61 protein-coding genes and 1 tRNA gene (1 of these 62 cut by a window edge) are annotated in these 56,266 nt (G+C 62.7%); 28 read left to right on the forward strand and 34 right to left on the reverse strand.

The window, feature by feature from the left end:
* Positions 1 to 348, forward strand: a 348-nt coding sequence (locus LCM4573_RS28400; RefSeq protein ID WP_206744579.1) for a hypothetical protein, incomplete at its 5' end; no start/stop codon positions are given.
* Between the two features lie 142 nt (positions 349 to 490).
* Positions 491 to 2,428 carry a M23 family metallopeptidase gene (locus LCM4573_RS09030; protein WP_071005961.1) on the forward strand — a complete coding sequence of 646 codons (1,938 nt, stop codon included), beginning with the start codon at positions 491 to 493 and terminating at the stop codon, positions 2,426 to 2,428.
* A gap of 81 nt (positions 2,429 to 2,509) precedes the next feature.
* On the opposite strand, the gene clpB is transcribed toward LCM4573_RS09030, so the two are convergent.
* The 12 genes from clpB to LCM4573_RS09090 form a co-directional block, all read right to left on the reverse strand.
* Positions 2,510 to 5,110 carry an ATP-dependent chaperone ClpB gene (clpB, locus tag LCM4573_RS09035; RefSeq protein ID WP_071005962.1) on the reverse strand — a complete coding sequence of 867 codons (2,601 nt, stop codon included), beginning with the start codon at positions 5,108 to 5,110 and terminating at the stop codon, positions 2,510 to 2,512.
* 192 nt (positions 5,111 to 5,302) lie between these two features.
* The gene (locus LCM4573_RS09040; RefSeq protein ID WP_071005963.1) at positions 5,303 to 5,959 is read right to left on the reverse strand and encodes a LysE family translocator; all 657 of its coding nucleotides are present in this window, start codon (positions 5,957 to 5,959) and stop codon (positions 5,303 to 5,305) included.
* Positions 5,960 to 6,049: 90 nt separating this feature from the next.
* A complete protein-coding gene (locus tag LCM4573_RS09045; RefSeq protein ID WP_071005964.1) occupies positions 6,050 to 6,262 on the reverse strand; it encodes a hypothetical protein in 213 nt (70 codons plus the stop codon).
* Positions 6,263 to 6,350: 88 nt separating this feature from the next.
* Positions 6,351 to 6,761, reverse strand: a complete 411-nt coding sequence (locus LCM4573_RS09050) for an SRPBCC domain-containing protein (protein WP_071005965.1) — start codon at positions 6,759 to 6,761, stop codon at positions 6,351 to 6,353.
* On the reverse strand, positions 6,758 to 7,081 hold the full coding sequence (locus LCM4573_RS09055; RefSeq protein ID WP_071005966.1) for a helix-turn-helix transcriptional regulator: 324 nt from the start codon (positions 7,079 to 7,081) through the stop codon (positions 6,758 to 6,760). The genes LCM4573_RS09050 and LCM4573_RS09055 overlap by 4 nt, the downstream gene beginning before the upstream one ends.
* Positions 7,082 to 7,237: 156 nt before the next feature.
* Positions 7,238 to 8,020, reverse strand: coding sequence for a DUF4167 domain-containing protein (locus tag LCM4573_RS09060; RefSeq protein ID WP_071005967.1), 783 nt, complete (start codon positions 8,018 to 8,020; stop codon positions 7,238 to 7,240).
* Between the two features lie 320 nt (positions 8,021 to 8,340).
* Entirely contained in the window at positions 8,341 to 9,204 is an 864-nt protein-coding gene (gene prmC, locus LCM4573_RS09065) for a peptide chain release factor N(5)-glutamine methyltransferase (protein ID WP_071005968.1), read from the reverse strand.
* Positions 9,201 to 10,283: a peptide chain release factor 1 gene (prfA, locus tag LCM4573_RS09070; protein ID WP_071005969.1), complete on the reverse strand. Its 1,083-nt coding sequence runs from the start codon at positions 10,281 to 10,283 to the stop codon at positions 9,201 to 9,203. The genes prmC and prfA overlap by 4 nt, the downstream gene beginning before the upstream one ends.
* 33 nt (positions 10,284 to 10,316) lie before the next feature.
* Complete coding sequence (gene ptsP / locus LCM4573_RS09075) at positions 10,317 to 12,584, reverse strand: phosphoenolpyruvate--protein phosphotransferase (protein ID WP_071005970.1); 2,268 nt, start codon at positions 12,582 to 12,584, stop codon at positions 10,317 to 10,319.
* Positions 12,585 to 12,668: 84 nt separating this feature from the next.
* Entirely contained in the window at positions 12,669 to 13,943 is a 1,275-nt protein-coding gene (locus LCM4573_RS09080; RefSeq protein ID WP_071005971.1) for an aspartate kinase, read from the reverse strand.
* A gap of 231 nt (positions 13,944 to 14,174) precedes the next feature.
* Positions 14,175 to 14,987 (reverse strand): SH3 domain-containing protein, encoded by an 813-nt coding sequence (locus tag LCM4573_RS09085; protein WP_083347378.1) that lies wholly within the window; start codon positions 14,985 to 14,987, stop codon positions 14,175 to 14,177.
* A gap of 203 nt (positions 14,988 to 15,190) precedes the next feature.
* Positions 15,191 to 15,610 (reverse strand): endonuclease domain-containing protein, encoded by a 420-nt coding sequence (locus LCM4573_RS09090; protein WP_407071721.1) that lies wholly within the window; start codon positions 15,608 to 15,610, stop codon positions 15,191 to 15,193.
* A gap of 740 nt (positions 15,611 to 16,350) precedes the next feature.
* Here LCM4573_RS09090 and LCM4573_RS09095 point away from each other — a divergent pair.
* The gene (locus LCM4573_RS09095) at positions 16,351 to 16,707 is read left to right on the forward strand and encodes a hypothetical protein (RefSeq protein ID WP_131818952.1); all 357 of its coding nucleotides are present in this window, start codon (positions 16,351 to 16,353) and stop codon (positions 16,705 to 16,707) included.
* Positions 16,708 to 16,712: 5 nt separating this feature from the next.
* Positions 16,713 to 17,459, forward strand: a complete 747-nt coding sequence (gene ubiG / locus LCM4573_RS09100) for a bifunctional 2-polyprenyl-6-hydroxyphenol methylase/3-demethylubiquinol 3-O-methyltransferase UbiG (protein WP_071006263.1) — start codon at positions 16,713 to 16,715, stop codon at positions 17,457 to 17,459.
* A gap of 115 nt (positions 17,460 to 17,574) precedes the next feature.
* On the opposite strand, the gene LCM4573_RS09105 is transcribed toward ubiG, so the two are convergent.
* The 4 genes from LCM4573_RS09105 to LCM4573_RS09120 are packed head-to-tail and all read right to left on the reverse strand — an operon-like array spanning position 17,575 to position 19,897.
* Positions 17,575 to 18,003, reverse strand: coding sequence for a DUF1178 family protein (locus LCM4573_RS09105; RefSeq protein WP_071005975.1), 429 nt, complete (start codon positions 18,001 to 18,003; stop codon positions 17,575 to 17,577).
* A complete protein-coding gene (locus LCM4573_RS09110) occupies positions 18,000 to 18,854 on the reverse strand; it encodes a carbon-nitrogen hydrolase family protein (protein WP_071005976.1) in 855 nt (284 codons plus the stop codon). The genes LCM4573_RS09105 and LCM4573_RS09110 overlap by 4 nt, the downstream gene beginning before the upstream one ends.
* Positions 18,855 to 18,866: 12 nt before the next feature.
* Complete coding sequence (gene grxC / locus LCM4573_RS09115; RefSeq protein WP_071005977.1) at positions 18,867 to 19,124, reverse strand: glutaredoxin 3; 258 nt, start codon at positions 19,122 to 19,124, stop codon at positions 18,867 to 18,869.
* Between the two features lie 56 nt (positions 19,125 to 19,180).
* Positions 19,181 to 19,897: a ComF family protein gene (locus LCM4573_RS09120; protein WP_244505284.1), complete on the reverse strand. Its 717-nt coding sequence runs from the start codon at positions 19,895 to 19,897 to the stop codon at positions 19,181 to 19,183.
* A gap of 119 nt (positions 19,898 to 20,016) precedes the next feature.
* Between LCM4573_RS09120 and LCM4573_RS09125 the strand changes: the two genes are divergently transcribed.
* Positions 20,017 to 20,892, forward strand: a complete 876-nt coding sequence (locus LCM4573_RS09125; protein WP_071006264.1) for a methyltransferase domain-containing protein — start codon at positions 20,017 to 20,019, stop codon at positions 20,890 to 20,892.
* Between the two features lie 15 nt (positions 20,893 to 20,907).
* Here LCM4573_RS09125 and LCM4573_RS09130 read toward each other — a convergent pair whose 3' ends face one another.
* The 6 genes from LCM4573_RS09130 to LCM4573_RS09155 form a co-directional block, all read right to left on the reverse strand.
* Positions 20,908 to 21,081 (reverse strand): Flp family type IVb pilin, encoded by a 174-nt coding sequence (locus LCM4573_RS09130; protein WP_071005979.1) that lies wholly within the window; start codon positions 21,079 to 21,081, stop codon positions 20,908 to 20,910.
* 62 nt (positions 21,082 to 21,143) lie between these two features.
* Entirely contained in the window at positions 21,144 to 21,461 is a 318-nt protein-coding gene (locus LCM4573_RS09135) for a hypothetical protein (RefSeq protein ID WP_071005980.1), read from the reverse strand.
* Positions 21,462 to 21,566: 105 nt separating this feature from the next.
* Positions 21,567 to 21,980: an 8-oxo-dGTP diphosphatase MutT gene (gene mutT, locus LCM4573_RS09140; protein WP_071005981.1), complete on the reverse strand. Its 414-nt coding sequence runs from the start codon at positions 21,978 to 21,980 to the stop codon at positions 21,567 to 21,569.
* Position 21,981: 1 nt separating this feature from the next.
* On the reverse strand, positions 21,982 to 22,755 hold the full coding sequence (locus LCM4573_RS09145; protein WP_071005982.1) for an N-acetyltransferase: 774 nt from the start codon (positions 22,753 to 22,755) through the stop codon (positions 21,982 to 21,984).
* A gap of 7 nt (positions 22,756 to 22,762) precedes the next feature.
* Entirely contained in the window at positions 22,763 to 24,004 is a 1,242-nt protein-coding gene (gene argJ / locus LCM4573_RS09150) for a bifunctional glutamate N-acetyltransferase/amino-acid acetyltransferase ArgJ (protein ID WP_071005983.1), read from the reverse strand.
* Positions 24,005 to 24,062: 58 nt separating this feature from the next.
* Positions 24,063 to 24,938 (reverse strand): peptidylprolyl isomerase, encoded by an 876-nt coding sequence (locus LCM4573_RS09155; RefSeq protein ID WP_071005984.1) that lies wholly within the window; start codon positions 24,936 to 24,938, stop codon positions 24,063 to 24,065.
* 248 nt (positions 24,939 to 25,186) lie between these two features.
* Between LCM4573_RS09155 and secA the strand changes: the two genes are divergently transcribed.
* The 3 genes from secA (at position 25,187) to LCM4573_RS09170 (ending at position 30,805) form a co-directional block, all read left to right on the forward strand.
* Positions 25,187 to 27,901, forward strand: a complete 2,715-nt coding sequence (gene secA / locus LCM4573_RS09160; protein WP_071005985.1) for a preprotein translocase subunit SecA — start codon at positions 25,187 to 25,189, stop codon at positions 27,899 to 27,901.
* 200 nt (positions 27,902 to 28,101) lie between these two features.
* Positions 28,102 to 29,532, forward strand: coding sequence for a lipopolysaccharide biosynthesis protein (locus tag LCM4573_RS09165; RefSeq protein ID WP_274534849.1), 1,431 nt, complete (start codon positions 28,102 to 28,104; stop codon positions 29,530 to 29,532).
* A complete protein-coding gene (locus LCM4573_RS09170) occupies positions 29,525 to 30,805 on the forward strand; it encodes a GNAT family N-acetyltransferase (RefSeq protein ID WP_071005986.1) in 1,281 nt (426 codons plus the stop codon). Before LCM4573_RS09165 ends, LCM4573_RS09170 begins: the two co-directional genes overlap by 8 nt.
* Positions 30,806 to 30,846: 41 nt before the next feature.
* Here LCM4573_RS09170 and LCM4573_RS09175 read toward each other — a convergent pair whose 3' ends face one another.
* Positions 30,847 to 31,590, reverse strand: a complete 744-nt coding sequence (locus LCM4573_RS09175; RefSeq protein WP_071006266.1) for a hypothetical protein — start codon at positions 31,588 to 31,590, stop codon at positions 30,847 to 30,849.
* A gap of 233 nt (positions 31,591 to 31,823) precedes the next feature.
* Here LCM4573_RS09175 and LCM4573_RS09180 point away from each other — a divergent pair.
* A tRNA-Leu gene (locus LCM4573_RS09180) sits at positions 31,824 to 31,908 on the forward strand.
* A gap of 58 nt (positions 31,909 to 31,966) precedes the next feature.
* Here LCM4573_RS09180 and mog read toward each other — a convergent pair.
* Positions 31,967 to 32,488, reverse strand: a complete 522-nt coding sequence (mog, locus tag LCM4573_RS09185; RefSeq protein WP_071005987.1) for a molybdopterin adenylyltransferase — start codon at positions 32,486 to 32,488, stop codon at positions 31,967 to 31,969.
* Positions 32,489 to 32,571: 83 nt separating this feature from the next.
* Positions 32,572 to 33,300 carry a Crp/Fnr family transcriptional regulator gene (locus tag LCM4573_RS09190; RefSeq protein WP_071006267.1) on the reverse strand — a complete coding sequence of 243 codons (729 nt, stop codon included), beginning with the start codon at positions 33,298 to 33,300 and terminating at the stop codon, positions 32,572 to 32,574.
* 10 nt (positions 33,301 to 33,310) lie between these two features.
* Here LCM4573_RS09190 and LCM4573_RS27910 point away from each other — a divergent pair, with 10 nt between their 5' ends.
* The gene (locus tag LCM4573_RS27910; protein ID WP_131818953.1) at positions 33,311 to 33,583 is read left to right on the forward strand and encodes a hypothetical protein; all 273 of its coding nucleotides are present in this window, start codon (positions 33,311 to 33,313) and stop codon (positions 33,581 to 33,583) included.
* A gap of 59 nt (positions 33,584 to 33,642) precedes the next feature.
* The gene (locus tag LCM4573_RS09195) at positions 33,643 to 34,149 is read left to right on the forward strand and encodes a disulfide bond formation protein B (RefSeq protein WP_071006268.1); all 507 of its coding nucleotides are present in this window, start codon (positions 33,643 to 33,645) and stop codon (positions 34,147 to 34,149) included.
* A gap of 8 nt (positions 34,150 to 34,157) precedes the next feature.
* Here the strand turns inward: LCM4573_RS09195 and LCM4573_RS09200 are convergent, their stop codons facing one another.
* A complete protein-coding gene (locus LCM4573_RS09200; protein ID WP_071005988.1) occupies positions 34,158 to 34,715 on the reverse strand; it encodes an HNH endonuclease in 558 nt (185 codons plus the stop codon).
* A gap of 102 nt (positions 34,716 to 34,817) precedes the next feature.
* Positions 34,818 to 35,471, reverse strand: coding sequence for a DNA-3-methyladenine glycosylase (locus tag LCM4573_RS09205; protein WP_116285407.1), 654 nt, complete (start codon positions 35,469 to 35,471; stop codon positions 34,818 to 34,820).
* A gap of 34 nt (positions 35,472 to 35,505) precedes the next feature.
* Between LCM4573_RS09205 and gluQRS the strand changes: the two genes are divergently transcribed.
* The gene (gene gluQRS / locus LCM4573_RS09210; protein WP_071005989.1) at positions 35,506 to 36,387 is read left to right on the forward strand and encodes a tRNA glutamyl-Q(34) synthetase GluQRS; all 882 of its coding nucleotides are present in this window, start codon (positions 35,506 to 35,508) and stop codon (positions 36,385 to 36,387) included.
* On the opposite strand, the gene LCM4573_RS09215 is transcribed toward gluQRS, so the two are convergent.
* Positions 36,325 to 37,290, reverse strand: coding sequence for a YihY/virulence factor BrkB family protein (locus LCM4573_RS09215; RefSeq protein WP_244505285.1), 966 nt, complete (start codon positions 37,288 to 37,290; stop codon positions 36,325 to 36,327). The genes gluQRS and LCM4573_RS09215 overlap by 63 nt on opposite strands.
* A 30-nt stretch (positions 37,291 to 37,320) precedes the next feature.
* Between LCM4573_RS09215 and LCM4573_RS09220 the strand changes: the two genes are divergently transcribed.
* The 7 genes from LCM4573_RS09220 to LCM4573_RS09250 all read left to right on the forward strand — a co-directional run bounded on the left by LCM4573_RS09220 (position 37,321) and on the right by LCM4573_RS09250 (position 42,644).
* Entirely contained in the window at positions 37,321 to 38,190 is an 870-nt protein-coding gene (locus LCM4573_RS09220) for an SDR family oxidoreductase (RefSeq protein WP_071005990.1), read from the forward strand.
* A gap of 26 nt (positions 38,191 to 38,216) precedes the next feature.
* Complete coding sequence (locus LCM4573_RS09225) at positions 38,217 to 38,420, forward strand: twin transmembrane helix small protein (RefSeq protein WP_071005991.1); 204 nt, start codon at positions 38,217 to 38,219, stop codon at positions 38,418 to 38,420.
* A gap of 9 nt (positions 38,421 to 38,429) precedes the next feature.
* On the forward strand, positions 38,430 to 39,008 hold the full coding sequence (locus LCM4573_RS09230; RefSeq protein ID WP_071005992.1) for a cob(I)yrinic acid a,c-diamide adenosyltransferase: 579 nt from the start codon (positions 38,430 to 38,432) through the stop codon (positions 39,006 to 39,008).
* Between the two features lie 24 nt (positions 39,009 to 39,032).
* Complete coding sequence (locus LCM4573_RS09235; protein ID WP_071005993.1) at positions 39,033 to 39,776, forward strand: rhomboid family intramembrane serine protease; 744 nt, start codon at positions 39,033 to 39,035, stop codon at positions 39,774 to 39,776.
* Between the two features lie 140 nt (positions 39,777 to 39,916).
* Entirely contained in the window at positions 39,917 to 40,663 is a 747-nt protein-coding gene (locus LCM4573_RS09240) for an electron transfer flavoprotein subunit beta/FixA family protein (RefSeq protein WP_071005994.1), read from the forward strand.
* Positions 40,664 to 40,695: 32 nt separating this feature from the next.
* Complete coding sequence (locus LCM4573_RS09245) at positions 40,696 to 41,625, forward strand: electron transfer flavoprotein subunit alpha/FixB family protein (protein ID WP_071005995.1); 930 nt, start codon at positions 40,696 to 40,698, stop codon at positions 41,623 to 41,625.
* A gap of 140 nt (positions 41,626 to 41,765) precedes the next feature.
* On the forward strand, positions 41,766 to 42,644 hold the full coding sequence (locus LCM4573_RS09250) for a 3-hydroxybutyryl-CoA dehydrogenase (RefSeq protein ID WP_071005996.1): 879 nt from the start codon (positions 41,766 to 41,768) through the stop codon (positions 42,642 to 42,644).
* Between the two features lie 160 nt (positions 42,645 to 42,804).
* Here the strand turns inward: LCM4573_RS09250 and tlpA are convergent, their stop codons facing one another.
* Positions 42,805 to 43,482: a thiol:disulfide interchange protein TlpA gene (tlpA, locus tag LCM4573_RS09255; protein ID WP_071005997.1), complete on the reverse strand. Its 678-nt coding sequence runs from the start codon at positions 43,480 to 43,482 to the stop codon at positions 42,805 to 42,807.
* A 22-nt stretch (positions 43,483 to 43,504) separates the two neighbouring features.
* On the opposite strand from tlpA, the gene argH reads away from it, so the two are divergent.
* The 4 genes from argH to LCM4573_RS09275 all read left to right on the forward strand — a co-directional run bounded on the left by argH (position 43,505) and on the right by LCM4573_RS09275 (position 49,298).
* Positions 43,505 to 44,908, forward strand: coding sequence for an argininosuccinate lyase (gene argH / locus LCM4573_RS09260; RefSeq protein WP_071006271.1), 1,404 nt, complete (start codon positions 43,505 to 43,507; stop codon positions 44,906 to 44,908).
* Between the two features lie 86 nt (positions 44,909 to 44,994).
* A complete protein-coding gene (locus LCM4573_RS09265) occupies positions 44,995 to 45,189 on the forward strand; it encodes an LPS translocon maturation chaperone LptM (protein ID WP_071005998.1) in 195 nt (64 codons plus the stop codon).
* Between the two features lie 9 nt (positions 45,190 to 45,198).
* A complete protein-coding gene (lysA, locus tag LCM4573_RS09270; RefSeq protein ID WP_071005999.1) occupies positions 45,199 to 46,467 on the forward strand; it encodes a diaminopimelate decarboxylase in 1,269 nt (422 codons plus the stop codon).
* A gap of 134 nt (positions 46,468 to 46,601) precedes the next feature.
* Positions 46,602 to 49,298, forward strand: coding sequence for a TIGR02302 family protein (locus LCM4573_RS09275; RefSeq protein ID WP_071006000.1), 2,697 nt, complete (start codon positions 46,602 to 46,604; stop codon positions 49,296 to 49,298).
* A 33-nt stretch (positions 49,299 to 49,331) separates the two neighbouring features.
* Here LCM4573_RS09275 and LCM4573_RS09280 read toward each other — a convergent pair whose 3' ends face one another.
* The 3 genes from LCM4573_RS09280 to LCM4573_RS09290 all read right to left on the reverse strand — a co-directional run bounded on the left by LCM4573_RS09280 (position 49,332) and on the right by LCM4573_RS09290 (position 51,073).
* Positions 49,332 to 49,691 (reverse strand): response regulator, encoded by a 360-nt coding sequence (locus LCM4573_RS09280; protein ID WP_071006001.1) that lies wholly within the window; start codon positions 49,689 to 49,691, stop codon positions 49,332 to 49,334.
* A gap of 103 nt (positions 49,692 to 49,794) precedes the next feature.
* On the reverse strand, positions 49,795 to 50,358 hold the full coding sequence (gene hpt / locus LCM4573_RS09285; protein ID WP_071006002.1) for a hypoxanthine phosphoribosyltransferase: 564 nt from the start codon (positions 50,356 to 50,358) through the stop codon (positions 49,795 to 49,797).
* 52 nt (positions 50,359 to 50,410) lie between these two features.
* Entirely contained in the window at positions 50,411 to 51,073 is a 663-nt protein-coding gene (locus LCM4573_RS09290) for a hypothetical protein (protein ID WP_071006003.1), read from the reverse strand.
* Between the two features lie 199 nt (positions 51,074 to 51,272).
* Here LCM4573_RS09290 and ftsE point away from each other — a divergent pair, with 199 nt between their 5' ends.
* The 4 genes from ftsE (at position 51,273) to LCM4573_RS09310 (ending at position 54,627) form a co-directional block, all read left to right on the forward strand.
* Positions 51,273 to 51,932 carry a cell division ATP-binding protein FtsE gene (gene ftsE, locus LCM4573_RS09295; protein WP_071006004.1) on the forward strand — a complete coding sequence of 220 codons (660 nt, stop codon included), beginning with the start codon at positions 51,273 to 51,275 and terminating at the stop codon, positions 51,930 to 51,932.
* Between the two features lie 70 nt (positions 51,933 to 52,002).
* Entirely contained in the window at positions 52,003 to 52,953 is a 951-nt protein-coding gene (locus LCM4573_RS09300) for a cell division protein FtsX (protein WP_407071725.1), read from the forward strand.
* 67 nt (positions 52,954 to 53,020) lie between these two features.
* Positions 53,021 to 53,752 (forward strand): YdcF family protein, encoded by a 732-nt coding sequence (locus LCM4573_RS09305; protein ID WP_083347393.1) that lies wholly within the window; start codon positions 53,021 to 53,023, stop codon positions 53,750 to 53,752.
* Positions 53,753 to 53,835: 83 nt separating this feature from the next.
* The gene (locus LCM4573_RS09310) at positions 53,836 to 54,627 is read left to right on the forward strand and encodes a 1-acyl-sn-glycerol-3-phosphate acyltransferase (RefSeq protein WP_071006006.1); all 792 of its coding nucleotides are present in this window, start codon (positions 53,836 to 53,838) and stop codon (positions 54,625 to 54,627) included.
* Here LCM4573_RS09310 and LCM4573_RS09315 read toward each other — a convergent pair.
* Positions 54,612 to 55,196: a gamma-glutamylcyclotransferase gene (locus tag LCM4573_RS09315; protein WP_071006007.1), complete on the reverse strand. Its 585-nt coding sequence runs from the start codon at positions 55,194 to 55,196 to the stop codon at positions 54,612 to 54,614. The two genes, LCM4573_RS09310 and LCM4573_RS09315, sit on opposite strands and share 16 nt — an antisense overlap.
* 11 nt (positions 55,197 to 55,207) lie before the next feature.
* On the opposite strand from LCM4573_RS09315, the gene LCM4573_RS09320 reads away from it, so the two are divergent.
* Positions 55,208 to 56,212: a DUF2125 domain-containing protein gene (locus LCM4573_RS09320; protein WP_071006008.1), complete on the forward strand. Its 1,005-nt coding sequence runs from the start codon at positions 55,208 to 55,210 to the stop codon at positions 56,210 to 56,212.
* A 7-nt stretch (positions 56,213 to 56,219) separates the two neighbouring features.
* Here the strand turns inward: LCM4573_RS09320 and LCM4573_RS09325 are convergent, their stop codons facing one another.
* Positions 56,220 to 56,266, reverse strand: partial view of a prephenate/arogenate dehydrogenase family protein gene (locus tag LCM4573_RS09325; RefSeq protein WP_071006009.1) — the 3' portion only. 883 nt of this gene lie beyond the right edge of the window; 47 of the gene's 930 nt are visible here — the last part of the coding sequence; its start codon lies off the right edge, out of view; the stop codon is at positions 56,220 to 56,222.

The raw sequence follows: 56,266 nt of genomic DNA on the forward strand, positions 1-56,266 counted from the left end.
AACCGGTCCCAATCAGCATGCGCCAATTTCTCAGTGATTGTTTCTCAAGTCGTCCAGAACACCCGGATCCCTCAAGAACGAGAAACTTCGTCGCCAGCAGCGCCGCCGCCCTCGTCAGTGAGCGGGGTTATAAGCGGACCCCCTGAAACAAGTCAACACCGTTGTTTTCAAAAATCCAAAAAATCGAACAACCGACTGTTTCCAATGGGAAAATTCGAGACCCTGCGGAATTTTGCGGAAAAAGGAGCCGCTTCCACGGCATTTTTCCCGGACCGCTCGCGACGCTTCCTGTGGAACGCCCCGAAACTGCCCCGACAAATTCACAATCTCGTGGTTAGCAGGGTTTAAATGGGGATTCGCAACCCGATTTCAAGAGGCGTATGCCGCCGCGGAGAGTTTGACTCCCGGCGCCGAAACGGGCACATGTTTGGCCCACGTCCGGCGCGGGGGTGTCAATCCGCCGGCAGCACAAGGGGACTTGACGAACTGGATGACGACGGCGCGCAGCATGATCCGTTCGCTCGGCAACGAACCGCCGATCCTTGCCGATGGCAGGCGCGCGCCCGACCGGCGTGAGATTTCCTTTCGCTGGCTTTCCGGAACCTTCCTGACGGGCATCACCTCTTCGATCCTTATGGGCGTCGCACTGTTTGCCGCTCTCGACGGTCGCCAGCAGCTCGCGATCCCCGCCGAAGCCTCCGCCGCCCTTCCCGCCGATGACGGAGACGGCGAGGTTTCACGCGGCGGCCGCCTGCTCGGCGGCAATATCGTTGCCATGCCGACGGACCGGAAAGTCATGGAAGTGGCCACGGTCGTCCACGAGGGCAATAAGGAAGTCATCCGCCGCAAACCTTTCGCCCATGTGAAGATGAACCTCGCGGTCAATCACGTGGCCCAGGAAGACTATCCTTCCTTCGACCCTTTGAAGATCTTCGCCTCCGCCGAAAGCTCGCCGGCAGCCAGCCGCACCGGCGCGATCTATGGCTCGGAAGTGGAATCCGAGGTCAGCCTTCAGACGGTAGCTTTCCCCGTTAAGGACGCGAGCTATGCATACGCGCCGTCGATGACGCTGGAGGAAGTGGAGGAAAACGTCCGCTCCAACGGCTCGGTTCTGGCGGATGGCAACGCGCAGCTTTCCGCGCTCTATTACGTGGACCCACGCCGCTTCTCGGCCGACAATGAAGACGATCTCGACATCACCGCCGGGCTGGCCGCCCGCGTCGTCGAGCAGAACATGACCGTTTCGGCCTCCGAGCCGTTCACCCCGAAGACACGGGAATATGCCGACGACGTCATCCCTATCCGCCGCGACATGCCGGTTGCCGCCGCGCTCACGGAAGTGGGTTATCCCAAGGGCAAGGCCGACGAGATCGGAACCTATCTGGAGCAGCGTCTCGGCAAGAAGGAACTTTCCACCGGCGACGTGCTGCGCATCGGCGTGCTTCAGGAAGGCGACATGGTGCTGGTCGTTCGCGCCAGCGTCTATCGCCGCGGCGACCATGTCGTCACGGTGGCGGTGGACGACCACGGACGTTTCGTCGACGGGCATGAACCGCAGATGCTCGATGCGGTCGCATCCGCCTTCAGCGAACAGCCGCCGCAGATCATCGCCGGCCGGGAACTGCCGCGCGTCTATGACGGCATCTATCGCGCCGCCCTCTCCTACGGCATGACGACGGATATGACCGGCCTCCTGGTGAAGCTGCTTGCGAGCAGCGTCGATCTGCAGGCGCAGTTGAAGCCAACCGACAGCGTGGAGGCCTTCTTCTCCGTGGCGGACGAGAAGGGGCAGGCGACGGAGGAATCCGAACTGCTCTACGTCAACGCCCGTTTCGGCGACACGCATACCCGCTTCTACCGCTTTCAGAACCCGGAAGACGGCTCGGTGGATTACTACGATCCCGAAGGCAAGAGCATCCGGCAGTTCCTGCTGCGCAACCCCGTGCCGAACGGCCGCCTGACCTCGGGCTTCGGCATGCGGCGCCATCCGATTCTCGGCTATTCGCGCCTGCATACCGGTACCGATTGGGCCGCCCCTCGCGGCACGCCGATCATCGCGACCGGCAATGGCGTGGTGGAATCGGCCGGCTGGTCTTCCGGCTACGGCAACCAGACGATCGTTCGGCATGCCAACGGCTATGAATCCTCCTACAATCACCAGAGCGCCATCGCCAAGGGCGTCAGGCCCGGCGCCAAGGTGACCCAGGGCCAGGTGATCGGCTATGTGGGCTCCACCGGCCAGTCCACCGGCGCGCACCTGCATTACGAACTGATCGTCAACGGCACGAAGGTGGACGCCATGAAGATCCGCCTTCCCGGCGGCAGCTCGCTGACGGGCCGCCTGCTCGCCCGCTTCGAGGACGAGCGCAAGCGCGTCGATGCGCTGCTCGGCACGGGCGGTCAATCGGACGAAGTCGCCAGCCGCTGATATCGGCTTCCGCAAGTCATCGCATACGACAAAAAGGCGGCCTTATCGGCCGCCTTTCTTCATTTCTCGGTGAGGCTGACCTTACGCAGCTTCGCTGACATCCCGCTTGACGCGGAAGAGCAGCCGGTCCGAACCGGAGCTGACCGCAACCGTGGAACCATCCGGGATCTGCCCGCCGAGGATCTGCTCGGCCAGCGGGTCCTGGATGAACTTCTGGATCACCCGCTTCAGCGGCCGTGCGCCATAGACCGGATCGTACCCCTTGGCCGCCAGCCAGTCGCGGGCGTCTTCTCCGAGGTCGATGACGATCTTCCGCTCCGCCAGAAGCGAAACCAGACGCCTCATCTGGATATCGACGATCGCGCCCATATCCTCGCGGCGCAGGCGTTGGAACAGAATGATCTCATCGACGCGGTTCAGGAATTCAGGCCTGAAATGCGCCCGCACCATCTCCATCACCGGCTCGCGCACCGCTTCCACATCCTGGCCCTCCGGCAATTCGGTGAGGTAGGTCGCACCGATATTCGAGGTCATGATGATGATCGTGTTCCTGAAATCGACCGTGCGGCCCTGCCCGTCCGTCAGGCGCCCGTCATCGAGCACCTGCAGGAGGACGTTGAACACGTCCGGATGCGCCTTTTCGATCTCGTCGAACAGCACGACCTGATAGGGCTTGCGGCGAACGGCCTCCGTCAGCGCGCCCCCTTCCTCGTAGCCGACATAGCCGGGAGGCGCGCCGATCAGCCGGGCGACCGAGTGCTTCTCCATGTATTCCGACATGTCGAGCCGCACCATCGCGGTCTCGTCGTCGAACAGGAAGCGAGCGAGAGTCTTGGTCAGCTCCGTCTTGCCGACACCGGTCGGACCGAGGAAGATGAACGAGCCGATCGGCCGGTTAGGGTCCTGCAGACCGGCGCGCGAACGGCGGACTGCACGCGAGACCGCCTGCACCGCATCGCCCTGACCGACGACCGCCTTTGCCAGTTCGTCTTCCATGCGCAGAAGCTTTTCGCGCTCGCCTTCCAGCATCCTGTCCACGGGAATGCCCGTCCAGCGGGAGACCACATGGGCGATGTTGTCCGGCGTCACGACCTCCTGCACCATGGATGCGGCGGCGCTGTCGCGCTCCTCGGCTTCCTTCAGCTCCTTCTCGAGCCCCGGGATAACGCCATAGGCAAGCTCGCCGGCGCGCTGGAACTCGCCTTTACGCTGGGCGATCGCCAGTTCGTTGCGGGCCTCGTCCAGCTGTCTCTTGAGATCGGCAGCAAGGCCGAGCTTCTGCTTTTCCGCCTGCCAGCGGGCCGTCAACGCATCCGCCTCTTCCTCGAGCGAGGTGAGTTCGGTTTCCAGCCGCGCCAGGCGGTCGGCCGAGGCGCTGTCGGTTTCCTTCTTGAGCGCCTCCCGCTCGATCTTGAGCTGGATAATGCGCCGATCGAGCTCATCGAGTTCCTCGGGCTTGGAATCCACCTGCATGCGCAGCCGCGAAGCGGCCTCATCCATGAGGTCGATCGCCTTGTCCGGCAGGAAACGGTCGGTGATGTAGCGGTTGGAAAGCGTCGCGGCCGCCACGAGCGCCGAATCCGAGATGCGGACCTTGTGGTGCTGTTCGTATTTTTCCTTCAAGCCGCGCAGGATGGAGATCGTGTCCTCGACCGTCGGCTCGTCCACCATGACGGTCTGGAACCGGCGGGCAAGTGCGGCATCCTTCTCCACATGCTTGCGGTATTCGTCGAGCGTGGTCGCGCCGACGCAGTGCAGCTCGCCGCGCGCAAGCGCGGGCTTCAGCAGGTTGGAGGCGTCCATAGCCCCATCAGCCTTGCCGGCGCCCACCAGCGTGTGCATCTCGTCGATGAACAGGATGATTTCGCCGTTTTCGGCCTGCACCTCGTTGAGYACCGCCTTCAGCCGCTCCTCGAACTCACCGCGATATTTCGCGCCGGCGATCAGCGCGCCCATATCGAGCGCCATCAGCCGCTTGTCCTTCAGGCTTTCCGGCACGTCGCCGTTGACGATCCTGAGCGCCAGACCTTCGGCGATCGCCGTCTTGCCGACGCCGGGCTCGCCGATCAGAACGGGGTTGTTCTTGGTGCGGCGGGAAAGAACCTGGATCGTGCGGCGGATTTCATCGTCGCGGCCGATCACCGGGTCGAGCCTGCCTTCGCGGGCCTCGGCCGTCAGGTCGCGCGCATATTTCTTCAGCGCATCGAAGCCCTGCTCGGCATTGGCGCTGTCGGCCGTGCGGCCCTTACGCAGCTCGTTGATGACCTGGTTCAGCCCCTGCGCGGTCACGCCGGCCTTTTTCAGGCTCGCGGATGTCGAGGCAGAGCTTTCGATTGCGAGCGCCAGCAGCAGCCGTTCGACGGTAACGAATGTGTCGCCGGATTTCTTGGCAGCCTCTTCGGCCGTCGAGAACACCTTGGCGAGCGGCTGGGAAAGATAGATCTGGCCGTTGCCGCCGGAAACCTTGGGTAGCTTGGCAAGCGCCGCATCGTTGGCGATACGCGCTTCCTTGGCATTGCCGCCGGCCCGCTCGATCAGCGAGGACGCCATGCCCTGGTCGTCGTCAAGCAGAACCTTCAATACGTGTTCGGGCGCGAACTGCTGGTGACCCGAGGCCAGCGCCTGGGTCTGCGCCGATTGCAGGAAGCCCCGCACGCGCTCGGAATATTTCTCTATATTCATGCTTATACCTCCTGAATCGCCCTGCCCTTCCTGAGGCACAGGCCGATGGTTGAGATCGGGCTCCCCGAAGGCGAGCCCTGCCGATCAACTCGGCGCTGACGGAGATATGGTAGGCGGTTCCATGGATTTAAAGGATCAGTCGGATAGGTTTTCGCCGCCGCGCCGTCACACCCCGCCTTCTGCCGGAACGGCTCAGCGGTGAAGGGAGGGCGAAGCGGGAGAAAGCAGCAATCTCACGCCGAAAGCGATCATGATGCTGCCCGCGATCCGCTGCTGCCAGACCATGAAGGACCTGTTGCGCGACATCCAGTGCTTGAACGCCCCTGACGTCAAAGCCACCGCGCCGAGAATGAGCAGACCCGTCAGCTTCATTGTCGCCCCGAGAACGAAGAACTGCAGCGCCGCCGAGCCTGCGGACGGGTGCACGAACTGCGGAAGAACCGCGAGCATGAAGGAAAGTGCGGTGGGATTTGTCAGATTGCAGATGACGCCCTGGCGGAAAGAGCCTGCAAGCGAGGGCGGCCCGGCGCGATCCCGCATGTCACCCACGGCCGTCTCGCCGCCGGCGGTCAGAAACCGTATTCCGAGATAGATCAGATAGGCCGCTCCGATCACTTGCATGGCTTTATAGAGCGGCGGCGATGACATGATGACGGTGGCAAGGCCCATCGCCAGCAGGGGTATTTGAATGGCGCCCGCCGCGACGCAGCCGAAAGCCGTGGCAAGGGCGGCCTTCCTCCCCTGCCCGATGCCGCGGCTGATGACGAGCATCATGTCCGGCCCCACTCCGGACAATTGATAGGCAAGCACCGCGCCGAGAAACGCGGCATAGGTGGCGGGATCTGGCATTGCCCTGGAACTCCCTCGGGTGACGGAGGTTCCCGGTAACTACCGAGGTTTTGCTACCCGGACGCTCCCGCGCGTCCGCTGGCTATGCCTTCACTCTATTTCGACGGCACGCCGTGTATAGGGCAGCGCGAACATGTAGAGCCCGGTGAACAGCAGCAGGAAAAGCGGCGGCAGCGGCGAGTAGACCACCCAGGCGGGAGGTTCCCCCGCCAGCCCAAAGGAAGCGAAGTTGGCGATGACAGTCACCGTAAATATGATGGATAGCCAACGGTGGACCTGCCTGACCCATTTATTCCAATTCAATTGAACCTCCCTAAAAACAAAGTCTGATGCATGTCGCGCAAAAGTGTGCGGCGGTTTTGCGCGACATGCACAAAAATTCCCCTGGAGGTCAGCCCAGCCGCTCCAGGGCCCGTTCCATCGCATCGAGGAATCTCGGCCACCCGGCCTGGGCGCCGCGGTAATACGGCTGCTGATCCGCCCGGAAGCCCGATTGTTCCATGCGGATCTGGGTTCCGGTATCCGTGGGGGTGAGCGTCCAGGTGACGATGCTTTTGAGGTCCTTGGTATCCCAGGTATAGACCAGCATCTTCTGCGGCTCGATGGCCTGGACCTGACAGTCGACGGAGCCCCAGTCGGCGCGAAGATTGAAACGATGCCCCTTCTCGGGTTTGAAATCGTTCATCATCAGCCACTCCTGAATGAGATGCGGCTGCGTCAGCGCGCGCCAGATCTTTTCCGGCGGATAAGACATCTCCCGTTCGACAACGACGGAGAGCGTTTCGGTCGACGTTTCGTTCATTGGTCCATCCTTTTGAGCAAGTCTTCGAGCGCGTCGAACCGACCCTGCCAGAAGCCGGTCATCTGGCCTGTCCAGTCGATCAACGGTGCAAGCGCGTCGATCTGCGCGCTGTAATGGGTATGCCGCCCTTCGTGACGGTCACGAACCAGGCCCGCCTGTTTCAGCACGCCGAGATGTTTCGAGACGGCCGGCTGGGAGACGCCCGCCTGAGCTGTCAGGGCAGCGACCGTTTGCTCTCCGTTGCGGCAAAGCCGCTCGAAAATGGCCCGCCTCGTCGGATCGGCAAGCGTTCTGAAAAGGATGTCGTGGGATTCAGGCATCGCAACCCATAACTCGTTGGCTATGAAAAATTCATAACCGACGAGCTATGAGTAAGTCAAGCGACGGCGCGAAACATCCGTGAAGGTCCTCAAGAACGTAAAAAACTCCGGCCGAAAGGCCGGAGTTTGATATCGCTCGAACTACGAGGGCCGCTCTTATTCCGAAGCGACGGCGGCCAACACGGGCGGCTGCGGGGCTTCACCGGGCTCGTCGGAGCCGGCTGCTGCTTCCTCGCCTCCGGCCTCGCCACGGCGCGGACGACGCGCCCGATTGCCGGCATTGCGGCGGCGGCGCGGAGCGGCTTCCGCCTGCTCCTCTTCCTCGACCGCGACTTCCGCCGGCGTACCCTCTATCACCGGCTGCGGGCCGCTGCCGTCGACGGCTGCCTCGGCGACCGGAGCGGGCTCCGGACGGCGCTCGCGGCGCGGCTGCTGGTCGCGGCGGCCTTCGCGGGAACGCTGCTCGTTGCGTGGTTCATTGCGCTGTTCGGGGCGCTGTTCCTGCGGCTGTTCCGATTGCGCCTCGGCGATCACGGGCTGCGGCGAACCGCCATCCTCGGCCTCAGCCGTATCCAGTTCATCCTGATCCGCCAGATTGCCGTCACGGTCGTTGTAATCGTGGCGGTCGTCGCGCTGGAAGCGCTCCTGCATCTGGGCCTGGGCGGCCGCGATGATCCGGTTGTAATGCTCGGCGTGCTGGAGATAGTTCTCGGCCATCACGCGGTCGCCGGAGCTCTGGGCATCGCGAGCCAGAGCCGAGTATTTCTCGGCGATATGCTGGGCGGTTCCGCGGATTTTCAGATCGGGACCCGAGCTGTCGTAAGTCCGCGTCAGCGGATTGCCACCCTTGCGGTTGAAATTGTTGTTGTTACCGCCGCCGCCGCCGCCATTGTTATTGCCGCGCCCTCGACCGCGTTTGTTCTGCTGTCCTGGCCTCATCTATCGTTCACCAATTCTCTGTCTACGCTGATAATCTGTCTTCGCTGGTAAGGGGCCGCGCGGCCGTTCCAGCGTCGAGCCGGAGCAAGACTTCGCGCGCCGCGCACAGGGCGGAAAAGCGTCCTGCCGCTTGTGAAAGTCGAATTAACTGATTCACGCACCGGGTTTGCTCAACCTTCGCAACTCTTCGAAAAGAGCAGGCTTTGGGGTTGACCTCATAACCCGAACGAATCGCTGTTCATTCCCAGCCGCCCCGATGCGTGCTGCCACGCTATCCCGCTTCATTCGGAAATCCAAGCCTTTTCTTTCGCTGGTCAACATCATTGCCGATCGATTGAAAACACGAGCACCCGATCATTGCCGCCATAGTCGCGCACCGCTTCGCGAAGCACAAAGCCATGGGAAGCAAAAATGTCGGTGACGGCTCGCTTCTGGTCGAATCCGATCTCGACGCCTAATACGCCGTCCTCCTGGAGGAAATTTCCTGCCTCCGCGGCAATCGCGCGATAGGCATCGAGCCCATCGGGACCTCCGTCGAGCGCCGCCAGCGGATCGAAATCCCGGACTTCCGGTTCCAGTGCGGGGATAACGTCGCTGCGTATATATGGGGGATTTGACGCGATTATGTCAAAGCGCCCCGAAATGTTTTCGAACCATGCACTACGCACCGTTTGAAATCTTGCAGCCATTCCCAGCCGCTCCGCATTGCGTGCGGCGGTGTCGAGCGCGTCCTGCGAGATATCGCTTCCGGTCCCGCTAAGTTGCGGACATTCCTTCAAAAACGAAAGCGCGATCGCGCCGGTGCCCGTACCGATGTCGAGCAGGCGGGCCGAGCCCTTTCCTGCGACAATCCGCCTCACGTGAGGCAGCATCGAATCCACCAGGATTTCGGTGTCCGGGCGAGGCTCCAATGTCTCCTTCGAGATCAGGAGCTGCATGCCATGGAATTCACGTACTCCTAATATGCGGTGCACGGGCTCCCTTTTCAAGCGCCGCTCCACCGCTTGCGCGATTTTCTCCTGTTCCCCTTCGGTCAGCACCCGGTCGCCGCCGGTGAAGACCTCCGTGCTGGAGAGCCCGAGCAGTCCGCCGATCAGCATTCGTGCTTCGATCGCCGCATCGGCAAGCCCGGCCGCCGAAAACCTGGCGCGGGCCTGGGCCACCACGGCGTCGAGCCTCGTCATGCCTGGTTCTCTCCGAGTTGGGCGAGCTGGCCCGCCTGATAGTCCGCGATCAGCGCATCGACCAGCTCGTCGATCTCGCCTTCGATCATTCGGTCCAGCTTGTAGAGCGTCAGGTTGATGCGATGGTCGGTCACCCGCCCCTGCGGAAAATTATAGGTCCGGATGCGTTCCGAACGGTCGCCGGAACCGACCTGGCTCTTGCGGTCCGCGGAACGCTCGCTCTCGGCCTTCTGCCGCTCCATGTCGAAAAGCCGAGAGCGCAGCACCTGCATCGCCTTGGCGCGGTTCTGATGCTGCGATTTCTCCGAGCTGGTCACCACAAGGCCGGTCGGCAGGTGGGTGATGCGCACGGCGGAATCGGTCGTGTTGACATGTTGGCCGCCGGCACCGGAGGAACGCATGGTGTCGATACGGATATCTTCCGGGCGGATCTCGATGTCGATCTCTTCCGCCTCCGGCAGCACCGCCACGGTCGCCGCCGAGGTGTGGATGCGCCCTTGCGTTTCCGTGTCCGGCACGCGCTGGACGCGATGCACGCCGGATTCGAACTTCAGCTTCGAAAAAACCCCGCGCCCGGTCACCGTCGCGATGATTTCCCGGTAGCCGCCCGCCTCGCCCTCGCTGGCGGAAAGCACCTCCACCTTCCAGCCATGCGCGCCGGCATAGCGTTCGTACATGCGAAAGAGGTCGCCGGCGAAGAGCGCCGCCTCGTTGCCGCCGGTGCCGGCGCGGATTTCCAGGATGGCACTCTTTTCGTCGGCCGCATCCTTCGGCAGGAGAAGGATCTGCATGTCCTTTTCCAGCGCTTCGACGCTTTCCTCCGCCTCCGGCAGTTCCATCTCCGCAAGCTCGCGCATCTCGCGGTCCGTCGCCTTGTCGGCAAGCAGCGCACGAAGACCCGCCACCTCGGCGACCGCCTTCTCGTAATCGCGAATCTTGCGCACCACCGGCTGAAGCTCGGAATATTCCGAAGCCAGCTTCACGTAGACTTCCGCCGAAGGCCCCGCGGACATGCGCGCCTCGATCTCGCCGAAGCGGCGCTCCAGTTCGCGCATCTTTTCAACAGGAAGCTTCGCCACCCTGACCTACTCCGTTCTTGTTATTGTTGCCCGCTAAATCGGGATGTTGTTGGTCTCGGCAAACCGGACCAGCAGGTCGCGCACCGGCTCCGATGATCCGGTATCGTCGAGCACGGCATTCAGTTCGGCCGCGAGCTTGCCGGCATCGAGCGCAAGCAGCATCGCCTTGATAGGCCCGATCGAGGTTGCCGCCATCGAGACCGAGCGGAAGCCGAGGCCAATCAGCGCCATGGCGGAAAGCGGCTTGCCCGCCATTTCGCCGCAAAGCGTGACCGGCGTGTTGTTCCGCTCCGAAGCCCGCACGATATCGCGAAGAATACGCAGGAACGGCTTGCCCAGATTGTCGAACCGGTCGGAGACGCGGGCGTTTCCGCGATCGGCCGCCATGGTGAACTGCAGGAGGTCGTTCGATCCCACCGAGACGAAATCCACCTCCGCCATCAGCTCGTCGAGCTGCCACATCAGCGCCGGCACTTCCAGCATGGCGCCGAACTGCAGCTTGCGCGGCAGGCCGTAACCGAATTTCGAAAGATGCTGCACTTCCTTCTGCATCAGCTCGCGCACGGCATGGATTTCCGAAACCTCGGTCACCATCGGCAGCATCATCTTCAGCTCGGCCCCCGCCGAGGCTCTCAGCAGCGCGCGCAGCTGCGTGCGCAGCAATCCCGGCCGGTCGAGCGAAAGGCGGATCGCCCGCCAGCCGAGCGCCGGGTTCTCCTCGTCATGGCTGCGGAAATAGGGAAGCACCTTGTCGCCGCCGATATCCAGCGTGCGGAAGGTCACCGGCCGGCCGGCCGCCTGCCGCAGCACATTGCGGTAGAAGGCCTCCTGCTCCTCCATCTTCGGCATGGTCGAGGAGATCATGAATTGCAGCTCGGTCCGGAAAAGGCCGATGCCGTCGGCGCCGGACTCGGCAAGCTGCGGCAGATCGACCATCAGGCCGGCATTCATCTGCAGGTTGATGCGCTTGCCGTCCTTGGTGACCGGCTCGACCGCGCGGAGCGCACGGAACTGCTCCTGCCTGCGGGCCCTCAGCCGCACCTTTTCGCCATAGGCCTTCTGCAGATCCACCATCGGCCGCAAATGCACCTGTCCGTCATCGCCGTCGATGATGACCGGATCGCCGTTTTCGGCGAGCGCGACGACGCCGGCCGCTTGGCCCACCACCGGAATGCCCATGGCCCGCGCCACGATCACCACATGACTGGTGACGGCGCCGTCTTCCAGCACCAGGCCGCGCAGGTTCATGCGCGGATAATCGAGCAGTTCCGCAGCACCCATGGCGCGGGCAAGAATGATCGCGTCGTTCGGGAAACCCTCGTCGACCGTGCGGCCGCTATACCCGGTGAGCTGCCGAAGCAGCCTGTTGGCGAGGTCGTCGAAATCGTGCATGCGTTCGCGCAGATAGGGATCGGTCAAACGCAGCATGCGCGCCTTGGTGTCGCTCTGCACCTTCTCCACCGCCGCTTCCGCCGTCAGCCCGTTGTGGATCGCCTCTTCCATGCGGCGCACCCAGCCCTGGTCGTGCGCGAACATGCGATAGGTTTCCAGCACCTCGCGATGCTCGCCCTCCTGGGCGACTTCGCGGCGCGACAGCATGTCGTCGATGGAGATGCGGAGCGAGCCCAACGCTTCGGCAAGCCGGGTAATCTCGTTTTCCGCGTCCTCGTTCAGGAGATTGGTCACGACGACGCGCGGCTCGTGCAGCACCACGTGACCGAGTCCGATGCCTTCGTTGTAACCGTCTCCTTCGATCGTCACCGCGCGGGTGAGGTCGAGTTCGAGGCCCGGCCGGGTTATCTTCTTGAGCTCTCCGGTCGCAATCATCTCGGCGATTACCATTGCCGTGGTTTCAAGCGCCTCGACTTCGTCCTCGCGATAGTTTCGGCTGGCCCGGTTCTGGACGACGAGAACGCCCAAAGTGCGGCCGGCTCTCAAGATAGGAACGCCGAGGAAGGAATGGTAGATTTCCTCGCCCGTTTCGGGGAGATAGCGGAAGGCGGGATGCGCCTGCGCGTCGGAAAGGTTGAGCGGCTGGGCCGAAGCGGCGATCGTGCCGACGAGGCCCTGCCCCATCTTCAGCTGCGAAAGGTGAACGGCTTCCTTTTTCAGGCCTTCGGTCGCATAGAGCTCGAGCACGCCGTCGGAGCGCAGCACGTAGACCGAGCAGACCTCCGCCACCATGTTGCTGGCGATCTGGCGGACGATCCGGTCAAGCCGCTCCTGCGGATCAAGCGGCTCCGCCATCAATTCGCGCAGGCGCCTGAGCAGAACGCGTGGACCCGCCGACAGATCTCTCATCGGCCTTAGTTCTCCCGAAACGACGTCTCACATCCGGATACGCCGCGCCGAGGAAAAATCAAAGCGCGTCGAGCCGGCTCACAATCAACTCTTATCCAGACCGTAGGCGGAATGCAAAGTCCGAACCGCAAGTTCGGAGTAAGCGCCGTCGATCAGGATGGAAATCTTGATTTCCGAGGTGGTGATCGCCTTTATGTTGATGCCTTTTTCGGCAAGTGCCTTAAAAGCTTGCGCGGCCACACCCGCATGGCTGCGCATGCCGATGCCGATCACCGAAACCTTGGCGAGACCTGATTCGCTCTGGGCGACGTCGAAACCGATCTTTTCCTTGTTCTCGCCGAGAACCTTGAGCGCCTTCTGCACGTCGCCGGAGGGAACGGTGAAAGTCATGTCGGTCTTCGAACCGTCTTCCGACGTGTTCTGCACGATCATGTCCACGTTGATATGCGCTTCGGCGAGCGGGCCGAAGATCGCGGCGGACACGCCGGGGCGGTCGGCAAGGCGCCGGAGCGAGATCTGCGCTTCATCCTTGGCATAGGCGATGCCGGTGACGACTTCCTGTTCCACGATTTCTTCCTCGTCGCAAATCAAAGTGCCGGGTGGGTTAAGCAGGTCGCCCATGCCCGGCGCATCGGGATCTTCGAAACTGGAGCGCACGAAGGTGCGGACCTTGTGGACCATGGCGAGCTCGACCGAACGCACCTGCAGGACCTTCGAGCCGAGGGATGCCATTTCCAGCATTTCCTCGAAGGAGACCTTCTTCATGCGGCGCGCGGCAGGCACGATGCGCGGGTCGGTCGTATAGACGCCGTCCACGTCTGTATAGATATCGCACCGGTCGGCCTTGACCGCCGCGGCGATCGCTACGGCGGACGTATCGGAACCGCCGCGGCCGAGCGTGGCGATGCGGTTGTCGGGGCCGAGCCCCTGGAAGCCGGCGACGACCGCCACCTGTCCCTCGCCCATCCGCTTGATCATGTCGGAACCGTCGATCTCCAGGATGCGCGCCGCGCCATGAGCGCTGTCAGTGCGGATCGGGATCTGCCAGCCCTGCCAGGAGCGCGCGTTGATGCCCATGGATTGCAGCGCGATCGCCAGGAGGCCGGAGGTCACCTGCTCGCCCGAAGCCACGATCGTGTCATATTCGCGCGCGTCGTAGAAGGGCGAATTGGCCCCCGTCACCTTGGGCATGCCTTCCACCCAGCCGACGAGTTCGTTCGTCTTGCCCGACATGGCCGATACGACGACCGCCACCTCGTGGCCCGCCTCGACCTCGCGTTTCACATGGCGCGCGACATTGTGGATGCGTTCGAGATTGGCGACGGACGTGCCGCCGAACTTCATGACGATGCGAGCCATAACCGACCAATACCACCCGTTCGCGCCCCGGAAACCTCGGGGGAGCGTCTGCTTTCAAACCGCCTCTGTGACGAAGGCATAAAGTTGCGGGGGTCTCTTAGCGAAAAGGCGGGGGCCGCGCAATGGGCAGCTCATATATGAGGCCCGCGCCGCGGGATCCGCATGGCACGAAAAAACAGGCGGCGGCGGAGCCCTGGAGCCCCGCCGCCGTCCTTGGATATCCGGAAACGCTCAGTTGCCGTTGATGCAGGCCTGATCGTTTGCTGCGCAAAGGCCGCCGCGGGCGCCGGGAACCATGCCGCTGCCCCTGAGAGCATCGCCGCGATCACGGTCCCTGTCGCGATCACGATCCCTGTCGCGGTCACGGTCTCTTTCGCGCTCGCGCTGGGCCCGTTCACGCTCTCTCTCACGCTCCCGGTTCATTTCTTCACGCTGCCGCTCACGGTCGCGGTTCATTTCCTCGCGTTGCCGCTCGCGGTCACGCCGCCATTCATCCCGGTCCCGATCGCGGTCGCGGTCGCGCCACTCCTCGCGGGCTCTGTCGCGCTCCCACTCCCGGTCGCGCTCCCAGCGGTCACGGTCACGGTCGCGCTCCCAGCGCGGCGGCGGGGGCGGAGGCGGGCGGCGATCCCAGTCGCCGCTATACCGGCGCCAGCGGTCGCGGTCGCGATAGAAATCGCGGTCGCGGTAGTAACGGCCCCAATAGGTGTCCACGTCGAAGGTGACCATCGGGATGCCGAGCGGACGATAATATTCCGGCCCGATATAGACGCGGTCGGAGCGGTATTCCGCCTGCACGTAGCGGCCGGAAACCCAACCGCGGCCGCCGACGAAGGAAACGTCGCACCAGTTGACGCTGCTCATGCAGCCATTGATGGTGACGGGCGCCCCCACCGGGATGACGGTGACGGCGGGGTAGCCGGTGCTGGGGCCGGAGCGCATGTTGACGTTGGCCGTCGCGAAGCCCCTGACTGCTGCGTCCGCGATCGACGGCGCCACGAGCAGGGCGCAGAAAGCCGCGGCACTCATCATTATGCGTTTCAAGGGATGTCCTCCTGAAGGAACGATGTTCTTGTTCGATACGCCCTTCTCATCGCGAGACGGGTTGATCCGGCACGTTAAATGCCCGAGATCGCTTGATTGTTCCGGATGAGTGCTGAACGGATCATGAATGAACCGTTCGGTCGGCATTCACGCTCTTCTTCTGCGATAGCGGGCTTTCTCGATGCGCCCCTGAGACATCATTTTCACTCGCCGCTGTTCCGCAGTTCGGCCAGGATCGCGAGGYAGACACCATTGATGTTTTTCTCTACCTCCTCGTTCCAGAAGCGCGGCGTCCGGAAGCCTTGGAAGCGGAAAAAAGCATCTCGCGTTTCGTCGGWTTTGCTTTCGGCATGCTGCCAGCCATCGACTTCCACGATGAGCCTGGCGTCGAAGCAGACGAAATCGAGGATATAACCGTCCAATGGAACCTGACGCTTGAACTTGAAGCCCGCGAGCTGCTTGTTGCGAAGGGCTTGCCAGAGCATGTTTTCGGCTTTCGTCGCATCGGTGCGCATCGCTTTCGCGAATCTGCGATGCCGATCCGGTACATTGCGATGCATAAAGCCTTCTGCATGCTCATCATCTGCTCTACGCACAACCTTGCATGGGACTGCAAGCGGCAAGGCGCGCTCCCATCTCCCCCTTGGCGGGGGGAGAATGGAATTTCAACATCTTAGCGCAGCTAAGTGTTAGAAATTCCAAGAGAGGGGGGTTAAGAAGCCAAAGCCAAGGGCCGCGCAAGGTGTCGCCAGTCGATGAGGGCAATTGCAGCATACAGCGGGGAAGAACTTGGCCCCTCTCCTAAAAAATCTAGCACTTAGCCTGCAGCTAAGATGCTGATTTTTCTTCCTCTCCCGCAAGGGGAGAGGTAAGGCGGCGCATTTCTTCATCCTTCTTCATCCCCGCTCTCCAATTCTCCTCCATAATCTCTCTCGTCCCGTTTCGGCTGCACCGGAAAAGCATCGCCGGCGAGATGGGGCCGGTGCCCTTTCGGTCTGCTGGTGATGCAGGCGGAYCGTCRGGGGCTGCGCRGRAAATGGTYCCCCTCTCGCCTGAAAGATGGYGGGGCGTGCGTGTGTCGCACACAACCCGGTATGGCAATCCGCAACGACATAAGCCCAGATCGCCGCAGAGGGACCGGAGTTGCGCGGAAAAACACACCGAACGGGACACGTCGCGTGTCATCATAAAATACAAATACGAGGCACACGACGTGTCCCGGCCGAAACGAAAGCAACCGAGATCGCCAAGGGAGGAGTGTGCCTTGAAAGAAAGGACCGAAATAGAACAGACGGACTTCAGCGAATACGAACAAACGCGGGCGGCACAGCACGAAATACTTTGCCGCCTTACGGCGACGCTCGTGCACGTCATGAACGACTTTTGCCGCCTGCGCCAATGCCGCCGCCGGCTACGCGTTTGCAGCGGCCCGATGCAGCCCTCTCCGCATCAAATCTGGAAGGGCCACGCGCAGAAGGAAATCGGGCTGAGCGGCAAGGCCTGCGCCGATCTCCCGATCTGCATGGCCCACCAGCGGCCGGAATATTACCAGATATACAGACAGGCGATGGAAGAGGTTCAGGATATGCAGCAAGAACATGCGGATATTGACCTCCTTTATGCGTTTGTGCGCGCTGCGGCAAAGCGGCGGCCGCGGCGACCTGCCCTCTTGACTTCCAATCCCTATCATCCGACTTCATCCGGCGAAACTAAGGGATGACCGCCATGACCGAGACCAGCCGCAGCACCATCGACCAGAGCGAAGTCGATCGGTTTTCCGCCATGGCGGCAGAATGGTGGGACCCGACCGGCAAGTTCAAGCCTCTGCACAAGTTCAATCCCGTGCGGCTTGCCTATATCCGCGACCGCGTTTCGGAGAATTTCGGCCGTGATCCGAAGGGCCATCTGCCGCTCGCCGGCCTGCGTGTGCTGGATATCGGCTGCGGCGGCGGCCTCCTGTCGGAGCCGATGGCACGGATGGGCGCCACCGTCATCGGCGCCGATCCTTCCGAAAAGAACATCGGCATCGCTTCCACCCATGCCGCTGAAACAGGAACCACGGTCGATTATCGGGCCGTGACCGCCGAACAGCTTGCCGAAGCCGGCGAGACCTTCGACGTCGTCCTCAACATGGAAGTGGTGGAGCACGTGGCGGACGTGGACTTTTTCATCTCCACCTGCGCGAAGATGGTGCGCCCCGGCGGGTTGATGTTCGTCGCCACCATCAACCGTACCTTCAAGGCCGGCGCGCTTGCCATCTTCGCGGCGGAAAACATCCTGCGCTGGCTGCCCAAGGGCACCCACCAGTATGAAAAACTGGTCCGCCCCGAAGAACTGGAAAGGCCGCTTGCCRCAAGCGGCATGGAGATCATCCATCGCACCGGCGTCTTCTTCAATCCCCTGCAGGATCGCTGGAACCTCTCCTCCGACATGGACGTGAACTACATGCTGCTGGCGAAAAGGCCGGGATGATTTCGGCATCCCCGCCTTTCGATTCTCTGCTACACTCCCGGCAAATGCACGAAAGGCCGGACGTTATCCGTCCAGCCCTTCGGTTCTTTGAAATGAGGGTTCGTACCGAATGCGCTCAGTTCGCATCCTCGGGCAACGCCGGCAGGGGCGCCACCTCGATGCCTTCCTCGAGGAGATCGCGCACCTCGCCGAAGCTCGCCTGGCCAATGATGCCGCGCGCGTCCGCTTCCCCGTAATGGATCTTGCGCGCCTCTTCCGGGAACTTGTCGCCCACATCCTCGGCATTGGCCTTGATGGCGGCGACCGCCGCCTTCAGCTTGGCCTCGGCCGCCGCACGCGCCATGTCCATCGCCACCGCCTGCTTTTCTTCCTTCTTGCGCGCGGTCGAAACGGATGGCGCCATCAGGGTCTTGGAGATCGAGGCGGAATTGCAGACAGGACAGGTCAGAAAGCCGCTCGCCACCTGCCCGTCGAAGTCCGCGCTGGTCGAAAACCAGCCTTCGAAAGTGTGGGCGTTCTCGCAGGACAGTGAATAGCGGATCAAGCGGCAACTCCTCCGGCTGCCGGAGCGACGATATCGAGCGTGAATTCGCGTGCGTTCTTCAGGTTGGGGATCTTGCCTCGGGCAGCTTTTACTTCGGTGACGTCGATCTCGGCGATCACCACCGCTTCGCCGGAGCCGCCGGCGGATGCCAGCACCTTGCCCCATGGATCGATGATCATCGAATGGCCGAATGTTTCGCGGCCGTCCCCATGCAGCCCGGCTTGCGCGGCGGCGATCAGGAAGGCGCCGTTCTCGATGGCGCGGGCGCGCAGCAGCACTTCCCAATGTGCTTCGCCCGTCTGGCGGGTGAAGGCGGCGGGAACGGTCAGCACCTCCGCTCCGGCAATCGCCTCGGTCCGGAACAGGGAGGGGAAGCGCACGTCGTAGCAGATCGCGAAGCCGAGCTTGGCGAAGGGCAGTTCGGCTACGCGCGCTTCCTCGCCGGGACGGTAGACGGCGCTTTCGCGCCAGCTCTCGCCGTTGTCGAGATCGACGTCGAACATATGGATCTTGTCATAAGTGCAGATGCGGCTGCCGCCGGGCGCGAAGAGGAAGCCGCGATTGGCGATCTTCCCGTCGTCCAGCGCGATTGCGGTCGAGCCGACATGCACATGGATGCCGAGTTCGCTGGCGAGGCTGCGGGCGGTCGAAACGACGATGTCGTTCGCCTCGTCCTTCAACACCGCGCGAAGCCCGGCACGATCCTTCTGCACGGCACCCGTCATTTCCGGCGTCTGCACATAGATAGCGCCCTGCGCGGCGGCGTCCCGCACGAGACGGGCCATGTCGGCGGCGTTCTTCTCCGGATCGACGCCGGAGCACATCTGGATCGCTGCAGCCTTGAATGCCATTCCTAACTTCCYTCAATTCGCCAGCATCGGATCGAGCTTGCCGGCCCGGTCGAGTGCATGAAGATCGTCGCAGCCGCCCACATGCTCACCGTTGATGAAGATTTGCGGAAAGGTCGAACGTCCGTTCGCCTTGCCGATCATCTCCTGGCGGAGCTCCTGCGAGTAGGTCGCGTCGTGCTCGACATAGTCGATGCCCTTTGATTCAAGCAGGGCTTTGGCGCGGGTGCAATAGCCGCAGAACTGGCGGGTATAAATGGTCACATCTGCCATGAATGTCTCCAGGCACGGCGGGAGCGGAAGCGGGCCGCGCGAAATTGTCTTGTTTGTCATATAGGCCCGGCGACAGCCATTGCAAAGGTCAAAACCGTGACCTCCGCGGCTCCCGCCTTCTTCAGCGCGCGCGTGGCGGAAGAGACCGTGGCGCCAGTGGTGTAGACATCGTCCACCAGTACCAGTCGCTTGCCGAAAACCTCCCCCTCCCGGCCCGGAGGAGTTGCGAAGGCCCCGCGCACATTGTCCTCCCGGCCCCGCGCGGTCAGCCCCACCTGTCGGCTCGTGCGCTTCACCCTGGCGAGTGCTTCCGGCAGGAAGGGCTTGCCCGAGAGACGCGCGATATGCCGCCCGAGCTCGGCCGCCTGGTTGAATTTCCGGAGCGCGAAGCGCAGCCGGTGCAGGGGAACCGGAACGATGCCGTCGCAGTTGGCGACATGGCCGTCGGAAGCCCTCAGCATCCACTCGGCCATCATCGGCGCCAGATTGGTACGGTCGCGATATTTCAGGGAGTGCACGAGGTTGCGCGCGGCGCCCTCGTGAATCGCCACCGAACGCAGCCGGTCGAATACCGGCGGCTCGGCGATCGCCTGCGCCGAAAGCATGCCGGGTCCCGGATCGTAGGAGAACGGCAGGCCCAGCACATCGCAATAGGGGCGCTCGATGAAACGGATTTGCGACCAGCACTCACCGCAGAAAGCGCCGTGTCGCCCCGTCCGGATGCCGCAGCCGAGGCAAGTCGGCGGATATACGAGGTTGCCGAGCGATTTCATCCACCCTCCCGCGAGGGATGCTAGAATTGACGCAGCAGAAGGTATCGGCTCGGCGGGCATATCTTGACATTAACCGACGGCAGGCGCCTTTGCGAATGGAGAATGAAAGCGATGTGAACATGGAAATAATCTTYGATCAGCACTTGGCCGCCCGCCGCCGCGAGCGAGCCTACTTACAGAACGGCAACGGCGCCGGCTTCCTTCTGGAGATCGCCGCCCGCGAGTTGGCCGAACGCCTCGCCGTCGTTGAGCGGAGCTTCGAAACGGCGGTCGAGCTTCACGGCGGCACGGGTGCCGCTGCAAGGCAGAGCCTGGCAACCGGCAAGATCGGCAGCATCAACCGAATCGAGACCAGCGGGATATTTGCCGCTCCCGGCGAGGATGTGCGCGAGGCCGGACTGGACGACGTGCCGCTTGCCCCCGAATCCGTCAACCTCGTGCTTTCGCCGCTGGCGCTGCATCTCACCAACGACACGCCGGGAACGCTGATCCGTATCCGGCGGGCTCTGAAGCCGGACGGCCTCTTTCTTGCGGCGATCCCCGGCGCCGGCACGCTTTCTGAATTGCGGGATGTCCTGCTCGCAGCCGAGGCCGAGCTGACCGGCGGAGCAAGCCCGCGCGTCATCCCCTTTGCCGATGTCCGCGATGTGGGCGGGCTCCTGCAGCGTGCCGGTTTCGCGCTGCCCGTGGTCGACGCGGAAACCTACACGGTCCGCTACGATTCCCTGTTTCCCCTGATGCGCGATCTGCGCGCCATGGGCATGACCAATCCGCTTGCCGGCCGCAGCAGAACGCCGGTCACACGGCGGTTCTTCCTGAGAGCGGCGGAACTCTATGCCGAACGCTATGCCGATCCGGATGGCCGTGTCCGTGCGACCTTCTCGATCATCTACGCCTCGGGCTGGGCGCCGCATGAAAGCCAGCAGAAGCCGCTGAAGCCGGGATCGGCAAAGGCGCGGCTCGCCGATGCCCTGCGCGACGCAAGCAAGCCGTAGATGAAATGAATGAGCTTAGTTGATCGGCTTTTCGATGCTGTTTTCGACGGTCGTAAAGGTGTTCTGCAGCGCTTCGGAAAAGGCGCCGAGCCCCAGGATGAGGGCGCCGCCGATGATCGCCGCGATAAGCCCGTATTCGACGGCGCTCGCTCCATGGCTGTCGCGGAGGAAGGATCGAAGGAGATGCATGGATTGCTCTTATTCCCGTTGCCTTCCGCCCGATGGCTTCGAATGCGGAACGTTTCGCCGTTTCAACAATCGCCGCCCGCGCCGTAACCCTTGACGATACAGACGGAACCCGGCGTTTCCTGGAGGACGCTGCGCCGGATGGTGTAGTGCTTGCTGCCCTTATCAACCTGTATCGAGCCGGTGGTGATCCGGTCGAACTCTTCCTGCACCTGGGCGAGCCGCCGCCCGTCCGTGCGATCCGAAAGCATGGGCGTGATGATCAGCGAGAGAGCGATTGCGGCCGTGCCGAACAGAAGTGCGGCATTGAGCGCACCGGTCATACCGGACCTGTACGTCGCCCGCTGCCGGACACGCACAGTCTTCCAGAATTCCTCATCCATTCTCTCAAAGCCCCGTCGACGCAAATACTGCCTGGTGGCTCCGGCCTATCATGCCCGGCTAAATGAACGGTTAATACGGAATGAATTCGGCCCGTCTAATTTGAATTACAGGAGGTCCTGGAGAATGGGGATCAGCGGCTCGTCGGCCGGCGGCATGGGATAGTCGCGAAGCGCTTTCGCCCGAACCCATTTGATGGCCTGCCCTTCCCGCCCGACCGGCACTCCCTCGAACCGCCGGCAAACATAGAGCGGCATCAGCAGGTGGAAGGTTTCGTAGGTGTGGCTGGCAAAGGTGAGCGGCGCGAGGCAGGCAGTCTTGGTCGTGATGCCGAGCTCCTCGTGAAGCTCCCGTATCAGCGTCTCCTCCGGCGTTTCGCCCGGCTCGACCTTGCCGCCGGGAAATTCCCAGAGGCCGGCAAGCGCCTTGCCCTCGGGCCGCTGGGCGAGCAGGATGCGCCCGTCGGTATCGACGAGGGCGCAGGCGGCGACGAGCAGAAGCTTCTTCGGACCCTCGCTCACCTCAGGTCTCCCTGCACCAATAGCGATAGTCGTAGGCATGGCGGAAACCGAGCTTGCGGTAGAGCGCCAGCGCCGGCTCGTTGGTATCGACGACCTGCAGCCAGGCCATGCGCGCGCCGCTGACCCGCGCCCAGCGCAGCGCCGAGGAGAGCATGTCGGTGCCGACCCCATTCCGCCGGCGTTCCGGCTTCACGGCAAACGAGATGATGCCGGCGAGATCGTTGTCCTGCACGCAGAGCGTCGCCGCAACCGGTCCCGCCTTCGGGTCCTCGACCACGAAGAGGCCGCTTGCCGGCTTGATGGCGTTCAGGATTTCCGCCAGCGCCGGCTTCAAGGAGACATCCTCGCCGGTCACGGCAAGGCTCGCATCCACGAAACGGCCGACATTGTGGCCGGGCAGGAGATGGACCGTATCGGGAAGATCGATTTTCGTAAGATCGGCGGTCAGCACGTTGACCGTCTCGAAAGCCTGCCAGCCGTTCTTCTCCATCATGTCGATGAGCGGCGGCGGCGCGAGCGGCGTCTCGCGCACGATCAGCGGCCGGCCATAGGCCTCGAAGCGCTGGCGCGCCTTCTCCAGCCGCAATTCCATGTCGCGACAGTCGGACGGATCGAGTGGCACGACGCAGTTCAGCCGCTTGGAGGGATGCCCGCCGGTCAGGCGTATCTGCCAGCTGCCGTCATAGGCGACCGAGGCGGCCGGCCAGGCGCGGAAGCCCACGGCCTCCAGACGCCTGACGAGAGGCAGATCGCTACGGGGGGAAATTGCCTGCATCACTCCCTCAGCTCCGGTAATCGCCGTTGATGGCGACATATTCCTTCGTGAGGTCGCAGGTCCAGACGGTTGCCGTGCCGTTTCCAAGACCGAGATCCACCCTTACCGGAATATCCTGTTTCTTCATGACGTCCGACGCAGCATCTTCGGAATAATCCGGATCGCGCTCACCGTTGACAGCAACGCGGACGTCGCCGAACCAGATCGCCAGACGGTCGCGATCGGCGGCTTCGCCGGCCTTGCCGACAGCCATGACGATGCGTCCCCAATTGGCGTCTTCGCCGGCGGCGGCAGTCTTGACGAGCGGCGAATTGGCGATCGACAGCGCGATGGTCTTTGCCGCCGCATTGCTTTCGGCGCCGGTCACCGTGATTTCCAGCATCTTCGTCGCGCCTTCGCCGTCGCGGGCGACCTGGATCGCCAGCGCTTTCAGAAGGTCGTTAAGAGCTGCGCGGAAATCGCCAAGCGCCGGATCGTTTGCATCCTCGATCCGCTTCTGGCCATCGGCCGCCGCCGCCCCGGTTGCAAACAGCATCAGCGTGTCGGAGGTCGATGTGTCGCTATCGACGGTCATCGAGTTGAAGCTCGGCTCCACGCCGGCGGATAGCAAGGATTGCAGCACGGGCGATGCGATATCCGCATCCGTCACCACGAAGGAGAGCATGGTCGCCATGTCGGGAGCGATCATGCCGGCGCCCTTGGCGATGCCGTTGATCGTCACCTTCACGCCACCGATCTCGGCGGTGCGGGTCGCGACCTTCGGATAGGTGTCGGTGGTCATGATGGCCTTGGCGGCTTCCTGCCAGAAATCGCCTGTCGCCGAAGTGTTCATGTCACCCAGGACGCCCGCGAATTTGGAAGCATCGAGCGGCTCGCCGATAACCCCGGTCGAGGCGAGGTAAACCTCGTTCTCGGCGCAGCCGACGGCGGCGGCGGCCGATTTCGCGGTCAGCGCCGTCGCCGCCCGCCCCTTCAGGCCGGTGAAGGCGTTGGCATTGCCGGAATTGACGACCACGGCGCGCGCCACCCCATGCGACAGATTGGCGCGGCAGAAATCCACCGGTGCCGAAGGGCACTTGGAACGGGTGAAGACGCCGGCCACCGAAGCCGGCTTGTCGAAGACCATCAAAAGCACGTCCGTGCGGTTCTTGTATTTGATGCCGGCGGCGGCAGTCGCCATGCGCACGCCGCGCAGCGCCGGCATCTCGGGATAGGATTTCGGAGCAAGGGGAGAAACGGAGACGGACATCTGATAGCAACCCGGCTGAACGTGGAAGGGCCCGGAAATCCGGGCCCTCGATTGAATGTTACTGCTGCGGCGCAGGCTCTTGGCCGGCTTCCGGCGCCTTGTTGGCGTCTTCGTAGCCCTTGCGGAGCGCCTCGTCCATGATCTCGACCTTCTCCTCGCCCTTGGCCTTCTCGATCACGGCCAGATACTTGTCGCGCATGACGAGCTGCTTGACTTGCGGCTCGACCTGGTCGAGCGCCGGCGGCTGCACGTCGCGACGGTCTTCGAGCTTGATGACGTGGAAACCGAACTGCGACTTAACCGGGGTCTTGGTATAGGCGCCCTTTTCGAGCGCGAAGGCGGCTTCCTCGAACTCGGGAACCATGCGGCCCTTGGTAAACCAGCCGAGATCGCCACCGTCGTCCTTGTTGGAATCCTGGGATTTTTCCTTGGCGACTTCCGCGAAATCCTTGCCGCCGTCGAGTTCAGCGATGACCGCCTTCGCCTCATCCTCGGTCTTCACCAGGATGTGACGGGCATGCACCTCTTCCTGCTTCGGCATGGCGGCGATTTCCTTGTCGTAGCGGGCCTTGACCTCTTCGGGCGTCACGGCATCCACGACATACTTGCGGAAGTAGGAGTTGTGCAGTTCGCGAGCCTCGATATAGGCCATGCGCTGCTTGAAGTCCTCGGTATCCTTCATGCCTTCGTCGATGGCGCCCTTGGCGAGCAGCTTCACGTCGATCGCACCCGACAGCGCGGCGACGCGCTTCTGGTCGTCCGGCAACTGCTGAAGCTGCGGATCGAGGTTCTGCACGGCGAGATCGAGCTCCGACTGGCGGATTTCCAGATCGCCGACCTTTGCAACGACCGCATCTTCCTGGGCGAAGACCGGAGCCTGGAACGAGACTGCCACGACAAGCGCAGCCGTTGCGAGAAATTTATTGCGCAACATCGATTCAACCTTTCGATAGACGCCGGTATCGAATGCCCGATTCCGGCCGGAAACCCTCACAAACACCGGATTGTGGCCATTGTGTATCAGCCGTCACCGTTGACATAATTCGACCCCCCTCTTATCTGTCACGCAACTTTGCGTCCAGAAGAGTTTCCGGGCCACGCACGGGGTTTTGAGGACAAAGGAACCCGTGATGCCGCAAGCCCGCGAGTCTTAGGCAGACATCTTGAGAAAGGACCATTCGTATGGTCAGCTTCGGCGGCATAGCCCGCAAATTGTTTGGTTCGGCGAATGATCGCCGCGTCCGTTCCTACCGGTCCAAGATCGATGCGATCAATGCCATCGAGGAAAAGACGAAGGCTCTCACCGATCAGCAGCTGGCGGCCAAGACCGGCGAGTTTCGGCAGTTGCTGGCCGAAGGCAAGACGCTCGACGATATCCTGATACCGGCCTTCGCCGTGGTGCGCGAGGCCTCGCGCCGCGTTCTTGGGATGCGTCCCTTCGACGTGCAGCTTACCGGCGGCATGATCCTGCATGAAGGATCCATCGCCGAAATGAAGACGGGCGAAGGCAAAACCTTGGTGGCCACCCTTCCGGTCTACCTCAACGCGCTCGCCGGCAAGGGCGTTCACGTGGTGACCGTCAACGATTATCTGGCAAGCCGCGACGCCGGCACGATGGGCCGGCTCTACGGCTTTCTCGGGCTCACCACCGGCGTCATCGTCCACGGCCTCAACGACGACGAACGCCGCGCGGCCTATGCCTGCGACATCACCTATGCGACCAATAACGAACTCGGCTTCGACTATCTTCGCGACAACATGAAGTACGAGCGGTCGCAGATGGTCCAGCGGGGCCACAATTACGCGATCGTCGACGAAGTGGATTCCATCCTGGTCGACGAGGCGCGCACGCCGCTCATCATCTCCGGTCCGCTGGACGACCGCTCCGATCTCTACAATACGATCGACGCCTTCATTCCGATGCTGGACGAGGCCGATTACGAGATCGACGAAAAGCAGCGCTCCGCCAACTTCTCCGAAGTCGGCACCGAGAAGCTCGAAAACCTGCTGCGTCAGGCCGGGCTTCTCAAGGGCGAATCGCTCTACGACGTCGAGAACGTCGCGATCGTTCACCACATCAATAACGCGCTGAAGGCCCACAAGCTCTTCACCCGCGACAAGGACTATATCGTCCGCAACGGCGAGATTGTCATCATCGACGAGTTCACCGGCCGCATGATGCCGGGCCGCCGCTATTCCGAAGGCCAGCATCAGGCGCTGGAAGCCAAGGAAAAGGTGCAGATCCAGCCCGAGAACCAGACGCTCGCCTCGATCACCTTCCAGAACTATTTCCGCATGTACGAGAAGCTCGCCGGCATGACCGGCACGGCCTCGACGGAAGCGGAGGAATTCGGCAACATCTACAAGCTGGAGGTGGTCGAAGTGCCGACCAACCTGCCAATCCAGCGCATCGACGAGGACGACGAGGTCTATCGGACCTTCGACGAGAAGTACAAGGCGATCATCGCCGAGATCAAGGATGCGCACGAGCGCGGCCAGCCGGTGCTGGTCGGCACGACGTCCATCGAGAAATCGGAACTGCTCGCCGACCTGCTGCGCAAATCTGGCTTCGACAAGTTCCAGGTGCTGAACGCGCGCTATCACGAGCAGGAGGCCTATATCGTTTCCCAGGCCGGCGTGCCGGGTGCCGTCACGATCGCCACCAACATGGCCGGCCGCGGTACCGACATCCAGCTCGGCGGCAATATCGACATGCGCCTCGAGCGCGAGCTGGAAGGCATCGAGGACGAGGCGGAACGCGCCGCCAAGGAAGCCGCCATCCGCGAAGAGGTGAAGAACCTCAAGGAGAAGGCGCTCGCCGCCGGCGGTCTCTACGTCATCRCCACCGAACGCCATGAAAGCCGCCGTATCGACAACCAGCTGCGTGGCCGCTCCGGCCGCCAGGGCGATCCGGGCCGCTCGAAATTCTACCTCTCGCTTCAGGACGACCTGATGCGCATCTTCGGCTCCGACCGCATGGACGGAATGCTGCAGAAGCTCGGTCTCAAGGAAGGCGAGTCGATCGTTCATCCGTGGATCAACAAGGCGCTCGAACGCGCCCAGAAAAAGGTCGAGGCCCGCAACTTCGACATCCGCAAGAACCTTCTGAAATACGACGACGTCACCAACGACCAGCGCAAGGTGATCTTCGAGCAGCGCATCGAGATGATGGATGCCGAGGACGTATCGGAAACGATCGAGGACATGCGCAGCGAGGTGATAGAGGTTCTCGTCACCAAGCATATCCCCGAGCGCGCCTATGCAGAGCAGTGGAATGCGGTCGGTCTGAGGGAAGACGTCCAGCGTCTCCTCAACCTCGATCTGCCGATCGAGGACTGGGTGCAGGAAGAAGGCATTGGCGAGGACGATATACGCGAGCGCATCACCAAAGCTGCTGACGAGGCCGCAGCGGACCGCCGCGAGCGCTTCGGCCCCGAGATCATGACCTATGTCGAACGCTCGGTCGTGCTGCAAACGCTCGACCACCTGTGGCGCGAGCATATCGTCAATCTCGACCACCTGCGCTCCGTCATCGGCTTCCGTGGCTATGCCCAGCGCGACCCGCTGCAGGAATACAAGGCGGAAGCCTTCGAACTCTTCCAGGCCCTGCTCGCGAACCTGCGCGAAGCGGTGACGGCGCAGATCATGCGCGTCGAGCTGGTGCGCGAGGCCCCGCCCTCACCCGAGCCGCCGCAGGTCATGGAGGCGCATCACTTCGATCCGACGACCGGCGAGGACGAAATGGCCGGCTTCGGCGGCCAGAATGTGCTCGCCGTGGCGCAGGACCGGACGCCGGAAGATCCCGCCACCTGGGGCAAGGTCGGCCGCAACGAGCCATGCCCCTGCGGCTCCGGCAAGAAGTACAAGCATTGCCACGGGGCTTTCGAACAGGTCTGAGGCTCAGCGCCCGGCAGGACGATGCGACGCCGCCCAACGGGCGGCGTCTTTGTTATGTGGGTATTACTCTTTACGGTTCTGCTCAAATGCCGTCATTCCTGTGCTTGTCACAGGGATGACGAAGGGCGGCGGCGAACCCTTTCTTAACTCCGCCGTGGCAACAATCCTTCCGATTGTCCCTTGCGTGTTCGAGTTTTGCGTTGCCCATCATGGCGGTCATCGAGACAGCGGAAAGATTGCTGCCGCCAGGTCTGCGTGCCCGGCTGTCGCCGCTCGCCCGCAAGCTCGCCGCCACGCTTGCCGAAGACAGCGAAGATGCCCGCGCCCAGCGTCGCGCGCTGACCGCTTTCGTCATCCGCGTTCTGAGCGCCGCGATCGCCTTTATCTCGCAGATCGTGCTGGCCCGGCTGATGGGCGAATTCGAATACGGCATCTTCGCCTTCGTCTGGGTTCTGGTGGTCCTCGCCGGAAATCTCTCCTGCCTCGGCTTCCACACGTCGGTGATCCGTTTCCTGCCGCACCACAAGTCACGCGGYGAATTCGACGCGATCCGTGGGCTTCATGTCAGCGTCCGCATCTTCGCGATGGTCTCGGCAATCACGCTTGCCTTCTTCGGCTTTCTCTTCCTGCGCTTCTTCGGCGGCACGATCGAAGCCTATTGGACGGTGCCGGTCTTCCTGGCACTCTTCACGCTGCCGATGATCGCACTCGGCGACGTGCTGGACGGCACCGCGAGGGCGAGCGGCTGGACGATTACAGCACTGAGCCCCACCTATCTCATCCGGCCGGCGCTGATCCTCGCCTTCATGCTGGCGGCACTCTGGATGGGCGCGCCGCGGACCGCCGCCACCGCCATGGAGGCCGCGCTCGCCGCCACCTACGTGACGACGCTCACCCAATTCCTGCGCATGCGGGGACGGCTGCGGCGGGAATACGGCTCCGGAGGCCTGCAGATCGAAGCGGGCACCTGGTTCCGCTACTCGCTCCCCGTCTTCATGGTGGACGGCATCGGCTTCCTGCTCACCAATGCCGACGTGGTGGTCGTGGGTTTCTACCTGCCCCCGGACCAAGTGGCCATCTACTACGCGGCGGCAAAGACCGTCGTGCTGGTGCAGTTCGTCTCCTTCGCGATCAAGGCCGCGGTCGGACCGCGCTTTTCCGCCATCATCGCCGAGGGCGACATGCCGGCACTTGCCGCCTTCGCCGGCCAGGCGGCGCGCTGGAGCTTCTGGYCGGCGCTCGGCGTCGGGCTMGTGGTTCTGGCGTTCGGCGAGGTGCTGCTATCGCTCTTCGGCCCGGCCTTCACAGCCGGCTACGGCCTGATGGCCATATTGCTCGCGGGCATCCTCGCCAAGGCGATGGTCGGCCCTGGGGAGGTTCTCCTGAGCATGGCCGACCGGCAGAAACTCTGCGTGGCGCTCTACGCCGCCATTCTCGCGATCAATATCGGCCTCAACATCGTCCTCATTCCCCGCTTCGGCCTCATGGGCGCGGCAATGGCAACCGCGCTGGCCATGACGATCGAAGCGGTTCTCCTGCATATCGCGGTTCGTCGGACGCTCGGCATCGTGCTCTTCGCCTTTGCCGCGCCGCTCGCCGCCGCATCTTCAAAGGCAAGACCACATGGCTGAAACCCCGACCGGCGGCGATCCCCAGAGAAATGGAAGCGCTCTCCCTCCGGCGCTCGGCCAGCCGTTCCGTCCCGAGCGTCCGGATGCCGACACACGGCTGCAGGTCGGCAGGCCGGGCCGCGAGCTCTGCCTCTATCCGGCCGCGTTCGGCTACGACCTCCAGGAGGAGCTGGAATTCCTCTCCAACCGCGCCATGGAACCCAACATCTTCTTCAGCGCCCGCTTGCTCGTCCCGGCGATGCCGAGGGTCGAGGACAAGCAGGTCCGACTCGCGCTGATCCGCGACGAGAGCGGCGCCACGAGCCGCATGCGGCTGCTGATGCCCTTCACCCTGGAAAGGCCCGGCTTTTCCGTCGGCGCCTCGATCATCCGCGTCTGGGCCAATCCCTTTGGTCCGCTCGGGACGCCGCTGGTGGATGCGGAAGACGCAGCCGAAACCATCGACAACCTGCTGGAAGGACTGGCCCGGCGCGAGGCGCGCCTGCCCTCCGTTCTGGTCATGCCGGATATCCGCCCGAACGGCCGGTTCGCCCAGCTCGCGAGAGCCGTGGCGATCGGGCGAAATCTGCCGATCACGCTCACCGACGCGTTCACCCGGCCCATGCTGGCGAGCGATCTCGATGGCGAAGCCTATCTGAAGCAGGCGGTGTCCGCCCATCATCTGCGGGAGATGCGACGCCTGTGGCGCCAGCTCGGCCAGCAAGGCAGGCTCGACTACAGCGTGGCCCGCCAGCCTGAGGAGGTCCGCCTGCGGATGGAGGAATTCCTGGCGCTGGAAGCTCGAGGTTGGAAGGGCCGCAAGCGCTCGGCGTTGATCAACGACCGGTACCGCTCGGCCTTCGCCCGCGAGGCGATCACCAATCTCGCCGAGGTGGATGCCGTGCGCATTCATACCCTCGATTTCGACGGGCGCGCCATCGCCTCCCTCGTCGTCTTTCTCATGGCCGGTGAAGCCTATACATGGAAGACGGCCTATGATGAGAATTTCGCCCGCTTCTCACCGGGCAAGCTGCTGATGATGAAGCTGACCGAGTGGCATCTCGAAGACGCCAATATCATGCGCACGGACAGCTGCGCCGTGCCGGATCACCCGATCATGAGCCGCTTCTGGGAGGAACGCGAGGAGATGGGAAGCCTCGTGATCGGGCTTACCGAAAACGGCGACCGCGACGTGCGGCAGGTGGCCACGCAGCTTCACCTCTACCGCAACACGCGCAACATGGCGCGAATGCTCCGTCAGAAAATCCTGGCCATGACCGGCCGAGCTGACTGAAACGGGCTCGCCCCGCTGGAGGCGAGCCCTGAAGCACTCGGTTAACGGGATGCCGTCGTCCGCAGCATCTTGCACAGGCTGACCAGAGCCGCATCGCCACCATTTGCCGTAATATCGGCACAGCGATAAAGCAGCCTGCGCTGCTCGGCCCGGGACATGCCGTTGAAAGCCTGCCGTTGTGACGGGGTCAGGCCCGGCCCTCCGCCGGGACCACCGGCACCGGGTCCGCCGGCGCCGGGGCCGCCGTTACCGGGACCACCATTGCCAGGGCCGCCCGGACCGCCGGGGCCACCCGAGCCGCCACCGCCGATTCCTATATCCACATCCGCGTCGATGCCGCCGGAACCGACGCCCACCCCCACTCCGGCATTGACGCCATTGCGCCCGCCGATGGAAGCGGTGACGTCCGCACCGACGCCGTCACGTCCTCCTATGCCGACATCGGCACCGGTATTGATGCCGTTCGAACCACCCACGGATGCATTTGCGGTTGCGCCAAGGCCGCCGCCGCTGCGGCTGCCCACATTCGCATCCGCATTGATTCCGTTGCTTCCGCCGACCGAGGCATCGACATCCGCGAGACTGCCGTTACCGCCCACGTTCGCGCTAGCGTTGACACCGTTGGAGCCGCCGAGGGATGCATCGACCCCGAGCCCGCCGCTGGTATCCACCCCGACGCTCAAGCCATTCTCTCCCCCGATCGACAGGCCTTGGGAAAAACCCGATGCAGCCAAGGGAAGAACGAAGCAGCTCGACAAGAACACAATACGAAGAGATTTCCGCATGATCTCCATCCTCCTGAAGTCCGGCATCCATTGCCGGCTAAGCAGGAGAAGAATGCACGAAATCATCGATTGTTTCCGTCAGCGGAATGCAACCCGAAACTATTGTTAAGCATTGCCTAAAACAATGAAGCCCATGTCGCCGGATGAAACGCTTCAGCCTTGGCAAAGATCGCTCGCACGTGCACTTGCGCACGGGCGCCGCAGCATGATAGAGGCCTTGGCACCATCCCGGCGCGGGCGTGGCGGAATTGGTAGACGCAGCGGACTCAAAATCCGCCGTCGCAAGACATGTCGGTTCGAGTCCGACCGCCCGCACCAAAGCTTACGAATATCACGTCGAGATTCTCAAAGCCGGGCGCCCGCCGCACCGGAGTTCTCAGCCTTGAGGGCGATGCGCCTTGACCAGGGCCGGGTTGGTTTCAATCCGGCCGGCGCCGATCAGATCCAGGCAATAGGGAATGGCAGGAAAGACCGCAGCGAGCGTCATCGCGATCGAGGCAGGCTTTCCCGGCAGGTTCAGGATGAAGGATTTGCCGCGCGTGCCCGCCGTCTGCCGCGAAAGAATGGCAGTTGGCGTCTGCTCGAGGCTGGCGCGCCGCATGAGCTCGCCAAAACCCGGCAGCTCCTTTTCCAGGATGGCATGCATGGCTTCCGGGGTCTCGTCGCGCGGGCTCGGCCCGGTACCACCCGTCGTCAAAACCAGGTCGCAACCCTCGTTGTCGCAGAGATCTATCACCGTATCACGCACCGAGGCCACGCCGTCGGGAATGACGCGCCGAACGAGCTCGTAAGGCGTGACGATTGCCGCCGCCAGCCATTGGGCGATCGCCGGGCCGCTCAGATCCTCGTATTCGCCGCGGCTTGCGCGGTCGGAAATCGTGACGACGGCAATCTTCAAGACTTACCCCAATTGGTCAGATGGCTGCTGATATCCGTACATCCTCCACGATCTGCGGGAGCCAGGCAACCCTGCGCAGACGTTCAGGAACCGGATCGGGCGACAAGACGCGCCATGTTCCCGACAACGATATGCCGGTTATGCTCGATGCTGATAATCCCGCTACTGCGCAATTTCGTCAGTTCGCGACTCACCGTCTCGATGGTCAAACCGAGAAAATCGGCGATATCCGCCCGCGTCAGCGGAAGATCGAAAGCAAGCTCGCCGTTCCCCGTCTCGTCGCCGGGGTCGATATTGCGGGCAATCAGCAGAAGGAAGCTTGCGACCTTCTCACCGGCATTCTTGCGCCCCAGCGTCAGCATCCACTCCCGCGCTTCGTCAAGCTCCCTCAACGCCTGTTCAAACAGGCGCCGCTGAAGATCGGGCGATTCGTTCATCATCCGGGCAAGCGCCGAGCGCGGGAAAGAACAGAGGGAGGTAACCGTCGCCGCCTCCGCATTGACGGCACTTGCATCATGAAACGGGCGTCCCAGGAAATCTGGGGCAAATTGCAGGCCGACGATCTGCTGGCGTCCGTCGGCGAGCGTCTTCGTCAGCTTCACGGCTCCGGACAGTATGTTGGAATAATGATCCACCGCTTCCGCATTGGCAATCAGCTCGCTGCCCGCTTCGACCTTTCGTCTGGATGAAGCCTTTGAAAGCGCGACCAACTGCTCCGCACTCAGGGCGCCGCAAACGCCGCGATGCCGCGCCTCGCAGGAGCGGCATAGAACAGGAATATCCGAATTGTGAATATCCCTGCGTTCCAGGATGGAGGCTGCAGTGGTCACTTTGCAAATCCTGTCATCTGACGATGAGCCGCACATGGCCGCGGCAATTGTTTTTTTAGCGACTGATAAAAATCAAGTCACCGGCTCTCTGTCACAGATGAAACCGGCAGGCAAGGAGGCGGAAGGACGCAGCCTTCGCGAGTATTCTGGCCGGAAAATATCTTTCTCCCGGAGAACTCAGCCAGCCGGCCTTCCGCTTTCCATTCCTCACGAAAAATTGCCGGGGCTGGCCGGCTTGCGTCACCCGCACACATTTACAGCATAATCCGATGTGATCTAAGGAACCTGGCCGGCAGAAGCCGGATGAAATTTCAGGAGAAGCGCATGGCGCTCGCAGCCACAGCCAGACAGTCCCGCATCGGTTTCCCGCTTATCGTCACGCTCGGCATGGCGGCGACCGTCGGCGGCGCGCTCGCCTTCGAGCATATCGGCGGCTATATCCCCTGCGCGCTCTGCCTGCTCCAGCGCGATCCCTACTACTACGGCATCCCCGTTGGCATTGCTGCGATTGCCACATCCGCGCTCGGCCTGCCCGCCTGGATCACTCGCGCGCTTCTCGTCGTCATCGGCGTGATGATGCTGGTCGGCGCCGGCATGGGCGTCTTTCACGCGGGCGTCGAATGGGGTTTCTGGGAAGGCCCGGCGAGCTGCGGCGGAGGCGGCGCCATGACCACCAATGCCGGCAGCCTTCTTGACGACCTCAACGCCGTACATGGGCCCTCCTGCACGCAGGCGGCGCTTCGCGTGCTCGGCCTTTCGTTTGCGGGATGGAACGTCATCGCAAGCCTCGTCCTGGCCGGCCTCGCCTTCATCGGTGCCAAGAAGGCCTGAAGCAGCGATTAGGGCTGCAGCACGGTATCCCAGTAGAGATAATCCATCCAGCTTTCGTGCAGGTAGTTCGGCGGGAAGAGCCTTCCGTTGTTATGGAGATCCTGCACCGTCGGCTGGTAAGGCTTCTGGTGCGGGAACATGCCCGCCTGCTTCGGCAGCTTGCTGCCCTTCTTGAGATTGCAGGGCGAACAAGCCGCCACGACGTTTTCCCAGGTCGTCTCGCCGCCATGGGCGCGCGGGATCACGTGATCGAAGGTCAGGTCGTCATCGGAGCCGCAATACTGGCACTCGAACTTGTCACGCAGGAAGACGTTGAAGCGCGTGAAGGCGGGATTGCGGGTCGGCTGGATGTAGGTCTTGAGGCTGACGACGCTTGGCAGCCGCATCGAGAAGCTGGGTGACGAGACCGAGTGCTCGTATTCGGCGATGATATTCACTCGGTCGAGGAAGACCGCCTTGATCGCGTCCTGCCAGGACCATAGCGACAAGGGATAATAGCTCAGCGGCCGGTAGTCGGCGTTCAAAACGAGCGCCGGCAGGGCCTGCGGGGAGACTGCGATCGTCAACGTGACGCTCCTACCCGATTCGGCTTCCGTATCTTCTATATTAGGTCCGTTGTTACAGGATTGTGAAGCCAATAAATGCAGATAGATAACTCTCGCCCGCAGTCACGGCAGCGGCGTCACGTCCCGCCGCATCCGCGCCGCATAATAGGCCCAAAAAAGCCTTGCTGCGACCGATCGCCACGGACTCCAGATTTCCGCGAGCTCCGCCAGCTTTTTCGAGGAAGGACGCGCCTCCAAGCTAAAGGCATGGGCGACGGAAGCCTGCAGGGCAACGTCTCCAGACGGAAAGATATCCGCGTGGCCGGCCGAGAACATCAGATAGACCTCCGCCGTCCAGGGTCCGATGCCGGGCAGCCGCGTGAGTGCCGTGATGGCATCGCGGGGGTCCATGCGGCCGATCGATTCGAGGTCGAGGCTATTTTCGGAAATCGCCGTGGAAAGCCCGACCAGCGTGGCGGCCTTCGCCCTGGAGAGGCCGAAGGTAGCCACCACGGCAGGATCGTGGGCCAGGTAGCTCTCGGCCGTTACGGGGCCTGCCGCCGTGATTCGCCCCCATATGGCGGCTGCGCTTGCCTTCGAGACCATTTGCGAGACGACGATGGAGGCAAGGCCGGCAAAGCCGGGTTCCTGCAGCCGGAGCGGCACCGGCCCCGCTACCTCGATGATGGCGGAAAGCCGAGGGTCGAGGGCAGCCAGCGCTTCCAGCCCCTGCTCGATATGCGAATGGTCGCGAATGACCGTTATCGGCTTTCCCATGGCCGTTTCCTTAAAAGCGTGGCAATGAAAAATCATGCCCGTCACGCCTTCTGATAAACCCGTCTATCGTTTCGCGCCAAGCCCGAACGGCCTGCTTCACCTTGGCCACGCGCTTTCGGCACTCCTGAACCACGACATGGCAGGCGCGAGCGGCGGGCGATTTCTGCTGCGGATCGAAGACATCGACCTTGCCCGCTCCACGCCGGAATTCGAGGAGGCCATCTACCGGGACCTCGCATGGCTGGGGCTCCAATGGGAACAGCCGGTGCGGCGGCAGTCGGAGCACTTCGATAGCTATCGCTCGGCTCTCGCTCGTTTGACCGAAATGGGTCTCGTCTACCCGGCCTTCATGACCCGCGGCGAGGTAAAGGCCAGGGTCGCCGCCTTCGAGGCGGCGGGAAAGACCTGGCCGCGCGATCCGGACGGATCGCCGCTCTATCCGGAAGATGACCGGCTGAAAAGCGAGGGCGAACGCAAGATCCTCATGGACAAAGGCCTGCGTCATGCCTTTCGGCTGGACATGGGAAAGGCCCTGGAGTTGCTCGGCAGGCCGCTGACCTTCCGCGAAACCGGCGACGGACCGCAAGGCGAGATTTCCTGCGATCCGGCAATCTGGGGCGATGTGGTGCTGTCGCGCTCCGATGCACCGTCGAGCTACCATCTCTCGGTCACGGTGGATGATGCCGTTCAGGGCATCACGCACGTGGTACGTGGGCTCGATCTCTTCGAGGCCACCGCGGTCCATCGGTTGCTGCAGGAGCTTTTGGGCCTTCCCAAGCCCCTTTACCACCACCACCGGCTGGTACTGGGCGAGGATGGCCGCAAGCTGGCGAAGAGCGAGGGCGCGACCGGTCTAGCGGCTCTGCGACTTCAGGGGCTTTCGCCCCTCGACATCCGCCACCTCGTCGGGCTCTGAGCCAGGCTGTTCGCGGCGCCTGCTGCGGCTGCGCAAGCGCGAGACCACGGAATAGACCCGGTATTTCATCAGCGCCGCGTTGACCTCCGCTCCAAGCATGAAGATCACGCCGACCATGTAGAGAAAGACCAGCACGATCATGATCGAGGCAAGGCCCGCATAGGTGGCCGCATAATTGGCGAAGGTCGCGAGGTAAGAGGCGAAGAGATAGGCGCCGAGCGACCACAAAAGCAGGGTCAGCCCCACGCCCGGCAGCACGTCGATGATGCGCCGCGATCCTGCCGGCAGCCATTTGTGCGAGAAGACCAGGCCGACGGCGARCACCAGCACCGTGCCGAACAGGCCCCAGCTGGAGACGACGGCAAGATCCGCAGCCAGCCAGGGAAAGCGGGTTTCGGCAAAGCGCAGCGCCACCGGCACGGCGACCAGCACGATGCTGATGACGGCGAAGATGATRACGGCCACGATGACGTAGCCGAGGCTGGCCAGTCGCGTGACATACCAGTAACGCGTTTCCTGCACCCGGTAGGCGCGGTTGAGCGAGATGCGCAGCGCCTCCACACCATTCGAGGCGAAATAGGCTGCCRCAAGCACCGAGACGGTGAGAAGCCCGCCGCGTGGAATGGTGAGCACCCGCTGGATTTCCCGCGCCAGCGGATCGGCGATATCGGCGGGCCAGATATCGAAAAGGAGATGAACTGCCGTCTCCGCGAACTGGTCCGCCCCGAGGAAGCCCGCAAGCGCCGTGCCGAAGATCAGGAAGGGGAAGAGCGCCAGCAATCCGGACAGCGCCACATGGCTTGCCAGCGCCCAGCCATCGTCTTCGTTGAAGTGGCAATAGGCGTCGTAAAGCACCTTATAGGCGAGGCTGTACCAGCGGTACGGGCGGATTTCTTCCGGCACTGGGGACTCCGTTGTAACTTCCTCCGGAATATGGGAAATCGGGACCGATTGTACAGGGAGAACGCATTGCCTGGGGAAAAGTCCATCATCGTCACCGGCTGCTCCTCCGGCATCGGCGCCCATTGCGCCCGGACGCTTGCGAAGGACGGCTGGCGGGTGTTCGCGACCGTCCGCAAACCGGAAGACATCGGGGCGCTCGAAGCCGACGGCATTGAGACCCTGCTGATGGACTATACCAAGACGGAGACCATCGCCACAGTGATCGAGACGGTTCGGGAACGCACCGGCGGACGGCTCGACGCTCTCTTCAACAATGGCGCCTACGGCCAGCCTGGCGCGGTGGAGGATCTTTCGACCGAGGTGCTGCGGGCGCAGTTCGATACCAATTTCTTCGGCTGGCACGAGCTGACGCGCCGGGCGATCCCGATCATGCGGCGCCAGGGGCACGGCCGTATCGTGCAATGTTCCTCGATCCTCGGATTGCTGCCCTATCGCTACCGGGGCGCCTACATCGCCTCGAAATATGCTCTTGAAGGACTGAGCGTGACGTTGCGCATGGAACTCGAAGGCAGCGGCATCCATGTCAGCCTCATCGAGCCCGGACCGATCGTTTCGCGCTTCACGGCCAATGCGCTCGCCAAGCTTTACGAGCATGTCGACCTTGAAAATTCCGCCCATGCGGAGGACTACAGGCGGCAGCTCAAACGCCTGGACGGCTCCGGGCCGGTGAACCGGCACAAGCTCGGTCCGGAAGCGGTCTACGACGTGCTGAAGCACGCCTTGACCGCGCCGCGCCCCAAGCCACATTATCTTGTCACAACGCCCGCCAAGCAGGGCGCATTTCTGAAACGGCTCCTTCCCGCAACGCTCTTCTACAAGCTGATGCGCCGGGTGGACTGATATCATCAAAAGGCAGCATTCCACTCATGTCCACTTTCGCCACCGTTCTTACCCTTCTCGTCATGGGTCTCGTCGTGCTCGTCCTGATCCGCGGGCTGTTCAATATGCTGAAGGGCGGCAGCGGCAACAAATCGAACAAGCTGATGCAGATGCGCCTGCTCTTGCAGGCGATCGCGATCGTGCTCATCATGTTCACGCTCTGGTTGACCGGCGGCGGACGCCCGAGCTGAGGATGACGGATGGTCAAGCTCAATAAGATCTACACGCGCACCGGCGACAGCGGCACCACCGCGCTGGTCTCGGGCCCGCGCAGAGAAAAGCACGATCTGCGGATCGAAGCCTTCGGGACCGTGGACGAGGTCAATTCCGCGCTGGGCGTGGTGCGCCTCCACACCATAGGGGAAGGGGAGCTCGATGCCATGCTCTTCCGCATCCAGAACGATCTTTTCGATCTCGGCGCCGATCTCGCAACGCCCGACACCGGCGAGCAACCCCAATACGAGCCGCTGAGGATCGTGGACACCCAGGTGGAGCGGCTGGAGGCCGAGATCGACCAGCTCAATGCCGGGCTTGATCCGCTGAACTCCTTCGTACTGCCGGGCGGCAGCCCCGCCGCAGCGCATTTGCATCTCGCGCGCACAGTTGCGCGGCGGGCCGAGCGGCTGATGGTGGAACTTTCCCGCCAGGAAGGCGAGATGGTGGGCCGGCCGGCGCTCAAATACATAAACCGCCTTTCGGACTTCCTTTTCGTGGCGGCGAGATACATGAACGGCGGCRGCAAGGCCGATATTCTCTGGGTCCCTGGCAAGAACCGCTGAGACGAGGCGGGGAGGCAAGAAGCAATGTTCATCCCGCTCCATGACAGGAACGACCTCAAATATATCCGCGTCCAGTACGTGACGATCGGCCTGATCCTCGCCAATGTGCTGGTCTGGCTGGTCGCGACCGTCGCACTGGACCAGATCGCCAATCTGGCGGCACTGGGATTTGGCTTCATCCCGGCGGTCGTCTTCAACCATGCCGTGCTCGATCCCTCGCTGGTGATCGTGCCGGAGGATGCGACCTTCATCACCTACGCCTTCCTGCACCTCGATTTCTGGCATCTCGCCTCGAACATGCTCTTCCTCTGGGTGTTCGGCGACAATGTCGAGGATGCGCTCGGGCACATGCGCTTTCTGATCTTCTACCTGCTCTGCGCGGCGGCCGGCGCCCTGGTGCACGGCTTCGTGGCCCCGACCTCGGAAGGGCCGCTGATCGGCGCCTCCGGCGCCATATCCGGCGTGGTTGCCGCCTATTTCCTGCTGCATCCACGCGTGCGGGTCTGGGTTCTCGTACTTTTCCGCATACCGCTGCCACTGCCTGCCTTCATTCCGCTGGCGCTGTGGATCGCCCAGCAATTCGTCATGCTGGTTTTCGATCTGGACGGCATGATCTCCTGGGGTGCTCATGTGGGCGGTATTCTGGCCGGCGCTCTCCTGGTCCTCGTCATGCGCCGCAAGGGCGTGCCGCTTTTCGACCGCACGCTGGTCAAGCCGCGGGCGATGGAGACCAAGACGAGCATTCCCAGCGTGCCTCTGGCCGAATAGCGCCATGAGAAAAGAGCATGGCGGACTGCGAAAACCTCGTTGTCTTCGGGGAAAAAATGCTTATCCATGTCGCCCATTGAATATCGGATAGACGGGAGAAGCCGCATCTTGCGGCAGGAGAACGTTCAAGGAAGGACCCCATGAAAATCCTCGTCCCAGTAAAACGCGTGGTCGATTACAACGTGAAGATCCGGGTGAAGCCGGATGGTTCGGGCGTCGAGCTTGCCAATGTGAAGATGTCGATGAACCCGTTCGACGAGATTTCGGTCGAGGAAGCCCTGCGCCTGAAGGAGGCCGGCAAGGCCGAGGAAGTGGTGGTGGTTTCGATCGGTCCTGCAAAGGCGGAAGAGACGCTGCGCACCGCGCTTGCCATGGGCGCCGACCGGGCGATCCTGATCGAGACGGACGACGTGGTCGAGCCGCTGGCGGTCGCCAAGATTTTGAAGGGTGTCGCTGAGGCCGAACAGCCGGGGCTGATCATCGTCGGCAAGCAGGCGATCGACGACGATTCGAACCAGACCGGCCAGATGCTGGCGGCCCTCCTCGGCTCCGCCCAGGCGACTTTCGCCTCCAAAATTGAGATCGGCGACGGCAAGGCCAAGGTCACCCGCGAGGTGGACGGCGGCCTGCAGACGATCGAGGTGAAGCTGCCGGCGGTGGTGACCACCGACCTTCGCCTGAACGAGCCGCGCTATGCCTCGCTGCCGAACATCATGAAGGCGAAGAAGAAGCCCCTCGACAAGAAGACGCCTTCCGATTTCGGCGTCGATACAGCGCCGCGCCTGAAGGTGCTGAAGACCGAGGAGCCTTCCGGCCGCAAGGCGGGCATCAAGGTCAAGAGCGTCGAGGAGCTCGTCGCGAACCTGAAGACCGCAGGCATTCTTTGATTTGAACCGGAAGAGATAGGGAGAAACATATCATGGCCATTCTTCTTCTGGCAGAACACGACAACAACAGCCTTTCCGATCAGACCGCCAAGGCGCTAACCGCGGCGACGCAGATCGGCGGCGATGTCCACATTCTCGTGGCCGGCTCCAGCGCAAAAGCCGCAGCCGATGAGGCCGCCAAGCTTTCCGGTGTCTCCAAGGTGCTGCTCGCCGACGACGCCAGCCTCGCCAACCGGCTTGCCGAGCCGCTGGCCGACCTGATCGTCTCGCTCGCCGGTTCCTACGACACGATCGTGGCGCCTGCGACCGCGGCAGCCAAGAACGTCATGCCGCGGGTTGCCGCCCTTCTGGACGTAGCTCAGGTCTCGGAAATCATCGAAGTCGTTTCGCCGGATACGTTCAAGCGGCCGATCTATGCCGGTAACGCCATCCAGACCGTACAGACGACCGACGCCAAAAAGGTCATCACCGTCCGTACCGCTTCCTTCCAGGCTGCTGCGGAAGGCGGTTCGGCATCGGTCGAGACCGTTTCGGCCGCCGCAAATCCCGGTATATCGAGCTTCGTGTCGGACGAGCTTTCCTCCTCGGAACGTCCCGAACTCACCTCGGCGAAGATCATCATCTCCGGCGGTCGCGCGCTCGGCTCGTCGGAGAAGTTCAAGGAAGTCATCCTTCCCGTCGCCGACAAGCTCGGCGCAGCCGTCGGTGCTTCCCGTGCCGCAGTCGATGCGGGCTATGCCCCGAACGACTGGCAGGTCGGCCAGACCGGTAAGGTGGTCGCCCCCGATCTCTATATCGCCGCAGGCATTTCCGGCGCCATCCAGCATCTCGCGGGCATGAAGGATTCGAAGATCATCGTCGCGATCAACAAGGACGAGGAAGCACCGATCTTCCAGGTCGCCGATTATGGCATCGTCGGAGACCTCTTCGAGATTCTGYCGCAGCTTGAAAAGGCTCTCTAAGAACGAGCCTTTCACAAACGCGAAAAAACTGGAAAAATACCCGCCAGCGGAATAACAATCTGCCGGGCTGCATCACCGCAGTCCGGCATTTTCATGATAGACGTGGGATGCGCGGCTGGGGCGCAGACGAGGGAGCGAGTATGGTAGCCTTGAAGAATATCGGCATCATCGGAGCAGGCCAGATGGGCTGCGGTATTGCGCATGTGAGCGCGGTCGCCGGCTACACGGTGCAGATGTACGACCTTTCGAAGGATCGCATCGAGGCAGCACTCGCCACCATCAACGGCAACCTGGCCCGCCAGGTCTCCAACGGCAAGCTCTCCGACGAGGATCGCCAGGCAGCGCTTGCCCGCATTTCCGGCTCCGCGGACATCAACGATCTCGCGCCGATGGATCTGGTGATAGAGGCCGCCACCGAGGAAGAGGCGGTCAAGCGCAAGATCTATGCGCAGGTCTGCCCCGTCCTGAAGCCGGAGGCCATGCTGGCTACCAACACCTCTTCTCTTTCCATCACGCGGCTTGCTTCGGCCACCGACCGGCCGGAGCGTTTCATGGGCATTCATTTCATGAACCCCGTGCCGATCATGAAGCTCGTGGAACTGGTGCGCGGCATCGCCACCGAGGAAAGCACCTTCCAGGCCGCCAAGGATTTCGTGGCGACGCTCGAAAAGACGGTGACGGTGGCCGAGGACTTCCCGGCCTTCATCGTCAACCGCATCCTTCTGCCGATGATCAACGAGGCGATCTACACGCTTTATGAAGGCGTGGGTTCGGTGGAGGCGATCGATACCGCGATGAAGCTCGGAGCCAACCACCCGATGGGGCCTCTGCAGCTTGCCGATTTCATCGGCCTGGACACCTGTCTTTCAATCATGCAGGTGCTGCATGACGGGCTCGCCGACAGCAAGTACCGCCCCTGCCCGCTGCTGGTGAAATATGTCGAGGCCGGCTGGCTCGGCCGCAAATCCGGCCGCGGCTTCTACGATTATCGCGGTGAGACGCCCGTCCCGACGCGGTAGTTATTTGCCCCTCACCCCGCCTCCGCTTCGCTCGGCGCACCCTCTCCCCGTAAACGGAGTGAGGGGGAACGGATATGGCGCGGCATAACCCTTCTCCCCGTCAAACGGGGAGAAGGTGGCGGCAGCCGGATGAGGGGTACACGTCCAAAAGCGAGATTAACTAATCCCCTTTCGCAGCCGCAATCAGCGCCTTCGCGTCCTCGCTGTCCCAGGCGGCGGGGCCGTTCATGGCCGAGATCAAGCAACCCTGCTTGTCGAGGATAAGGGTGACGGGTAGGCCGAAGGCGAGGCCTTCCTTCTTCATCACGTTGAAGACGCCCATTGAACTATCACGATAATAGCCCAGCGCATCGACGCCGGTTTCGGCAAGGAAGGCCTTCGGTTTCTCGTCACTGCCGGTATCGATATTGACGGCAACCACCTCGAAATCTTCGCCGCCCATTTCCTTCTCGAGCGCGTTGAGCGCCGGCATCTCCTCCCTGCAGGGGCCGCACCAGGTGGCCCAGAGATTGAGGAGTACGGTCTTGCCCGCAAAGTCGGCGGTCTTGAGATCCTGCCCTTCCGGCCCCTTGAAGGAAAGCTCGAGCGGGCGGGGCGGCTCGGCGGCCACCATGGCGGCGACCTGCCCCTTGGCGAACTCCGAAACGGATTTCACCCTGGCGACCGCTCCCTCGCATATGCCCGCCGTTTGCACAGAGGCGATATCGGCGACTTCCTCGCCATTGCCAGACCCCATACTCCTCACGTATACCGCCACGGCGCCGGCCAGCACTCCGGCTACGGCGGCAATCAAGATCAGTCTGGCGGAAGGAAGGCCGAGGGGTCTTTTGGTCGTCATCAACTACTCCAGGACAGTCATCATGGCAGACGGTACGAAGGACGCGGTATCCTCCAACCAGATGTGGGGCGGTCGCTTCGCTTCCGGGCCGGATGCGATCATGGAGGAAATAAATGCCTCCATCGGCTTCGACAAGAAGCTGTTCGCCCAGGACATCCGCGGCTCAATGGCGCATGCGACCATGCTGGCGGAAAAAGGCATCATTTCCCGCGAAGATAAAGACAAGATTATCTCCGGCCTGAACACGATCATGTCAGAGATCGAAAGCGGCAAGTTCGAGTTCTCCCGCAAACTCGAAGACATTCACATGAACATCGAGGCGCGGCTTGCCGCGCTGATCGGCCCGGCCGCCGGCCGGCTTCATACGGCCCGTTCGCGCAACGACCAGGTGGCGCTCGATTTCCGTCTCTGGGTCAAGGAGGAGCTTGCCAAGACGGAAGCGATGCTGACGAACCTGATCGCCGCCTTCCTCGACCGGGCGGAAGAACATGCCGATACGGTCATGCCGGGCTTCACGCATCTGCAGACCGCCCAGCCGGTGACCTTCGGCCACCATTGCATGGCCTATGTTGAGATGTTCGGCCGTGACCGCGCCCGCGTACGTCACGCGATCGACCATCTCGACGAGAGCCCGATCGGCRCCGCCGCGCTCGCCGGCACCGGCTTTCCGATCGACCGCCACATGACGGCAAAGGCGCTCGGCTTCCGCGAACCTACACGCAATTCGATCGATACCGTTTCCKACCGCGACTTCGCGCTGGAATTCCTGTCCGTGGCGGCGATCTGCGCGGTGCATCTCTCCCGCCTGGCCGAAGAAATCGTCATCTGGTCGACGCCGCAATTCGRCTTCGTCCGCCTCTCCGACGCCTTCTCGACCGGCTCTTCCATCATGCCGCAGAAGAAGAACCCGGATGCCGCCGAACTGGTGCGCGCCAAGACCGGCCGCATCAACGGTTCGCTGGTCGCGCTGTTGACCGTCATGAAGGGCCTGCCGCTCGCCTATTCGAAGGACATGCAGGAAGACAAGGAACAGGTTTTCGATGCGGCGGAGAACCTGGAACTCGCCATTGCGGCCATGACCGGCATGATGCGCGACATGACCATCAACAAGGACRGGATGCGCGCCGCGGCCGGTTCCGGCTATTCGACCGCGACCGATCTGGCCGACTGGCTGGTGCGCGAGGCGGGCCTTCCGTTCCGCGATGCCCATCACGTCACCGGCCGCGCCGTGGCGCTTGCGGAGAGCAAGGGCTGCGATCTTGCGGAACTTTCACTGGCCGAGTTGCAGGCGATCCATTCCGCCATCACCGAGAAGGTCTTCGACGTGCTTTCGGTCGATGCATCGGTTGCCAGCCGCACCAGCTTCGGCGGCACCGCGCCCGCCGAGGTGAGGAAGCAGATCGCCTGGTGGCGCGCCAAGAATTGATGATGCGATCGATGCCGGAATAATGACTGCACAAGCGGCCGGAACTTCGCTATGACAGTGCCGCTGCTCGCGCCGGAGAAAAGAAAATGTCGAAAACCCTGGTAAACCTTGCCCGCCTCACCCTGGTGCTGAGCCTCACCGGCATCGTAGCCGTCGGCTGCGGCCGCAAGGGCGACCTCGATCGGCCGAGCACGCCCGTAGAGCAGCAGAACAAACGCGGCGGCCCCGCGAAGGCGCAGCCTGCGCAAGACCGGCCCTTCCTTCTCGACCCGCTTCTCTAGAGCTTCGCCGTGAACCATTTTCATTATATCGACGGCGTGCTGCACGCCGAGAACGTAGCTATCCCGGAGATCGCCAAGGCGGTCGGGACGCCGTGCTACGTCTATTCGACTGCGACGCTGGAGCGTCACTACAAGGTCTTCGCCAAGGCCTTCGCCGACGTCGACACCATGGTCTGCTATGCCATGAAGGCGAATTCCAACCAGGCGGTGCTGAAGACGCTCGGACGCCTGGGTGCCGGCGTCGACGTGGTTTCCGGCGGCGAGCTCCGCCGCGCGCTTTCGGCAGGCATTCCGGCAAGCCGCATCATGTTCTCCGGCGTCGGCAAGACGGCCGGCGAGATGGACCTCGCTCTCGAAGCCGGCATCTATTGCTTCAACGTGGAATCCGAGCCGGAACTGGAAGTGCTGAATGCCCGCGCCGTGAAGGCGGGAAAGAAGGCGCATGTATCCTTCCGCATCAATCCTGATGTCGATGCTGGAACCCATGCGAAGATTTCGACGGGCAAGAAGGAAAACAAATTCGGCATCTCCTACGAGCGCGCCCGTGACGTCTACGCCCATGCCGCGACCTTGCCTGGGATCGACGTGACCGGCATCGACATGCATATCGGCAGCCAGATCACCGAGCTGCAACCCTTCGAGGACGCCTTCCGGCTGCTGAGAGAACTCGTGGACACGCTGCGCGGCGACGGCCACCGCATCGATCATGTGGATATTGGCGGCGGGCTGGGCATTCCCTACAAGGACGACAATACGCCGCCTCCGCTGCCGGACGCCTATGCGGATACGGTCAAGCGCCAGCTTCGCTCGCTGAATTGCAAGATCGTCACCGAACCCGGACGGCTGATCGTCGGCAATGCCGGAATTCTCGTCACCGAAGTCATCTATGTGAAGGACACGGGCGAGAAGCACTTCGTGATCGTTGACGGCGCCATGAACGACCTCATACGTCCAACGCTTTATGATGCTTATCACATGATCCGCCCGGTCGTCGCGCCGTCGGCAGACACACCGCGCATCAGGGGCGACGTGGTCGGTCCCGTGTGCGAAACCGGCGATTACCTGGCATTGGACCGGGAGATGGCCGCACCGCAGCCCGGCGATCTGATCGCTGTCGCTTCGGCGGGTGCCTATGGCGCGGTGCAGGCCGGAACCTACAACTCGCGCCTGCTGGTGCCGGAGGTTCTGGTAAAGGGTAGCGACTTCCATGTGGTGCGCCCGCGCGGCACCTACGAGCAGCTTATCGGCCTCGATTCCGTGCCCGAATGGCTCGGTTGACCGGCTGACGCCGCGTTCACTTTTGCGGGAAACCGGGCAAATAATGGGAACGGAAAGCTCCCTGCCCTCGTCTTCGCCATAAAGATCGCTATCCTTAGTGTGGATTTGCGCCGCCACGATCGGAGACGGACCGCATGAGCTTCACCCGCAAAGGTGCATTCGAATCGCATCCCTTGCTTGCGCGCCGCGTGGCGCTGAAGCGCTCTTTTGCGCGGGTCGTACTGTTCTTCGAGCGGCTTTTGCCGCTCCTCCTGCCGCCGCTCGGCATTGCCGCGCTCTTTCTTTCCGTCGCCTGGTTCGGCATTTTCCGCTTCTCGCCGGATTGGCTTTGCTGGCTCCTGGCGGCGGGCTTCGGCGTCGCCTTCCTCTATACGCTTCTTCCGCTGGCCCGGTTGCGCTGGCCCGAACCCCATGAGGCCGACCGGCTTCTGGAGGAACGAAACGATCTGCCGCACCAGCCAGTCGCCGTGCAGGAAGACGAGCCCGCCTTCGAAACACCCTTCTCGCGGGCGCTCTGGAAGGAGCACCAGATCCGCATGGCCGAGCGTATCGCCGCGCTTGATGCCGGTCTGCCGCAGCCGGATATCGCCAAGCATGACCGTTTCGCGCTGCGCACCATCCCCGCGCTCGTGTTCGTGGTGGCGCTCGGCTACTCCTTCTCGAACAGCGGCGGTTCGCTCAGCGACATCTTCCGCGCCTCGGCGCCGGCCGCCAGCACCAACCCGGACCTGCGCATCGATGCCTGGCTGACGCCGCCCTCCTATACCGGCCGCGCGCCAGTGTTTCTTACGGGAAACGAGGTAGCCCAGAACAAAACCTTCTCGCTTCCGCAACATTCGGACCTGACGGTGCGACTGACCGGGGGCGACGGGCTCGAGGTCGTAGAATTTGCGCCAAGCGCGGGAGAAGGCCCGGTCGCGTTGGTAAGCCAGGAAGCGCTTGCCTTGCAGAAGAAAGCCCAGCAGGAAGGCGCCGAGAATGCGGACGCCGTCCCGGCGAACGCGGAGGACGAGGGCAGACCGTTGCCCCGCCGCACCTATTCCATGAAACTGGAAGAGAACGGGGAGCTGACGGTCAACGGCCAGCTTTGGACATTTGAGGCCATCCCGGATCGCCCACCTGAGATCAGCTTCGACAAGCCCCCCCGCAGAGCCATCAATGGAGCACTTGAAATCGGCTTTATCGGCAAGGACGATTACGGGATCCGTGAAGCTCACGCCATCATCGAACCGATAGAAGCCAGCGATCCGGCGGCAACGCCGCTTTATCCGCCCCCGACCTTTCCCCTGGAGCTTCCCCGCCGGGGCGGTGCCGAGGTCAAGGGGCTGACCGGGCGCGACTTGACCGATCATCCGCTGGCGGGACAGAAGGTTCGCGTAACCCTGGTGGCGAAGGACGGCGCGGGCCAGACGGGTCAAAGCCCGCCGCAGGAGATAATCCTGCCGTCTCGGCCATTCTCCGAACCTCTGGCTGCGGCAGTCGCCGAAGAACGCCAGGTCTTTGCGCTCGATACGCGTCAAATGCCCCGCGCCATCGAGCTCAATGAAGCGCTTGCGCTGCGCCCCGACGAGACGATCCCCAACCTGAAGCATTTTCTGCTGATCCGCTCGGCGCTCGGGCGCATGCAGCAGGCTCGTGGCGAAGAACAATTGAAGGAGACTGCCGAATATCTCTGGCAGATCGCGCGGGGCATCGAGGATGGCGATCTTTCCGAGGCCGAGCAACGGTTGCGCGACGCGCAGAACGCCCTCAACGAGGCCCTGAAAAACGGCGCGTCCGACCAGGAGATCRCCCAGCTGATGAAAGAGCTGCGCGAGGCCATGCAGCAGTTCATGAACGAGCTTGCCCAGCGGCTGCAGAACAATCCCCAGGCATCGCAGAACATGCAGGCCCAGAACGTACTTCGTCAGCAGGACCTGCAGAACATGATGGACCAGATCGAGAATCTGGCCCGTTCGGGCAACCGCGATGCCGCCCAGCAGCTCCTATCCGAACTACAGCGGATGATGAACAACCTCCAGGCCGGCCGCATGCAGCGAGGCCAACAGGGCCAGCAGCAGAACAGCCCGATGCGCGAACAGATCGACCGGCTCGGCGACATCATGCAGGAACAGCAGCGGCTCATGGACCAGACGTTCAGGCTGGACCAAGCCCTGCGCGATCGCATGCAGCGCGGCAAMCCCGACCAACCCTATGAACAAGGGCAGCCCGGACAGCCGCAGCAGGGCCAACCCGGCCAGCAGCAACAACAGCAGGGGCAGCAAGGGCAGCAACCCACCGACCAGATGACAGCCGAACAGTTGCGCGAGGCGCTCCGGAACCTGCGCGCCCAGCAGGACGGCCTCGGACAGAAACTGCAGGAACTCCAGAAGGGCCTTGAAGGGATGGGCATGCAGCCCAGTGAAGGCTTCGGCCAGGCAGAGCGGGAAATGGGCAATGCCGGCCGCGCGCTCGGCCAAGGCCAGGGCGAGCAGGCCGTTCAGGGTCAAGGCAATGCGCTGAATGCGCTACGCCAGGGCGCCCAGAACATGATGCAGCAGATGATGCAGGCCATGYAGCAGAGCGGCGAAGGCCAAGGCTCCGAGCAGAGCATTGCGGGCCAAGGTGGCCAGGACGACCGCGAYCCGCTTGGCCGTCCGCGTGGGGATTCAGAGAGTGGTCTCGACAATGGCGGAACCAAAGTACCCGACGAAATCGAGGTGGAGCAAGCGCGGCGGATTCTAAACGCTATCCGCGAGAAGCTGGGTACGGCCATACAGGAAAGACTCATGAATCCCTCGRCAAGCGAAACCGAGCGGCAATATCTGGAACGCCTCCTGGAGATCCGCTGACCTCAGCCGCTACGGGCTGGCAAAGCCGCTGCCTCAGGCGGCAAGCGCCATGGCGACCGCCTTGCGGATATCAGGCAGCGCGAAAGGCTTTTGGACCACATCCACGATCTTCGACTGGAGATCGTCGGCACGCTCGCGCTGCTCGGCATAGCCGGTCATCAGCAAGATCTTGAGGCTGGGAAACCGCTCCGCGGCCTGATGCGCCAGTTCGATCCCGTCCATCACCGGCATGCGGATATCGGAGAGCAGAAGATCGAAATCCGTTTCGCCGAGCCTCTCCAGCCCTTCGGCGCCATCGCCGGCCTCATAAGTCTCATGACCATCGAGACGAAGCGCCCGTGCAACGAAGCTGCGCAGCGTATCCTCATCCTCGGTAATCAAGATCTTGGCCATAGCGATCATCGCTCCCTGTATGTGTCAAATCGGGAGCAACTCACCAGAGTTTTCTTGTCGAGGAGTAAACGCCGGGGCCCTCAGAACCGGCATGGTTAACACCTTACGACTTTTGCGCTTCCTCATCCACGTCGCCGGTGACGACACCGACGAAGGGAAGCTCTCGGAAAGCATAGGCAACGTCCATGCCGTAGCCCACGACGAAATAGTCCGGGCATTCGAACCCAACATATTCCGCCTCCAGCGCCTCTTTGCGCTTTACATGCTTGTCGAGCAGCACGGCGACGGTGACGTTGCGCGCGCCGCGCTCATAGAGAATTTCCTTGGCGAATTTGAGCGTGCGGCCGGATTCCAGGATGTCGTCGATCAGGAGTACGTCGCGATCCTTCACATCGCTATCGATGTCCTTGACGATGCGCACTCCTTGCGAGACCGTGCCGCTGCCGTAGCTCGACAGGGTGATGAACTCGACTTCCGGGGCGAGCCCCGTTTCGTGCAACGCGCGAAGAAGATCGGCCGCGAAGATGAAGGAGCCCTTGAGGATAGCGATGACCAGGAGGTCCTTGGTCGGCCCATTGGCGATTTCCGCCGCTATGGCCCGATTGCGCTCGGCGATCTGTTCGGCGGTGAAAAGCGGCTCGATGATCTTGCCGCGCACGACGGGCATGAGGTTCTCCTGCGTGTCCCTAAAGATGCGCGCTTAGCACAACCACGTCGCTTTAGGCACCCTGCGCAGCAAAGGAAAGGCGAAGATCGGGCAGTTTTCCACCGGGGTGAGGCACGCGGGCCGAAAAACCGTGGCTGCGCCCGCCTTCGATGGCGACAACGGGTGCGCCGATGAGAGTGCTCGTCAGCACCTTTTCATCGGTCATCAATTCCGCGCGGATGGAGGGCATTTCAAGCCTTTCCTCCCCGCGGTTTTCCACGATACCGTTGATCAGGAGCACGCGCATGCCGTTGGCGTCCTGCGGCGTAAGGCTCACATGCGTTATGTCGAGGGCAGGACCGGCATCGGCTTCAGCCGCCCCCCTAAAGAGCGAGAAACCGCCGGCAAGCCCGAAGACAGCGACGAAGATCGCGGCCAGCACGGCAGAAAACATATCGGCGGAAAGCCGCATCAGGACCCTCTCGAGCCGATTGACGGCGCCAACGATGCCATCCCGAATCGGATTATGGGCGACCGTGGGGAGAGGCATTGCCTTGCTGTTATCGTTCTGGAAGCCGTGGCGGCCGCGCAGGCTAGCGCCGAGCGTCACGAACTCCGCATCATCCGCATCCCGACGCGGACAAGGCCTGCGGGCGGAACGGCTCGCCTGACGTTCCGGCGGCAGGATATCCACGATCCTCACGACCTTCTCCTGCCGTGCGCCGGATGTGCTCATGGAGGCCTCCTTCTACCGTTTTCCCGGGTTTCAGGGAAAACGGGGCATTGAAACGAACCCCTCCCAGTCGTAAATTCGAATGGTTAATGCTTCGCAAAAATGGCCCGAAAATCGCCCTTTTCCGCGCGCGATTTGCAATTCGTTTACCCGCGTCGTTAACAGATGGCGGGATTTGAAAAACCAGAGACTGGGTTCTCCGTTGATCCATTTCGAAAATGTCGGCCTGCGGTACGGGATGGGCCCGGAAATCCTCCGGGATATGACCTTCGACATACCGAAGCGATCGTTCCAGTTCCTCACCGGCCCTTCCGGCGCCGGCAAGACGACGCTGTTGCGCCTGATGCTGATGTCGCTGCATCCGACCCGCGGCCTGATCCACATGTTCGGGCGTGACCTTTCGCAAATTCCTCGCACCGAACTGCCGATGCTGCGCCGCCGGGTCGGCATCGTCTTCCAGGATTTCCGCCTGCTCGATCACCTCACGACCTACGAGAACGTCGCCCTGCCGCTCAGAGTGCGAGGCAAGGACGAAGGTACCTACCGAAACGATGTGATCGAGCTTTTGAAATGGGTGGGGCTCGGCGAGCGCATCAACGTGCTGCCGCCGGTATTGTCGGGCGGGGAAAAGCAGCGCGCCGCGATCGCCCGCGCGCTGATCGATCGGCCGGAAATCCTGCTGGCGGACGAGCCCACGGGCAATGTCGATCCTCCCATGGCAAGACGTCTGCTCAATCTCTTCCTGGAGCTCAACCGCCTCGGGACCGCCGTCGTCATCGCCACGCATGACCTTGGACTGATGGATCAGGTCAATGCCCGGCGGATGATCCTGACTGAAGGACGCCTCGACATATATGAATGAGCTGAGCCGCCTCAGAGCCCGCAAGGTCGGGAAACCCTCAGCCACGGAGCAGCAGCCGCGGCGGACGGAGATGCATGTGCGGCCGACCGCCCCCATCCTGCCGGCTTCCAACATCCAGGGCAATGCGCTGATGGTGGTGATCGCCATCATGGCCTTCCTCGCCTGCCTGACGCTCGGCGCGGTCAGCATGGTGCGCGCGACCGCCGCCAGCTGGCAGAGCCAGATTTCCCGCGAGATCACCATACAGATCAAGCCCGAGGAAGGGCTGGATATGGATGCGGCGCTGCAGAAGGCGCGCGAGCTGGCTCTGACCTTCGTCGGCACGCGCTCTGGCACCATCATGGACGACGGCGYCACCGCGCGCCTGCTCGAGCCCTGGCTCGGCACCGGTCTGGATTTGAGCGAGCTGCCGGTTCCCCGCCTCGTCATCATCACGATCGATGAGCAGAACCCGCCGGATTTCGCCGCCATGCGCGATCTTCTGGCAAGCGAGGTTCCGCAAGCCTTCCTCGACGACCATCGCACCTGGGTGGATCGCCTGGTCTCCATGGCGCATACCACGGTGCTGATCGGCATCGGCGTTCTCGTGCTGGTCTTCACGGCGATGATCCTGACCGTGATCTTCGCCACGCGCGGGGCGCTTTCCGGCAACCGCCACATCGTGGAAGTGCTGCATTTCGTGGGCGCCGAGCGCTCGTTCGTGGCGACCGAATTTCAGAAGCATTTCCTGAAGATCAGCCTCAAGGGCTCGGCTGCGGGAAGCGCGCTTGCTGCCCTGTTGTTCGCCACGGCCAACCTCTGGCAGTCGCGCTCACTGGCGACCCCCGAGAGCGACCAGGCGACCGCCCTGTTCGGCTCCTTCACCATCGGGTTCGGCGGCTATCTCGGTATCTTCGCCACGATGATCGTGATCGCCCTGCTGACGACGCTCACCGCGCGTTTCACCGTCATGCGCACGATCGACGAGATCGATTTCATCCGCTCCGATCCCGCGCGCTCGGAAGGAGCGCCGCCTTCCTGAACCTGTCCATCGTTTTGCTGCGAGGAAGCCCTGTTCTCGCCACGAATCTCCGGCTATGGACTGTGATATGAATTCGGGCCCGACCATGCGCAGGACACCGACCCCGCGCCCGCCCCAGGGGGGCTGGCTTTCGCGGGATGGCTGGCTGCGCTGGTCGGCGAGGCGGCTCATCATGGCATGCGTTCTGATAGTGGCCGGCCTGTTCGGCGGCTTTCTCTGGTATGCCGATTCAGTGACCTCGCTCAAGGCGCCGGACGGCGTGAAGGCGGACGCCATCGTCGTCCTGACCGGCGGCTATCAACGCATCGAGCAGGCGCTCGGCCTGCTGCGGGACGGGGCCGGACACCGGCTCCTGATCTCCGGCGCCCATCCTTCCACGACGCCGGCGCAGATCCGCAAGGTGACCCAGGGCTCGGCGGACCTCTTCGATTGCTGCGTCGATATCGGATACGATGCGATCGACACTATCGGCAATGCCAATGAGACCGCCCGCTGGATACACGATCACGGCTACAAGTCCGTGCTGGTCGTCACAAACAACTACCACATGATCCGCAGCCTTCACGAACTGCGCCGCGCCGATCCCGAAACGGAATTCATCGCCTATCCCGTGATCAATTCCGACCTCAGTAGAAAGGCCTGGTTCACCGAACCGGATGTGCTGCGCACCATGCTCAGCGAATACGGCAAAGTGGTTCTCGCGACCCTCCGCGACTGGATTGGGTTCCACCGCGGCAGCGGGCTGCGCACCGGCGACACTTCGCAGCGGACGGCAAGCAGAACCTCTCCGGAAGATTGACGGAGCGCCAAGCGCGGAAGAAGAGCTTTTTTCACGCGGCGATCTCGTGTAGGCAACGCCTGTCCACTGGGAACTATGTCTTCATGCTGCTGGCGCGCTCGATCCTTTTCAACATCGCCTTCTATGCGAATCTCATCGTCCGGATGATCGTGCTGAGCCCGATCTATTTCCTGATGCCGCGCAGGGCCGCCTATCGGATTCCCAAGGCATGGGCGGCCTCCTCCAGCTGGCTGATGGCGAAGATCGTCGGCGCCACGTTCGAAATCGAAGGGATGGAGAACGTGCCGGAAGGTGGCTGCATCTTCGCGCCCAAGCACCAATCCGCCTGGGATACGATCGCCCTCCTGCCCTTTCAGAAGGACCCGGTCTACATTCTCAAGCGCGAGCTGATGTGGATACCGCTGTTCGGCTGGTACGCGATGAAGCAGCGGATGATACCCGTCAATCGCGGCGCCCGCGGCAAAGTCATGGTGGATGTCATGATCCGCACCAAGGAGGAGATGGCCAAGGGCCGCCAGCTCATCATATATCCCGAGGGCACGCGCCACCCGCCCGGCGCCGAACCCGAATATCGCTACGGAATTGCCCGCATTTATCGCGACGTGCAGGTGCCGGTGGTGCCGATCGTCGGGCACTGGGGCCTGTTCTGGGGCCGCCGAAAGCTGATCAAATATCCCGGCCATTTCAAGGTGCGCATCCTGCCGCCGATCGAGCCGGGCCTCGATCCCGACATCTTTTTCCAGACGCTGATAGACCGGATGGAGAAGGCGAGCGACGAGCTTCTGATCGAGACCGTGGAAGCCAATCCGCATCTGCCGCTGCCGCCGACGGCGGCCAAGCGGCTGGCGGAGCTGCGGGCTCAGAACGCAGCCTGAACCCCACGGGCCGACGCTTCCACGCCGGCCCCAACCCCTTCAAGCCAGAGATCGCGTATGCCCATTTCCCGCAAATGGGCGAGCGTATTGAAGAGATAGGCATCGTTCGGTCCGGATTGGCCGGAGGAGCGACGCACGATTTCGGCAGCTTCCTCGATGCCGAGCGCGCCTGCATATTGCACATGCGACCGGTCGACAACGTAGCCCACCGCCTTTACGTAGCGGCCGTCGCCTAGCATGACCGCGAGCATCCGTTCCTTGTAGACATTGGTGACCAGTTCCCGCTTGCGCAAATACTCGAGAACCTCGCCGCGGTCTTCAAGACCCACCCGAAACGCCATGCCGCGGCACGAGCCGCCGCGGTCGAGCCCGAGCACGAGACCGGGATTTTCAGGCGTGCCCCGATGCACGTAGGAGCGGATGCAAAGCGAGCGGCGATAGCCGAAGGCGCGTGCTGGTTGCGTCTCCTCATGCGGGAAGCCGGGGTTCCACATGAGTGAGCCGTAGCCAAATACCCAAAATTCGTCCATATCCAAGGCCAAGCCGTATTCGAGATTCGCAGTCACCATTGGAGAACATCATGGCAGCGTCAAGCCGGTCCGGTGTCAGCCGAAAACTTTGGTTCCTGGCCAGCGCGGTGCTCGTCGTCATCGCTCTTTATACCGCCGGGTGGTTCTATGCCGCATCGGTGCTCAAGGAAAAGACGCTGGCCCTGCTCGGCAGCCAGGAGGCGAAAGGGGTGAGCGCTGCCTGCACGGACGCCGAATATCGCGGCTATCCTTTCCGTATCGGCCTCTTCTGCTCCCAGGTCGCGGTTGATGACCGCAACAACGGCATTTCCGCCACCTTCGGGCAATTGCGCTCGGCAGCCCAGATCTACAATCCCGGCCATATCGTCTGGGAACTCGATTCGCCCGCGGTAGTCCGCACCGGCCACGGACTGACCGTATCCAGTACCTGGGAAAACTTCCAGTCGAGCCTGGTGACTAAACTCAAGGGTGTGGAGCGAACCTCCGCCGTTCTCGACAATCTGAAAACCAGCATCGTCTCGGCGGCCACCGGCCAGTCTTTCGACATCAACGCCGCGCATACCGAAATCCATATGCGCCAGAACGGACAGGACCTGGACGCCGCCCTCTCCATCCGCGACACCGACACGACGGCCAAGGGCATACCGGCGCTGCTGCCCAGGCTTTCGGCAAATCTCGACCTCACGCTTGTCGGCCGCGCCGGCATGATCGACGGAAGCGATCCCAACGGCATGGCGCTCTATGGGACACAGGGCGAGATGCGCAGACTGACCGCCGATCTCGGCGAGGGACGGCTGATCACCGTAACCGGCCCCTTCTCCTTCGACGGCGAGGGATATCTTTCCGGCCGCCTGAAGCTTCAGGTCGAAAAGATCGACGCTTGGCGCGACGGCCTGTCTCAGGCTTTTCCCGATATGGCTCGCACGATCGAAACCGCGACGAAAATGCTCTCGGCTCTCAGTGGCGGCGAGAACGCCTCGCTCGACCTGACGATCAATCGCGGCAAGGTCCTGGCAGGCGGCTTCATCCCGATCGGCGAGATTCCGCCGATCTGAGACTCGGCTATTTCTTGGCGTCCAGTGCGTGGCGGCCGAAATCCGGCGCATCTA

Source organism: Rhizobium sp. LCM 4573 (genome assembly GCF_001854865.1).
Classification (GTDB): Bacteria; Pseudomonadota; Alphaproteobacteria; order Rhizobiales; family Rhizobiaceae; genus Neorhizobium.

Coding starts and splice junctions, on each gene's coding strand:
- LCM4573_RS09225 (WP_071005991.1), top strand. CDS start 38,217: ATGTCCACTTTCGCCACCGTTCTTACCCTTCTCGTCATGGGTCTCGTC.
- LCM4573_RS09120 (WP_244505284.1), bottom strand. CDS start 19,897: ATGAAATCGCTCGGCAACCTCGTATATCCGCCGACTTGCCTCGGCTGC.
- LCM4573_RS09050 (WP_071005965.1), bottom strand. CDS start 6,761: ATGAACGAAACGTCGACCGAAACGCTCTCCGTCGTTGTCGAACGGGAG.
- LCM4573_RS09250 (WP_071005996.1), top strand. CDS start 41,766: ATGGTAGCCTTGAAGAATATCGGCATCATCGGAGCAGGCCAGATGGGC.
- argJ (WP_071005983.1), bottom strand. CDS start 24,004: ATGTCCGTCTCCGTTTCTCCCCTTGCTCCGAAATCCTATCCCGAGATG.
- LCM4573_RS09195 (WP_071006268.1), top strand. CDS start 33,643: ATGGCGCTCGCAGCCACAGCCAGACAGTCCCGCATCGGTTTCCCGCTT.
- ptsP (WP_071005970.1), bottom strand. CDS start 12,584: ATGAGAGATCTGTCGGCGGGTCCACGCGTTCTGCTCAGGCGCCTGCGC.
- LCM4573_RS09055 (WP_071005966.1), bottom strand. CDS start 7,081: ATGCCTGAATCCCACGACATCCTTTTCAGAACGCTTGCCGATCCGACG.
- prmC (WP_071005968.1), bottom strand. CDS start 9,204: ATGACGAGGCTCGACGCCGTGGTGGCCCAGGCCCGCGCCAGGTTTTCG.
- tlpA (WP_071005997.1), bottom strand. CDS start 43,482: ATGACGACCAAAAGACCCCTCGGCCTTCCTTCCGCCAGACTGATCTTG.
- LCM4573_RS09155 (WP_071005984.1), bottom strand. CDS start 24,938: ATGTTGCGCAATAAATTTCTCGCAACGGCTGCGCTTGTCGTGGCAGTC.
- LCM4573_RS09110 (WP_071005976.1), bottom strand. CDS start 18,854: ATGGCATTCAAGGCTGCAGCGATCCAGATGTGCTCCGGCGTCGATCCG.
- LCM4573_RS09265 (WP_071005998.1), top strand. CDS start 44,995: ATGTCGAAAACCCTGGTAAACCTTGCCCGCCTCACCCTGGTGCTGAGC.
- LCM4573_RS09235 (WP_071005993.1), top strand. CDS start 39,033: ATGTTCATCCCGCTCCATGACAGGAACGACCTCAAATATATCCGCGTC.
- LCM4573_RS09320 (WP_071006008.1), top strand. CDS start 55,208: ATGGCAGCGTCAAGCCGGTCCGGTGTCAGCCGAAAACTTTGGTTCCTG.
- LCM4573_RS09175 (WP_071006266.1), bottom strand. CDS start 31,590: ATGCGGAAATCTCTTCGTATTGTGTTCTTGTCGAGCTGCTTCGTTCTT.
- LCM4573_RS09220 (WP_071005990.1), top strand. CDS start 37,321: ATGGGAAATCGGGACCGATTGTACAGGGAGAACGCATTGCCTGGGGAA.
- LCM4573_RS09310 (WP_071006006.1), top strand. CDS start 53,836: ATGCTGCTGGCGCGCTCGATCCTTTTCAACATCGCCTTCTATGCGAAT.
- LCM4573_RS09240 (WP_071005994.1), top strand. CDS start 39,917: ATGAAAATCCTCGTCCCAGTAAAACGCGTGGTCGATTACAACGTGAAG.
- LCM4573_RS09205 (WP_116285407.1), bottom strand. CDS start 35,471: ATGGGAAAGCCGATAACGGTCATTCGCGACCATTCGCATATCGAGCAG.
- grxC (WP_071005977.1), bottom strand. CDS start 19,124: ATGGCAGATGTGACCATTTATACCCGCCAGTTCTGCGGCTATTGCACC.
- LCM4573_RS09135 (WP_071005980.1), bottom strand. CDS start 21,461: ATGGATGAGGAATTCTGGAAGACTGTGCGTGTCCGGCAGCGGGCGACG.
- LCM4573_RS09290 (WP_071006003.1), bottom strand. CDS start 51,073: ATGAGCACATCCGGCGCACGGCAGGAGAAGGTCGTGAGGATCGTGGAT.
- LCM4573_RS09315 (WP_071006007.1), bottom strand. CDS start 55,196: ATGGTGACTGCGAATCTCGAATACGGCTTGGCCTTGGATATGGACGAA.
- LCM4573_RS09030 (WP_071005961.1), top strand. CDS start 491: ATGACGACGGCGCGCAGCATGATCCGTTCGCTCGGCAACGAACCGCCG.
- LCM4573_RS09040 (WP_071005963.1), bottom strand. CDS start 5,959: ATGCCAGATCCCGCCACCTATGCCGCGTTTCTCGGCGCGGTGCTTGCC.
- gluQRS (WP_071005989.1), top strand. CDS start 35,506: ATGCCCGTCACGCCTTCTGATAAACCCGTCTATCGTTTCGCGCCAAGC.
- LCM4573_RS09130 (WP_071005979.1), bottom strand. CDS start 21,081: ATGCATCTCCTTCGATCCTTCCTCCGCGACAGCCATGGAGCGAGCGCC.
- LCM4573_RS09145 (WP_071005982.1), bottom strand. CDS start 22,755: ATGCAGGCAATTTCCCCCCGTAGCGATCTGCCTCTCGTCAGGCGTCTG.
- LCM4573_RS09170 (WP_071005986.1), top strand. CDS start 29,525: ATGGCTGAAACCCCGACCGGCGGCGATCCCCAGAGAAATGGAAGCGCT.
- LCM4573_RS09080 (WP_071005971.1), bottom strand. CDS start 13,943: ATGGCTCGCATCGTCATGAAGTTCGGCGGCACGTCCGTCGCCAATCTC.
- LCM4573_RS09060 (WP_071005967.1), bottom strand. CDS start 8,020: ATGAGGCCAGGACAGCAGAACAAACGCGGTCGAGGGCGCGGCAATAAC.
- LCM4573_RS09305 (WP_083347393.1), top strand. CDS start 53,021: ATGAATTCGGGCCCGACCATGCGCAGGACACCGACCCCGCGCCCGCCC.
- LCM4573_RS09280 (WP_071006001.1), bottom strand. CDS start 49,691: ATGGCCAAGATCTTGATTACCGAGGATGAGGATACGCTGCGCAGCTTC.
- hpt (WP_071006002.1), bottom strand. CDS start 50,358: ATGCCCGTCGTGCGCGGCAAGATCATCGAGCCGCTTTTCACCGCCGAA.